The sequence below is a fragment of the Methylobacterium mesophilicum genome (genome assembly GCF_022179445.1).
Classification (GTDB): domain Bacteria; phylum Pseudomonadota; class Alphaproteobacteria; order Rhizobiales; family Beijerinckiaceae; genus Methylobacterium; species Methylobacterium mesophilicum.
In genome coordinates this window covers 108,420-163,634 of record NZ_BPQU01000006.1, presented here as the reverse complement: position 1 = coordinate 163,634, position 55,215 = coordinate 108,420, and the positions used below count along the sequence as shown (strand labels likewise).

The following is a 55,215-nucleotide window of genomic DNA, read 5'->3' as shown; positions in this document are numbered from 1 at the left end:
GGGGCGGACCATGATGTTGTCCAGGGCGAACTGCCAGATCTCGCTGCGCCCCGTGAAGGTGACGTCGGTCAGGAGCGTGCCGACCGCGTCCTGGATCGCCGGGACCAGGATCGAGCCGATCGAGACCAGCGAGAACCCGGCGATCGGCCCGAGCAGCAGCAGCGCCCGCAGGCCCCGCCCGGTCAGGATCCGGCACAGGCCGGTGACCGCCAGGATAACCGGCAGCAGCAGGATCGCGGTCTTGGAGCCGCTGGCCACCAGGAAGCCGAGGGCCAGGAGCACGATGATCCAGCCGAGCACCCGACTCGCGGCCGCGGCGACGTAGAGCCCGACGATCACCAGGATCACCATGGCCGCCCCGGCCTCGTTCTTCTGCGGGAAGATGCCCCGCCACAGGCCCGGATGGCTCGGATCGGAATTCACGTCGAAGGCCGAGTGGATCGCGAGATCCGGCACCAGGGCCACCGCCAGGTACGAGGCGACCAGGATCACCAGCGCGGACCAGGCCATGGTCAGGGCCAGTTGCCGCGGCGAGCGCGCGACCAAGAGCACGCCCGCCGACAGCATCGTGGCGATGCCGAGCAGGGCGAGCCGGCGCAGCGACAGGCTCGGCTCCACCGACAGGAGCGCGGTGAGCCCGAGCCAGGCGCCGCACAGCATCAGCGGCCAGGTCGCGAGCGGCCGCAGGTGGCGGAACCCGATCCGGTGGAGCGCCGCCGCCATGCCGAGGCCCGCCGCCAGGAACAGCACCTGGGTCAGCAGGCTGCCATCCTCGGAGGCCGCCAGCGAAGACCGGTCGGACAGGTCCTTGAGCCAGTCGTGGTTCCACAGCAGGACGAACACCGCCCCGTTCAGGAGCACGCGCACGACATCCGGCAGGTCGCGCCCGGCCACGCCGTCCTGGGCCGTCCCGGCCGGGATCCCGATCGCCGCGTCCGCCGAAGCCATGCCGTTCCACTCAGGGGCCGCGGGATGCGGCGCGCATCCATTGTAGCGGGTGCGGAGGCCGAGGCGATGGGGCGACCAGCCGTTGCAGCGGAAGATCTGGCGATAACCTTAGCGGAGGCGAACGCAGGAGGGGGCCTGCGAAGGCGACGGCTCAAGATGACAGATTTGGCATCGGAGATACCTCGTGGCGTATAGATCCACGCACGGCATAACGTGGAGGTACCCCATGCGGGCCAAGGTCATGCCTGATGGACGGATGAGCCTGCCCGCCGACCTCCGCAAAAGGCATGGGCTCGGCAATGGCGGCGAGGTCATCGTCGAAGATGTCGGGGACGCCATCGTGCTCCGGACGCTGGATCAGGTGGTGGCGCGCGCGCAGGATATGAGCCGCCGGTTGATCGGCGGCCACGTCGGCGCCTCGGTCGAGGATTTCCTGGCCGACCGCGCCCGCGAGGCCGAGCGCGAGTGACACGCTTCGTCCTCGAGGCCTCGGCTCTCCTCGCGCTCCTGCTCGGAGAGCGGGGGGCCGACACGGTCAAGGCCGGGCTCGACGGTTCTGTCATGACGACCGTCAACCTCGCCGAGGTGATCGGCTACTACGCCAAGCTCGGTGCTGGACGCCACGACATCGAGATGCTGCTGCGGCCCCTGCCGATCCGCCTGTTTCCCGTCGATGCGGCATTGTCCTACGACGCGGGCCTCTTACGTTCGATCACGCTCGAAGGCGGCCTGTCGCTCGGGGACCGCTATTGCTTGGCTCTGGCGAAGCGAGAAGGCGTACCCGCCCTCACGGCGGAGCGGCGCTGGCCGGACATCGCCGGGGCCGCCGGTGTCACGATCGAGTTGATCCGCTGAGGCAGGGATTCTCTGAGGCAGGGATTGTCTGAGACAGGACTTTCTGGATGTGACGCTTCATCGAGCAGCATGCTCTTGCCGCCGCTCCTGCATCCGGCGTGGCGGCCAGTTCGATCCGGTCGGGATCGCGGGAACACCCGCCGGCCCCGCGCAGACAACAGGTGCACCATGACCCAATCGGCATCCCGGGCGGTCATCGTCCAGCCCGGCGGCGGCTTCGACGCGGTGGGGTTCGGCGAGCGTCCCGTGCCTGAGCCGGGCCCCGGCGCGATCACCGTGCGGCTGCGGGCGAGTTCGCTCAACTATCACGACTACGCCGTGGTGAGCGGCCTGTGGGGGCCGAGCGAGGCGCGGGTACCGATGTCGGACGGCGCCGGGGAGGTCGAGGCGGTGGGCCCGGGCGTGGACGGGTTCGCGGTGGGCGACCGGGTCGTGAGCACGTTCTTCCCGACCTGGCTCGACGGCACGCCGCTTGTCGAGGGTTTCGGCACCGTGCCGGGCGACGGGGTCGACGGCTACGCCCGTGAGCGGGTGACGGCGCCCGCGACCGCCTTCACCCACGCCCCCCGGGGCTGGGACCATGCCGAGGCCGCGACGCTGACCACGGCCGCGCTCACCGCGTGGCGGGCGCTCCACGCCGATGCCGGGCTCAAGGGCGGCGACGTGGTGCTGGTGCAGGGCACCGGCGGCGTGTCCCTGTTCGCCCTGCAATTCGCGAAGGCGGCGGGCGCGACCGTGATCGCCACCTCGTCCAGCGACGCGAAGCTCGAGCGCCTGCGCGCCCTCGGGGCCGACCACCTGATCAACTATCGCGCCGACCCGGCCTGGGGCGACACCGCAAGGCGCCTGACCGACGGGCGCGGCGTCGACCACGTGCTCGATGTCGGCGGTCCGGGCACCCTGGAGCAGTCGATGGCGGCCGTGCGGGTCGCCGGCCACGTCTCGGTGATCGGGATCCTGACGGGCGTGGCCGGGCCGCTGCCGCTGGTGCCGGCGCTGATCCGGCAGATCCGGCTCCAGGGCGTGCTTGTCGGCAGCCGCAGCCAGCAGATCGCGATGATCCGCGGCATCGAGGCGTGCGGCCTGCGGCCGGTCGTGGACAGCGTCTACCCGCTGGACGAGATCGTGGCGGCGTTCCGGCACCAGGAGAGCAACCGCCATTTCGGCAAGATCTGCATCCAGATCTGAGGGCCGGGAATCGGATAGGGTGGCGGCCTTCGCGGTCGCCACAGCTCCGAGCCGATGCCAACCAACCCGTCTTCGCCGGAGCTGCCGCCGGGCTTTTCCGCGGTCCCGCCGGGCCACATCGCGGCCATCGTCACCAGCCTCGAGATGGTCGAGCCGCCGGCCCCGCGGCCAGCGCGGCCTTTCCCGGCCGGGACGGCGCTGCACCGCCTCGTCCGGCCGGATTGCGAGACCTACCGCAGGCTGTATCGGGCCGTCGGGGCGGACTGGCTGTGGTTCTCGCGCCTGACCCTGCCGGACGCGGCGCTGCAGACGATCCTCGACGATCCGCGCGTCGAGATCCTGGCGCTGCGCCGGGACGGCACGGATCTCGGCCTGCTGGAGCTCGACTTCCGCGAACCGGACACCTGCGAGCTGGCCTTCCTCGGCCTCATCCCGAGCGCGGTCGGGCAGGGGCTCGGCCGCCCGCTGATCGACGCGGCGATCCAAAGCGCCTGGTCGCACCCGATCCGGCGGTTCTGGGTGCATACCTGCACGTTCGACCATCCCGGGGCGCTCGGTCTCTACCGCCGCTCCGGCTTCACGCCCTGCGCCGTCGCGGTCGAAGTCGCACCCGATCCGCGCCTCACCGGCGTCCTGCCCCGGACCTGCGCCCCGCACGTGCCGGTGCTGGCGTGACCGCCGCGCCACATCGCGCCCTTGCGCGCGCGGCGATCGTCGGCCCCGGGTTGCGCCACCCAGCCCGGCGGTTCTAGCTTTCCTCTGGAGCCCAGAAGGAGTGCGCCGCCGTGAACGACAGGACGAACACCACTCTTCGCCCCGTCTCGTCCACGCTCCCGGCTCGCTATGTCCGCATTCCTCACCCTGGACGGTCTCGCCCTCCGCACGCCTGAGGGCCAGACCCTCTTCGACGATCTGAGTCTGTCGCTCGGGAACGAGCGGGTCGGGCTGGTCGGCCGCAACGGCTCCGGCAAGTCGTCGCTCCTGCGCGTCGTCGCGGGTGAGGCCGAGCCCGCCGCCGGTAGCCTGCAACGCTCGGGTTCGGTCGGCCTGCTCCGACAGGACTGGCCGGGCGACTGCACGCTCGCGGACGCGCTCGGGATCGCCGCCCGGTTGGCGACGCTGGAGCGGGTGCTGGCCGGAACCGGCAGCCCCGACGACCTCGATGCCGCAGACTGGACCCTGGAACCGCGCATCGCGACCGCGCTCGCGGAAGCCGGCCTGCCCGGATGGCCCCTCGACCGCCGGATGGGTACGCTGTCGGGCGGCGAGCGCACGCGGGTCGGCATCGCGCGCCTTCTGGCCGAGACGCCCGATCTCATCCTGCTCGACGAGCCGACCAACAATCTCGACGGGTCCGGGCGGGACGCGATCCAGTCGCTGCTGCGCGGTTGGCGCGGCGGGGTGCTGGTGGCGAGCCACGACCGCGCTCTGCTGGAGCATGTCGATCGCATCGTCGAACTGACGCCCCTCGGGGTTCGGATCGTCGGTGGCGGCTGGTCCGCCTTCGCGGCCTGGCGGGAGACCGAGCGGGCCCGCGCCGCCGCCGAATTGGAGCGGGCCGACATCCAGTTGCGCGACGTGCGCGAGGCCGCACGGCAGGAACGCGAAGCCAAGGCCCGGCGCGACAGGGCCGGCCGCGCCGCGGCGGCCAAAGGATCGGAGCCGAAGATCCTGCTCGGCGCCCGGGCAGAGCGCGCCGAGAAGACCGGCGCCCGCGTCCGCGCCGTCGGCGAGCGGCTGATCGGGGATGCCGCCGCCCGGGCCGAGGCGGCGCGGGGGCGGGTCGAGGTGCTGGCGCCGCTGACCATTTCCCTGCCGCCGAGCGGGCTGCCCTCGGGGGCCGACCTGCTCGCCCTGGAGGATGTCGTCGCCGATCCCGGCGGCGGCCCGCTCGGTCCCTGGACGCTCGCGATCACCGGTCCGGAGCGGGTGGCGGTTGAGGGCCCGAACGGCGCGGGCAAGACGACCCTGCTGACGGTGGCGGCGGGTTCAACGATGCCGGTCAAGGGCCGGGTGCGGCGGGCGGAGGGCCGGGTCGCCATGCTCGACCAGCATGTCGGGTTGCTCGACCCCGCCGCCAGCATCCTGGCCAATGTCCGCCGCCTAAACGAGGGTCTGAGTGAACGGGAGGCCTATGCGGTCTGCGCCCGCTTCGCCTTCCGCAACCGCGAGGCCGGGCGGCGGGTGGACACGCTCTCGGGCGGCGAGCGCCTGCGCGCCGGGCTCGCCGCCCTCCTCGGTCGGAAGGAGGCGCCCTGGCTGCTGATCCTCGACGAGCCGACCAACCACCTCGACATCGAGTCCGTCGCGCTGCTGGAGGGGGCGTTGCGGGGCTATGACGGCGCGCTGCTCGTGGTCAGCCACGATCCGGCGTTCCTGCGCGCCATCGGGATCGCGCGGACGGTCGAGATTCCGGGCCGGCGCTGAGTGGTGCGGCCCTACCGCCGCATGGTGTATTGCGACCGCCCGGCGGCCTGGCGCATCAGGAACGAGGCCATCTCGGCGAGTTCCGGGGCCTTGGAGCGGAACGTCACCGACAGCGCCAGCAGCGTGTCCTTGTGGTCGAGCCCGGCATAGACCCGCTCCTGCACGGGCACGTGGGCGGCGCGCAGCTTGGCGGCGAGGCTGACCGTGTGCCTCGGCTTCACCACGGTGTCGGAATCGCCGGAGGCCAGGAAGGTCGGCGGCGAGAGCGGGCCCGCGAAGGTCATCGGCTGCGTCAGGGGCAGGTCGGGGGCCTGCCCGAACACCTTGGTCGTGGTGTCCTGGTCGAGCGGCAGGAAGTCGTAGGGGCCGGACAGGCCCGCCACCGCCTTGATCACCTTGGGGTCGACACCGGCGGCATTGAGGTAGCGCGGATCGAGCCCGAGCATCACGGCGTTGTAGGCCCCGGCCGAATGGCCGGCGAGCACGATGCGGCGGGGGTCGCCGCCATAGGCCGCGATGTTGTCCCGCACCCAGGCGATCGCCGCGGCGCCGTCCTTGAGGAACCCGGGGAACGGCGCCTCCGGGTAGAGCCGGTAATCGGGCAGCACCGTCACGAAGCCCTGGGCGGCCAGCGCGTGGCCGACGAAGGCGTAGTCGTCCTTGGAGCCGCTCTGCCAGGAGCCGCCGTAGAAGAACACCAGCACGGGCGCCTTCTCGGCCGCCACCGTGGGGACGTAGACGTCGAGCCGGCGCCGTGTCCCCTCGCCGAAGGCCTGGTCGCGCGCCGCGAGGCGGCCGCCGGCGTCGCGCGGGCCGATCGCGTCGAACAGGGTCAGCGGCGAGGCGGCGGTGAAAGCGTACGCCGCGAGGCCGAGGCCGAGGAGGCTGGCAAGCGCGATGAGGAGCCGTGTCATATCCCGTCCGGTTGCCCTGATTGGCCCATTCAGGGCTCCGCTCGGGGCGGATTGATGACGCGAGCGGGGCAGCGGTTAAAAAATCAGGTCCGCAGCACGATGCAGGCGCCCCCGACCTTGCGGATGCGGCCGCACAGGTCGTCGGCGGCCTGGCGGCTCTGGGCGGGGAGGCGGATCCGGTAGAACGCCCGGGTGCCGCGGTTGCGCAGGCGGGTGCCGATGATCATCGGCCGGGCCTCGCCGATCACCCCGGCATAGGCGCTGCGCGCGCGGTTGAAGCTCTGCAGGGCCAGCGCCTTGGAGAAGTTGCCGGCGAGCTGGATGCCCCACGGCGCCGCCGGCCCCTCGTTCGGCCCCAGCGCGAAGCGGTCGCCGCGCGACGGGATGCGCAGGCTGGCCGTGACCTGCAGGCAGGTGACCGGCGCCTCGGGTTTGGTCTCGGCCTTGGTCTCTTTGGTCTCTTTGGCCTTCGCCTCCGGCGCGCCGCCCTCGGGATACGTGATCGTCCCGGCGGTGCCGCCGCGCCAATCCTCGGCGGGCATTCCCGTGATGGCGGCGACGTAGGCCCGGGTCTCGGCGGGCAGGCCGCCCTCGCCGGACAGCCACTTGCTGACCCGGCCGGCACCGCCGTTATAGGCCGCCGCCGCGAGCCCGAGGTTGCCGAACTGCGTCTTCAGGTCGGCCAGCAGGTGGGCGGCGTGCGGGATCGCCTGCTCGGGATCGAACGGGTCGAGCAGGCCGCGCTCCCGTGCGGTGCCGGGCATGAACTGCGCGACGCCCTGCGCGCCGGCCGAACTCACCACGCCGACGCGAAAGCTGCTCTCGCGCCAGATCAGCCGGGTCAGGAACGGCACCGGCAGCCCGCGCGCCTTGGCGGAATCGTCGATGAGGCGGCACAAAGCCTGCTCGACGGTCTCGGTCGCCCCCTCGGACGGGGCCGCCGCGGCCGGGCCGGCGCAGAGCAGCGGGAGGAGGGCGAGGAGGCGCAGGCGGGGGGCGATCACGCAACCGCTTGTAGCGGGGCGCACGGGCGGATCAATCCGTACGGTTGGGGAGTGATGACGCGCTGGGCATCGCCGGCCCGCACCGCGAGCGCGGCGAACCGCGAAGGCGCCTTCCGGGGATCGCGCGGCCGGCCGGCGGGCTCCTTCGTGGCCGTGGCGACGCCGCCGCATCTCGGGATGAGGACCCGGACCGGAAAGACTATCTTAGGCGATCCCGGCGCGATCCGAAGCAAGACCACCGAGGACGATGAGTTTTCCGCGTCTCACATCCGCTTAAGTTGCAAGGCCGAGGGCGCATTCCATCGGCTGGACGCTGCGTCCGGCGCGCTTCATTTGCATGGCTCCAAACTTGGCCTCCGACTTGCTTAGCCTGCCCCGTCCTGGACGCATCCGGATCGGGAGACGGGAAGCGAGATGGCAGAGGCATCGGGGTTCAGTCGACGCAAATTGATTGCGATGGTCGGCGCCGCCGCCGGGAGCGGGGCGGCCTATCAGGTGATGACCAGCCTCGGGTTCGCCGAGGAATCGCCCTATCGCGGGCCGATCCGGCTCGACGGCGACCCAAAGGGCGCCTCGGTGCTGGTCCTCGGGGCGGGGCTCGCCGGCATGACCACGGCGCTGGAGCTGCACCGGGCCGGGTACCGGGTGCAGATCCTCGAATACAACACCCGCGCCGGCGGCCGGAACTGGACGCTGCGCGGCGGCGACACCTACACGGAACTCGGCGGCGAAACCCAGCGCTGCGGATTCGACGCCGGCCTCTACCTCAACCCCGGCCCCTGGCGGATTCCCTATCACCACCACGGCGTGCTCGATTATTGCCGCCGGCTCGGGGTGGCGCTGGAGCCGTTCATCCAGCTCAACCACAACGCCTTCGTGCACAGCGCGACCGGTTTCGGCGGCAAGCCGCAGCGGATCCGCACGGTGAAGACCGATCTCGACGGCGCCACCGCCGAGCTGCTCGCCAAGGCCACCCGCAAGGGCGCGCTGGACGCGCAGGTCTCCAAGGAGGACCAGGAGATCCTGATCGAGGCCCTGCGCTCCCTCGGCGGCCTCGACGAGAACCTCGCCTATCGCGCCGGCTCCGAGTCCTCGGAGTTCCGCGGCTACGCCCACGATCCCGGCGGCGGCCTCTCGGCACGCCCGGTCGACGGCGAGCCGATGGCGCTGCACGACATCCTGACCTCGCGGCTGTGGCGCGGCCTGCAGAACTTCCTGCTCTACGAGTTCCAGACCACGATGTTCCAGCCGGTCGGCGGCATGGGCCGGATCGGCGAGGCCTTCGCCCGCGCCCTGCCGCCGGACACGATCCGGTACGGCGCCAAGGTCACGCAGATCGCCCAGGATGGCCACGGCGTCACCGCCACCTACCAGGATCTCGCTCATGGCGGCGCGGTGCGGCAGGCCCAGGCGGATTGGTGCGTCTGCGCCTTGCCGCTGACGGTGCTGAGCCAGATCCCGACCCAGGTCGGCCCGAAGATGAAGGCCGCCATCGACGCGGTGCCCTACGCCTCGTCCGTGAAGGTCGGGCTGCAATTCAAGCGGCGGTTCTGGGAGGAGGACGAGCACATCTTCGGCGGCATCTCCTACACCGACCTGCCGATCCGCCAGATCGCCTATCCCGCGACCGGCTATAATGCCGGCGGCAAGGGCGTTCTACTCGGCGCCTATACCTGGAACGGGCCGAACTCCTACGAATTCACGGCGCTCAGCCCCGCCGAGCGGGTGCGCCGGGCGGTGGCCTACGGCAGCCAGATCCACCCGCAATACCGCACCGAGTTCGAGACCGGGATCGCGGTGGCCTGGCACCGGGTGCCGTTCACCCTGGGCTGCGCCGGCGATTGGACCGACGAGGCGCGGGCCCAGCACTACGACAACCTCTGCGCGATCGACGGGCGGATCATGCTGGCCGGCGAGCACGCCTCGTACATCCCGGCCTGGCAGGAGGGCGCGATCCTCTCGGCGCTCGACGCGGTCACGCGGCTTCACAAGAGGGTCCTGGCGGCATGAGTGTGTCTTCGATCACCCGAATCCTGGCGCTGCTCCTCGCCACCGGCACCGCCGCCGCCGCGCAGGAGCACGCCCTCCACGCGGCCGTCCCGTCGGCCGGCCCGGCGATGAGCGAGGGCAAGACCTTCATGGAGTCCGGGGGCGCGGCGCTCTACGCCCAGGTCTGCGCCGCCTGCCACCAGGCGGGCGGGGAGGGCGCGGTCGGCGCCGCCGCCTATCCGGCGCTCCGGCACAACCAAAAACTCGCCAGCGCCGGCTATCCCGTCACGGTGATGCTGTACGGCCTGCGCGGCATGCCCCCGCTCGGGCGCATGATGAGCGACACCCAGGTCGCGGAGGTGGTGAACTACGTCCGCACCCATTTCGACAACCCTTACGGCGACGCGGTCGCCCCCGAGGATGTGAAAGCGGCACGGCCATGATCGAACGGACCCTGATTTCCACAACCCTCGCGCTGGCCCTGCTGGCCGGGCCGGCTTCGGCCGAGGACATCACCCGGCACCCGATCCCGGGCTCGGACTTCCCGATCTCGGAGGCGGTGGAGGTGCCGGCCGGACACGCCACCGTCTATCTCAGCGGCTTCGGGCCGGCGGTGACCGATCCCAACGCCGAGAAGAACACGGTCGCCGCCTTCGGGGATACCCGCGCCCAGACCGCCTCGACCCTGGCCTCCATCGAGGCGGCCCTGAAGCGCCGGAACCTGTCGCTGCGCGACGTGGTGAAGATGACGGTCTTTTTGGTCGGCGACCCGGCCAAGGGCGGGCGGATGGATTTCGCCGGGTTGATGGAATCCTACCGCGAGAGGTTCGGTACGGCGGCCCAGCCGAACCTGCCGACCCGCTCGGCCGTGCAGGTCGCGGCTCTGGCCAATCCGGGCTGGCTGGTGGAGATCGAGGTCACCGCCGTGCGGCCGTGACGGGAAATTGCTCAAGCCGCCCGGACACCCGCCGCGTCACCCCGGGGCCGCGACACGGCGCCCGGGATGAATCCGGCTCCGGCCGGATGACGCGACCCGCTCCGTCCTGGCGTTCAGCGCGGCGCCCCGGGATGACCGGGTTGCTGTCGGAACGGCCTCGGTGAACATCTTGCGCGTTGGACAGGCGGGACGCTCCCTATCCAACCCGTTGCGAACACCTTGAAACGGCGGGCTCTCACTCCGTGACTCAACGCGCGCCGCCGAACCCGTATCCTCCTCGGCGACGCGCGCTCGGAGCCTCGGTTGCTCTGCAACATGCGCGCGAACGCCGATATGCGCAAATTTTTACTTGATACTTCAATATAAAGGAGACGAATTTCAATCCGTTCTTGTTTTTTGAAAACACTACACTGCTCGTGACCGAGCTTCGTTCGTCGGCCGCGCCATTAGCCGCCCTGAACGGCTGTCGCCTCGGCCGCACCCTCGAGGATTGTCTGCGCCCGGTCCCTGCCGCCACGGGGAAATTCCATTTCCCGGCAAAAGCCTGTCAATTTCACCGAACCCAAAGATGCGACACGTTATACGTTCAGATACGGCTTTCTCTTGGTTACCACTTTATCAAACCGCGGTAAATTCTCGCGCCACAACGCCGCTGCTTGTTGTGTCGGCGATAGATCGGAAACCAGATCTCTCATTTTATCCGGGGAGAACGGTGGATTTGGGCAAAAGTACGGGGTCAAGGGCCGGCTGGCATAGTAGTTATAAAACAAGGCCCTGCGATTTTTGCCTGTCGCAGGCTTACCCCTGTGGTAATATTTCGATGTGTCGCAAAATATGACGGACCCCGCCGGGCCCGTGAAGGTTGTGATGTCGAAATCGATCTTGCCCTCGTTTTGAGCATGTATCAATGTTTGCTGCTTGAAGCCTCGTGATTTTTCGAAATCGGGGGTCTTATGCTGCAAATGAAGAATTTCAAACGGACCGTCGTCGTCGCCGACATCATTCAGGTAGATGGCAACTTTCACCATCGGGCTGTCTTCGCTATCTTTATGCCAAGTTCTCGCGCCCCTCTCTAAACCATCGGCAACAGTGAAGAATATATCTACGCCCCCGAACGCAACGGGGAGCTTCAGATAATGCTCAATAATTTTTAGAAACTTGATATCCAACCCGGCGCAGAAAATGGTCTTGAATTGATCCATCAAAGATGGATGTGCGCCGAGCAGCTTTATGACATCGATATTCTTGCCTGTTGCGATGTAGGTTCGTTCCGTCAGATCATAAATCTCATTGGCGGCTGCGCGAAATCGGCTCGCCTTGAAGGACTCGAATGAATCCATGTCGGCCCTGCAGAAGCCCTGCTCATTCAAAGCCTGCGCCAGTGACGTCTCTTGATGCGTCAAGGTCGGCAATTCGTGACTGTAGGCCTTGATGAAAGAGGCCCGGTTATCGATCGATCTGCGTTTGATCGGACCAAGCGAGTAGACCGAATGTGTTGTTTTGGACGGCCATTGCGCAATGCGATGAAAGATCTTTTGCATCGTGAGAGCGGTCGTTCGCATTGCTTTCATGAGGCACCCGTTATTGCAAAGTTAGGCGCGCGATGGCTGGGGGTCCGCCGCTTCTGCTTTCCACCCATGCATCCAGAGTATACGCATCTATGAATGTTGCAATTTTTGTATTTTGATGCCGACTTGAAGTGTTTTTATTTGATTTACGTTAAATGTCAAGCTCAAATGACTGGTCTTGGAACCTAAATCTCACTCCGACGATCACTATTGCCGACGTGTCTCAGGTGGATCGGTTCACGATCAATCTTCCGCGCCTGGGACCGCTTGGCCAGATCGCAAACATCACGGCGTCGCAGGCCGATTGACCGGATCGGGTCGGTCTGCGGCAGTCCGCCGGCGCGCGGCGCCCCATGGAGGCGAACTTCGCGGTACCACGCGACCGAGGCCGCGCGTGAACGCTGGTCCCGACGGGAGATTGGGCCGCCTCGGCTGCCCGATCGCGACCCGATCTCAACACCTTGCGCGGGCTGACCCCGGACCCTGTTCCTACCGCAGACCCGCCCTCGGCTCACCCGCCCAAGCCGGCGCGTCGTCCCCGAGCCGCCGGGCGGCCCGGTCCCAGCGCATCGCGGCGCCCGCCACATGCAGCGGTGGGCGCAGGCGATGCGCCGGCCCCCACGAGGTCGCCTCGACCTCCGGGGCGCGATCCGCCGGGGTCTCGGGGGCGAAGGCCGGCTCCGGTTCGGCCGGGCCGGCCGCGATCAGGAACCCCGCCGTCCGGGCCAGCGACAGGCGGGCGCGGCCGCCGGTGCCGTCGCGGAGCCGCCGGGCCAGCAGGCGGAGCGCGGCGGCCGCCATGAGGTAGCCGGTGGCGTGATCGAGCGCCTGGACCGGGAGGGGCACCGGCGCCTCGGCCTGCCGCCAGGCCTGCCCGGCCTGGGCGAGGCCGCAGCTCATCTGCACGAGGCTGTCGAAGCCGCGCCGGCCCGCCCAGGGGCCGGTCCAGCCATAGGCGTCGAGCGATACGTCGATCAGGCCCGGGGCCAGGGCCCGCCGCGCCTCCGGGCCGTAGCCGAGGCGGTCGAGGGCGCCGGGGCGGTAGCCGTGGACCAGCACGTCCGCCCCCGCCAGCAGCGCCTCGAAGGTCGCCCGGTCCGCGGCCCGGCGCAAGTCGAGGCGGGAGCAGGTCTTCCCCAAGGTCATCTCGGGAACGAGGGCCGGCTCGTCCCAGTCGGGCGCATCGATCCGCAGCACGTCCGCCCCGAACCCGGCCAGGAACCGGGTCGCCACCGGGCCGGCGAGCACCCGGGTCAGGTCGAGCACCCGCAAACCCGCCAGCGGCCGCTCCGGCCGGGGCCGCCAGCGCGACGCGCTCCGATCGGAGGCCGGATCGAACGCCACCAGGGGCTCGGCCGCCACCGCCCGGCCCTGGGGATGGGCCACCCAATCCTCCGATCCACGCATCTCGGCCGCGCAACCGCCCTCGGCCACCACCGCCGCCTCCAGGTCCGCCTTGTCCCAGCCGGCCACCGCCCCCGCCATGCCGGCCCGGTCGGCCCGGGATCCCAGCACCCGCTCGGCCGCAGCCCGGTGATGCGGGGCGTTGGTGTGGAGCCGGATCCAGCCGTCCCGGGTCCGGTAGTCCCCGGCCACCGGATCCCAGGGCGCCGGCACCCGCCAGCTATCCGGCCGCAGCGACGTCGCGAACCAGAACGAAGCGAGTCGCCGGTCCACCGCGATCGGCCCGTCGAGGCTCGCAACTTCCGCGAGCGCCAGGCCGGCGGTTGCAATCGAGGCCGCGGCGAGGTCGGTCACCCGGAACGCGGAGGGCAGGGCGCCGGACCCGGAAACGCGAAGGCTGGCCGCAGGCCGCGAAGACTCTTCGAAGGGAAGCCGAAGATGGGCGGCCAATTCTTCGTCGATCCCGGGCATGGCGCGTCCCTCCGCTGCGATCACCGCGCATGATCGCGCATCCGCGGGCGGGTAGGCTAGGGTCCCGCCCGCGCTATAAGGGTCCCATGTCAGAGGCCGAAACCCCGCCGCTCCTGTCCGTCGAGGGCCTGTCCGTCGCCTTCCGCTCCCGCGCAGGCGAGACGGCGGCGGTGGACTCGATCGGCTTCACGATCCGCCGGGGCGAGACCGTGGCGCTGGTGGGCGAATCGGGCTCCGGCAAGTCCGTGACCGCCCTGGCGATCCTGCGGCTGCTCGACGGCGCGGCGCGCCAGAGCGGGAAAATCCTGTTCAAGGGCAGGGACTTGGCGATTCTGCCGGAACGCCAGATGCGCGACGTGCGCGGCGCCGACATCACCATGGTGTTCCAGGAGCCGATGACCTCGCTCAACCCGCTCCACACGATCGAGCGGCAGATCGGCGAGGTACTGGGGCTCCACCGCGGCCTCACCGGCAAACCCGCCCGGGCGCGGATTCTCGAGCTTCTAGAACTGGTTGGCCTGCGCGATGCCGCGCGTCGCCTGGGCGCCTACCCGCACGAGCTCTCCGGCGGCCAGCGCCAACGGGTGATGATCGCCATGGCGCTGGCCTGCGAACCGGACCTGCTGGTCGCCGACGAACCGACCACCGCCCTCGATGTGACGGTGCAGGCCCAGATCCTGGCGCTGCTGGCCGACCTCCAGAAGCGGCTCGGCATGGCGCTGCTGTTCATCACCCACGATCTCGGCATCGTCGAGCGCATCGCCGACCGGGTCTGCGTGATGCTCAAGGGCAAGATCGTCGAGGCCGGCGAGACCGGCGGCGTCTTCGCCGACCCCCAACATGAGTATACCCGCCGCCTCATCGCCTCGGAACCGAAGGGCCGGGCCAACCCGGTCCCGGCCGACGCGGCACCCCTGGTGGAGGCCGGCCCGCTCAAGGTCTGGTTCCCGCTGAAGGCGGGCGCGTTCCGGCGCGTCACCGGCCACGTCAAGGCGGTGGACGGGGTCTCGCTCACGGTGAAGGCGGGCGAAACCGTTGGTGTCGTTGGTGAATCCGGGTCCGGCAAGACCACGCTGGGCCTCGCCCTGCTGCGGCTCACCGGCTCCGAAGGCCCGATCGTGTTCCTGGGCCAGGCCATCGACGGCTTCACCGTGGCGCAGATGCGCCCGCTCCGGAAGGACATGCAGGTGGTCTTCCAGGACCCCTACGGCTCGCTCTCGCCGCGCATGTCGGTGGCCGACATCGTCGCCGAGGGGCTGATCGTTCAGGGCACCGCGCGGTCCCGGGCCGAGCGGCGGGCGGTGGTCTCGAAGGCGCTCACCGATGTCGGCCTCGACCCGGCCGCCATGGACCGCTACCCGCACGAATTCTCCGGCGGCCAGCGCCAGCGCATCGCCATCGCCCGGGCGATGGTGCTCAACCCCCGTTTCGTCGTGCTGGACGAGCCGACCTCGGCGCTGGACCGCTCGGTGCAAGCGCAGATCGTGACGCTGCTGCGCGACCTGCAGCGCGAGCGCGGGCTGGCCTACCTGTTCATCAGCCACGACCTGAAGGTGGTGCGGGCGCTCGCGAACTACGTGGTGGTGATGCAGAACGGCCGGGTGGTCGAGGAAGGCCCCGCGGAGACGATCTTTTCCGATCCGCAGACACCCTACACAAGGGCGCTGTTCAAGGCCGCCTTCGCCCTCGACAGCGATGTCGCCGCAGAGCTGGAGCCCGCCTGACCATGGCGCGCGCCCTCCTCATCGTCCTCGATTCCGTCGGCATCGGCGGCGCCCCGGACGCCGCCGCCTACGGCGATGAAGGGTCCGATACGCTCGGCCACATCGCCGAGGCCTGCGCGGCCGGGCGCGGCGACCGGACGGGCCTGCGCGCCGGCCCGCTACGCCTGCCCCATCTCGCGGGCCTCGGTCTGGGTCTGGCGGCCGCCGGAGCTTCGGGCCGCGTGCCTCCGAACCTCGCCCCCGTGGGTGAACCGGAGGGCGCCTACGGCCACGCCGTGGAGACGGCCGCCGGCAAGGACACCCCGTCCGGCCATTGGGAGATCACCGGGCTGCCGATGCCCGAACCCTGGGGCCATTTCCCGAACAGCCGGCCGGCCTTCCCGGTCGCGCTGACCGCTGCGTTGATCGCGGAAGGCGGCCTACCCGGCATCCTGGGTGACCGGCACGCGCCCGGCGTCGCCATCATCGACGAACTCGGCGCCGAGCACGTCCGGACCGGCAAGCCGATCTGCTACACTTCGGCCGACAGCGTCTTCCAGATCGCGGCCCACCAGGAGACGTTCGGGCTGGAGCGGCTCTACGCGCTTTGCATGACCGCGCGCCGCCTGTGCGATCCCTACCGGGTCTGCCGGGTGATCGCCCGTCCGTTCGTCGGGTCCGCGGAGGCGGGCTTCCGCCGGACAGGCAACCGCAAGGATTTCGCGGTCGCCCCCCCGGGGCAAACCCTGCTCGACCGGGCCCAGGCCGAGGGCCGGGCCGTGGTCAGCGTCGGCAAGATCGGCGACATCTTCGCCCATCGCGCCACCGGCCGCGAGATCAAGCCGGGCGCGAACGCGGCCTGCCTCAGGGCGGGCCTGGACGCCCTGGAAGATCTACCCGAGGGTGGGCTGATCTTCGTGAACCTGGTGGATTTCGACACGGAGCACGGCCACCGCCGGGACGTGCCCGGCTACGCCGCGGAACTGGAGGCGTTCGACGCCCGCATCCCAGAGATCCTGTCGGCGCTCGGGCCCGGCGACCTCGCGGTGATCACCGCCGACCACGGCAACGATCCGACTTGGCCGGGGACCGACCATACGCGAGAGCAGGTGCCGGTCCTGGCTTTCGGGCCCGGCATCGCGTCCCGATCGATCGGCCGGCGGGACACCTTCGCCGACATCGGCGCCACCCTCGCGGCCCATCTCGGCCTGGCCTGGGACGGCGCCGGCCGATCGTTCCTGTAGGAAGCCGAGACATGCGAGACGACGACGACCGGCCGCGCAAGGCCATCGCCCACGAGATCGGGCAGCCCCTCGACACGCTGTCGCTCTCCGACCTCGATGCGCGCGTCGCGCTGCTGCAAGAGGAGATCGCCCGGATCGAGGCTGCCCGGGCGGCCAAGCAGGCGGCCCAGGGCGCGGCCGACGCCTTCTTCAAGCGGGGCTGACATCTTGGATCGGACCGAAACCCTCGCGGCCCTGCGGCGCGGCGAGCTCGCGGGCGCCCGGGAACTGCGGCTGCCGGACGGACTCGTTGAATTCCCCCAGGAGGTGTTCGGCCTCGCAGACACCCTGGAAGTGCTGGATCTCGGGCGTGGCAGCCTCACCGACCTGCCGGGCGATCTCGGCCGCCTCCAGCGTCTGAGGGTGCTGTTCTGCTCCGGCAATCCGTTCGAGCGGCTGCCGCCAGTCCTCGGCCAATGCCCGACGCTGAGCCAGCTCGGCTTTCGCGGATGCGGCATCCGGGAGGTGCCGGCGGAGGCGCTACCGCGCGACCTGCGCTGGCTCACCCTCACGGACAACCGGATCGAGACGCTGCCGGATGCGCTGGGCGCGCGGCCGCTGCTGCAGAAGCTGATGCTGTCGGGCAACCGCATCGCGCATCTACCCGAGAGCTTGGCGGAGGCGCAGAACCTCGAACTCATCCGCTTGTCCTGCAACCGGCTCGACTCGCTGCCGCCCTGGCTGGCCCGCCTGCCGCGCCTCGCCTGGATCTCCTACGCGGGCAATCCCGCCGAACCGCCAACGGAGCCTGCCCAGGCGGCGGCCGTGCCGTGGACGGCGCTCGAGGTCGGCGATTTGCTTGGGGAGGGGGCCTCGGGCCGGGTCCACCGGGCCGTCTGGCGTGGGCCGTCCGGCCCGCAGGAGGTGGCGCTGAAGCTGTTCAAGGGCGCGATGACCAGCGACGGCCTGCCGGAGCGCGAGATGGAAGCCTGCCTCGCCGCCGGAACTCATCCGGCACTTACGGGTGCCCTCGGTCGGCTCGTCGACCATCCCGAAGGCGCACAGGGCTTGCTGCTCCGGCTCTTGCCATCGCAGTGGCGCGTTCTCGCCGGGCCGCCAAGCCTCGCGAGTTGTAGCCGCGACTGCTACGACCCTGCTCTGACGCTCGCCACCGGGCATGCCCTGCGCATCGCCGGCGCAGTGGCCGACGCCGTGGCCCACCTGCACGGGCGCAACCTGCTTCACGGCGACGTCTATGCTCACAACACGCTGTGGGATGCCGCGACCGGCGGCGCCGTGCTCAGCGATTTCGGCGCCGCCTCGGCGCTGCCTGCCGGCGAAGACGGTGCGGCGTTGAAGCGGATCGAGGTGCGGGCAGTGGGGATCCTGATGAGCGAATTGCTGGACCGCAGCAACGCGGTACCGAACAGGCTGCAGGCGCTTGTAGAGGCCTGCCTGCAACCGAACCCGAAGAAGCGGCCCGATCTGGCGGACGCAATCTCCGCGATCAGGCGGATGTCAGAGTAACGTCACAGCACGATTTTCCGACGGACAGGTTTTCTGTTGCGCGCGGCGTTTCTGCGAGGCAATCTCGATCATTCGCAAAGGTGACGACGGCGCCCTTTATGAACAGTCGCGGCCTCGAGTCTTTAGGAATCGTTCCAGAAACGCTTCTGATTCCGCTGGCCGCCAGGATGATCGCACAGGATCGCCATCCCGATCTTCAGTTCAGGGACAGCGAAGCCTCACGGATCGGGGCCGCGCTGGGTTTCGATCCCGCGCGCTTTGCCGGAGATACGGGCAGCATGCGCGGTTCGGTGATCCGCGCCCAATGGTTCGACCGGATCACCGAAACCTTCATCACGTCCCACCCATCGGGCTTGTGCGTCAGCATCGGTTCGGGGCTTGACGACCGTCCGGCGCGCATCCGGCTGCCCGCCACGCTTGACTGGATCGACGCGGACTTCGCAAACGTCGTCCGTCTCCGCGATACCCTGATCGCCCGCCGCGCAAATGTCCGGACCCTCACCGTCATGGAGACGGAGCCGCTTGCCTGGATGGACGGCATCAACTGGGTTCCCGAACGGCCAGTTCTGGTCCTGGCGGAAGGTGTCTCGATGTATCTCGCGCCGGCCTTGGGCGAAGATCTTGTACGCGGGCTCGTTGAGCGGGCGGGGCGCAACAGAGCCTCGATCGAGTTGGCCGCCGACTTCGCGTCCCCTGTCGTGGTGCGGCATTCGCGGCGCAACCCGAGTATCGCCAAGACTCGCGCGTCGTTTCTATGGGCGGTGGCACGGCCGGAGGCGGTGGGGGAGATCGCGCCCGGCCTCGCTTTGGTCGAGGCGGACGACATCACGCGCCGCTGCGGCGCAGTGGCTTGGACCATGGCCACGATGCACAGGCTTCTGACTGGCAGACCCGTCTATTTCTGCGGCCACTACCGCTACCGGCCCAGTTGATGCCCGTTCGCAGGGTCGTCGACCGACAGCACGGTGACGCGTATCCCGACCGAGCCGGACGACCGGCAGTGATCGATCGGGATATGCTGCGCCGTTCGCGATCAGGGACGACGATCACGCATCCGGGGCTGCGACGATCACCGATCCTTCAGCCCTGAGTTCACCGGATACGTACCAGCTATCCCACTGAGAGAACTGCCGGAAAACCCGGACATATCCCTTCGCCGCGAGAAGCGTGTCGATCGCGACATCGTTCTTCGGATTGTTCTCGACGGACATGACATTGAATTTGCGGCTGAAGCTGTAAGCCGACAGGATGTCGAGTTCGCTCCCCTCGGTATCGATCGACAGGTAATCGATGCAAGGAGGCGCCGCGTAGGCGTCGAGCAGATCGTCCAGGGAAATGGTTTCGATCTCGAGGCGCTGCCCGCGACTGCGCGTTTCCGCGAAATGGTCGGACTCGGCGAAGCTGGCGATGCCGCTCAATTCGGGATCCGAGTCGTTGGTCGCGATGAAGGTGACCGTTTCGTGCGACCGGGACGAAACGCATCTGTGCTCGATCGCGGCGTCTCGCTCGGCCGCCAACGCGGCATGCCAGATGGGATTCGGCTCCGCGAGAATCCCCTTCCACCCCAGTGTTTTTTCGAGCAGCCACGTGTTGCTGTTCTTCCTGCCGTTCGTCGCTCCGAATTCTACAAAGTAGCCACCGATCTTCTCGCCCAACTCGAAGCAAACCCATAGATCCTGCAAAATCTGCGATTTAGACCGAGATCTCCGCGCCAGGCAATACGCAAGGAACGCCGCATCGCGATCTAATATGAACCGTCGCACCTCCTTTCTGTTGAGCCGGAGAGCGTTGAATAACATCTTCTGCAGGGAGACATTGTCGAACAGCTTGCCGGCCAAGCTAGACGCACCGGAAAGGAGATAGTCCTTGGAAGTCATCACCGTCCGGCTCAGATACATGAATTTGCGCAGCGAATTAAATGTTTTTACTATAATGTCAAGGACATGGCGCAGCGCATCTCATGCGGTCGCGACCGGTTCAGATCGGTCCCGAACCGCCGGATGATGCTGTAGGCCGAAAAAGCCGGGTCTGCTTCGGGGATTTGTCGCCGTGCCGGCATCCAGGAAAGACCTGTCTCTGCCCTTCGACACCGGGACACCGGGCGGCCCCCATTCGTCATCGTGGACCGAGGCGGCCCCCGGGAGGCGCTGCCGCATCGGCTTGAGACCGATGGGCCTCGCGAGCCTATCGCGACAGCGGTGGCCCCGGATCGATCGCCGGCAACTCGTTCGCCGGGAGGGCCGCGCCGACCTGCGCCTGCGCACTACCAACCCCGCGCGCCCGGTTTGCCAGAGTGACGGTGAGGCGCTCGGCCGTATCGGGCTGCATCGCCGAGAGTACCTCGGCCATCTTGCGCGGGTTCATGGCCAACACGATCGGCACCAGCACGTCGTGGCCGAGGCGGTCGAACACCCGGGCAGCGTCCTTGGGCTTCATCGTCTCATACATCGTGACGATGTTCTTGAGCCCCTGCTTCTCAGCATCCTCGCGGGCCTTAGCCGCCGCGTCGACCTTCTCCTCCGCCTGCTTGAGGTCGCCCAGCCCGGTCTCGAGCTTGCGCTCGGCATCGTTGAGCATCTTCTCGCGCAGTTCCAGCTCGTCGTTCTTTTGGCGCAGCGCGTCACGCCGGGCTCCGAGCTTTTCCAGCAGCGCGCGTTCGGTCGGGGAACCGGATGCCGCCTTCGCTGGCTCGGGCGCGGGCATCTCCGGCGGCTTCTCGATGGGTGCCGCGGCCGCCTCCTCCTTGGCGCCGACCGAGCCGGTGGTAACCGGATCAGGCGGCTCGTAGCCGGTGCGTGCCCGGGCCACCGCCCGGCCATATTCGGGCAGGGTTCCGGCGCCGGGCAGGCCGACCTGCGCCAGGGTGAGCAGCTTGAGCAGCAGAAGGCCGGCGGCCGCGATCGCTACGGCATCGATCAGGCGCAGCCGCACCGGCCGCACGGGTTTCCGCCGCGAGCGACGCAGGGCCGTGGCGGCCGGGCGCGGCGCCTTCGGAATTGGCTTGGGTGCCGGCGGGATCTTTGGGGCCGGTACGCCGGTCATGCTGCGCGCGCCCGGACGCGGGCGAGGGCGCGCTCGCTCATGGCCAGGGCGGCCGCGGCGGCGGCGCCGAGGCGCTCGCCGTTGGGACTTGTGGGCTCGGACCGGCGCGTCACGGGAACCTCGGGCTCGGGGACCGCCCGCGGGGCGGGCGGCGGCTCGGCCCGGACCGGCGCGGCGCGCATCTGCGCGACGATCGCGCCGATGCGCATCACGACGGTCTCCCCGGCCTCCACCTGCGCCGCCAGTTCGGCGGAGCGGGCCGTGGCGGCCTCGATCCGTGTGGTCAGGGTGCGGTCGCCGTCGTCGATCGCCGAGCGCAGCCCCGCGATGGCGCGCTCGGCGGTGCCGGTGGCGACCATCAGGTCGCCGATGGTCTGGCGCAAGGCCGCCTCGTCACCTTTGAGCTGGCTGATCCGGCGCGACAGGCGCAGGCAGGTGACGATCGTGGCCGCGAGGAGGACGGCGACCAGGATGTCGGCGGCGAGCGTGACGAAGAGACTCATGATCCGGACCTATCGCACGCTAGACGTCTGTGTGGCTGTTCATCGAGGCCTCGTAGGCCTGGATGGTCGTGCGCGAGCGGCGCAGGGGTCGGGTGACCTGCACAGCGATGTTGCCGTCGACCTGGCCGATCCGCCCCTGTGTCAGGGCCCAGTCGCCGCACCGCACCGCGATCAGGTCGGAGGGCTTGGCGTCGAACATCAGGGTGTCGCCGACCTTGAGGCGCATCACCTGCTTGAGCGGCAGCATCATCTCATGGAGGACCGCCTCCATCGTGACGTCGGCCTGCCAGATCTCTGTGGCGAGGTGGCCCTCCCAAACATGGTCTCGGCCGAGCTTCTCGCCCATAAAGCTCTGGGTCAGCAGTTCCCGGATCGGCTCGATGGTCGCGTAGGGGAACAGGATCTGCAGCATGCCGCCACGCCCGTCGACGTCGAGGCGCAGGCTGATCAGGATCGCGGCGTTGCCGGGGCGGGTGATGGTGGCGAAGCGGGGGTTGGTCTCGATCCGGTCGATGCCGAAGGTCACCGGCGAAAGCGGCTGAAACGACATCTCCAGGTCGCCGAGCACGATCTCCACGAGGCGGCGCACCAGCGTCATCTCGATCGACGTGAACGGCCGTCCGTCGAGACGGCTCGACGAGCCGCCGCGCTTGCCCCCGAGCAGCAGGTCGAAGGTCGCGTAGGCGAGGTTCGAATCGACCGTAACGAGGCCGGAATTCTCCCATTGCTCGGCGCGGAACACGCCCAGCAGGGTCGGGAGCGGGATCGCGTTGAGATAGTCGCCGAAGCGCACCGAGGTGATGTTGTCCAGCGTCACCTCGACGTTGTCCTGGAACAGATTGCGCAGCGATGTCGACAGCAACCGGATCATCCGGTCGAAGACGATCTCCAGCATCGGCAGGCGTTCGTACTGGACGACGCCCGAATCGACGATGGCCTGAACGCCCCCGGCCCCTGAGGCCGAGAGCTCGCGCATGGAGAAGCCGAGGACGCCGTCGATCTCGTCCTGGTTCAGCACCCGGTCGTTGCCGGCGAGTTCGGGGAGGTTGTCGCTCTCCCCGTCCTCGATCATCGTCGCCCATTCGGCGGCGACGTCTCCGGCGTTGCGCGTGGTGCCCTGCTCGGCGAGCGCCGCGCCCCATTCCTCGGCGAGCGACGTGTCGCCGCCCTCGGCACCCTGCTCCAGAAGGGCGGCCGACCAATCGTCTTCGGGAAGTTCGTCCTCGGGTTCCATCAGGCGCGTCCGCTCAAGGCCTGGTTGGTGGCGACCGACGGGGTCTTCGGCTGGGTCACTGGACGATCACGTCCTTGAACAGCACCGCCTCGACCTTGGCGGGATAGACGGCGACGTTCACGCGCCGCAGCAACTCCTCGCGCAGCCGGTAGAGCCCGACCGACCCGGTGAGATCACTCGCGCGCAGCTCGCGCATGTAGACCTGCAGGGTGTCCTCGATGCGCGGCATCAGGGGCTTCACCTCGTCCTCGACCCCGGCATCCTTGAGTTCCAGGGCGAGCCGCAGCTTTGCGTACTTGGCCTTATCCTGCGGCGCGTCGGGGCTGAGGTTCAGCAGCATCTCGCGCATCTCGACGAACACGATCGGCTTCTTGCCGTCCGGGCCGACGCCCTTGGCGGCGTCACCATGCCCGCCGCCGTGACCACCACCATGCCCGCCGCCCGCGGCAGCCTCCTTGTCCTCACCGCCGCCGCCATGACCCATCATCATGAAGGCACCGCCGCCGACGACGACGACCAGCAACGCGGCCGCCCCGATCATGATGAGCTTCTTCTTGCCCTTCGGCGCGGCGTCGGCACCGGCTTCGCCCTCTTCGGCGGCCTTTTTGGGCGTCTTGGCCATGGGAAATAATACTCTCTCGCGGATATCCGCGTGCCGGGTATGACCGGATATCGGAGCATTACGGTTAACGCGTCGTTAAGCGGGCAAATCCTGCCGGGCCAGGATTGCCGCGGCGCAGCCCCGACCTATCCGGGTGGTTACCGACGCCTCGCGCAAATCGCTCCACTTGCAAGCAAATTTGTCTTTTCGGACGTTGGCACAGCGGATGCTGAATGGATCGTTGCCGCCACCGCGGCACGCGAGTGTCAGAGTCCACGATGCAGAATGCCCTCTTCGTCGGCGTGTCGAGCCAAGTGGCGCTTCAGCGCGAGCTGGACGTCATCTCCAACAACATGGCGAACGTCTCGACCACCGGCTTCAAGGGCCGGAGCACGCGGTTCCAGGAATACCTGATGCCGGTGGCGAGCGCGGATTCGTTCGCCCGCCCCGATAGGCGCCTTTCCTACGTCATCGACCAGGGCACGACCCTGGACCTGGGGCAGGGGCCGATCGAGCAGACCGGCAACCCGCTCAACGTCGCCGTGAAGGGCTCGGCCTTCATCGCGGTGCAGTCGCCGCAGGGCGAGCGCTACACCCGCAACGGCGCCTTCGAGATCGACCCGACCGGCGCGCTGGTGACCAGCGACGGCTACAAGGTCGTCGGCGACGGCGGGCCGATCACCATCAACCAGCAGGAGACCGGGCTGACGATCGGCCTCGACGGCACCGTGTCGACCAACCTCGGCATCCGCGGCAAAATCAAGCTCGTCACCTTCGCCAACCCGCAGCGGCTCACCAACGAGGGCGGCAACCTCTACGCGTCGCCCGAGCCGGCGCGCGCGGCCGGGCTCGACGGTCGCCTGGAATCCGGCGCGCTGGAGCGTTCGAACGTGCGCCCGGTGATCGAGATGACCCGGCTGATGGACGTGAACCGCTCCTACGCCATGGTGTCGAGCATGATCAGCCGGCTCGACGACCTGCGGGGCACGGCGATCCGCCGCCTCGCCGACGTCGCGTAAGGGGGGCTCGACCGATGCGCGCCCTCTACTCAGCCGCCACCGGCATGGCGGCCCAGGAACTGAACGTCCAGGTCATCTCGAACAACATCGCGAACCTGCGGACCACCGGCTACAAGCGCCAGCAGGTGCACTTCCAGGATCTGCTCTACCAGAACCTGCGCCGGGCCGGCTCCTCGACCTCGGAGCAGAACACCCAGCTCCCCGCCGGCCTCGCCCTCGGCTCGGGCGTGAAGACGACCTCAACCGCCCGCGTGATGTCGCAGGGCACGCTGAGCTCGACCGAAAAGGATTACGACGTCGCGGTCCGCGGCGAGGGCTTCTTCCGGGTGACGCTGCCGGATGGCCGCACCGCCTATTCCCGAGACGGCTCGTTCGACCTGTCGGCCACCGGCCAGCTCGTCACCCGCGACGGCTACCTGCTCGATCCGGCGATCACCGTGCCGCAGACGGCGACCGCGGTGACGATCAGCGCCACCGGCGCCGTCCAGGCGACGCTGCCCGGGCAGACCGCGCCGCAGGCGCTGGGCCAGTTCCAGCTCTCGCGCTTCGTCAACAAGGTCGGCCTCGAATCGATCGGCGACAACCTGTTCATCGAGACGGCGGCCTCGGGGCCGGCGATCAGCGGCCTGCCGGGAGCGGAAGGGTTCGGTAACCTTCAGCAGAGCTATTTGGAAGAGGCGAACGTGAACGCCGTCACCGAGATCTCGTCGCTGATCGCCGCGCAGCGCGCCTACGAGATGAACTCGAAGGTCGTGACCGCCGCCGACCAGATGCTCTCCACCACCTCGCAGATGTTCCGCAGCTGACCGCGCGTCCTGCCCTCACTTCAGGTCTCCGATCATGTATGCCGGCTCCCAGATCGATCTTGCCGACCTGCCCCTCGTCAGCACGGCGACGGACGAGAGCGACCTCAGCCCGATCGTCCGCCGGGCCCGCCCGCGGGTGGCGCTCCCCGGCGCCGCGGTTCTGATGCGCGCGGCGCTCGCCTTCCTGACCTTCGCGGCGATCGGCGCCCTGGCGATCCCGGCGATGGCCCAGACCGTACCGCCGCAGAGCGAGTCTCAGAAGGCGCAGCCGCGCCTGCGCGGCGACGTGACCGCCCGTGGCGACGTGCTCGCCCTGTCCGACCTCGTCGAGGGTGCGCCGGACGCGCTCGCCGCGCGGCCGTTGTTCCGCTCGCCTGCGCTGGGCGCCACCGGCACGATCCAGACCCGCCGCATCGTCGAGGCCGCCGCCGCCCTGGGCCTGACCGGCCTGGAGACCGGTGGCCGGATGCAGATCGCCGTGCAGCGCGCCGCGCGACGTCTGGGACCGCCGGATCTGGAGGCCGCGCTCAAGCGCGCCCTGGAGACGGGCTACGGCCTCGATCCACACAGCGTGGCCGTCCGCTTTGACGGCGACGGCCCGACCCTGCTGGCGCCGGTCGACCTCGCCGGACAGGCCACGGCCCTCGACCTGACCTACGATCCGCGCTCCCGCCGGGTCACGGGGCTCGTCAGCCTCGGTGAGCGGCAGGCTTCGCTCCGGGTCTCGGGCGTGGTGGTCGAACTGCGCGAGGTGGCGGTGCTGACCCGATCGCTCAACCGGGGCGATCCGGTGCGAGACGGCGACCTCGTCGTCGAGCGCCGCCCCCGCGAGATGGTCGCGGCCGACGCGCAGGCCGGCGCCGCGACGGTCCTGGGTGAGGTCGCCCAGCACGCGTTGCCGGCCGGCACGGTACTGCGGGTCTCCGACACCGCCCTGCCGGAGCTGGTCGCCCGGGGCGAGAGCGTGACCATCGTGTACGAGACCGCCAGCGTCAGCCTGTCGATGCGGGGGCTCGCCAACGAGGCCGGTCGGATGGGCGCGGTCGTCAACGTCGTGAACGTGGCCTCGAAGAAGGTCCTCCAGGCCACCGTGATCGGCCCCGGCCGGGTCTCGGTCGGCCCCGCCCCCACGGCTCAGCAGGCCGCCGCGGCCCCGCAAGTCCAGGCGACGGCGTCCCTGCGCTGATCGCCCATCCGATGCGTCAACGAGTTTCCCGATGACCAGCCGCCTTGCCCTGACCCCGCTCGTCGCCGTGCTGTTTGCCGGCCTTGGGGCCTGCAACACAGCCGACCGGCTGTCCCAGGTCGGCGCCACCCCGGCGCTGTCGGCGATCGAGGATCCGACCACCCAGCCGGGCTACAAGCCGGTCCGGATGCCGATGCCCGACGTGCAGCCGGTCTCCTACGCGCCGAACTCGCTCTGGCGCACCGGCTCCCGGGCGTTCTTCAAGGATCAGCGCGCGGCCCGGCTCGGCGACCTGCTGACCGTGAAGGTCAACGTCACCGACAAGGCCAACATCAACAACGAGACCAAGCGGTCCCGGGCCAACACCGAGAGCTTCGGCCTGCCGAACGCCCTGGGGCTGGAGAACAACGCCGTCGGCAAGTCCTTCGGCGTCGGCAGCACCGCGCTGCTCGCCGCCACCTCGGCCACGGCCAACGACGGCGCCGGCTCGGTCCAGCGGGCCGAGACCGTGACCACCAACGTCGCCGCGGTGGTCACGCAGGTGCTGCCCAACGGCAACCTGGTGGTCGAGGGCAAGCAGGAAATCCGCGTCAACTTCGAGGTCCGCGAGATGGTGGTGGCCGGCGTGGTCCGGCCGGAGGACATCGAGTCCGACAACACCATCGACTCGACCAAGATCGCCCAGGCCCGCATCGCCTATGGCGGCCGCGGCCAGATCACCGACGTGCAGCAGCCCCGTTACGGCCAGCAGATCGTGGATATCCTGCTGCCGTTCTGAACGCGCTCAGCTCGGCTCCTCCGGCTCCGGCCCGCGGGTCACGTCGAGGCCGGAGGCGGCCCCCGCGGGGGGCCCGACCTTCACCGGCGCACCGGTGCGCGCGGCCTCGTAGATCGCCTCCATCAGCACCTGGTCCTGCAACCCCTCCTCGCCGGGGGTGCGGGGCCGCAGGTTCTCCTGGATGCATCGGGAGAAGTGGTCCATCTCGAGGGCGAACTGGTTCTTGGGGCTCAGGACCTTCTCGTCGCGGGCGCCGTTCTTGCCGTCGCGGTGGGACACGAACAGGCGCTGGCCCTCGTACGCGAAGGCGTTCTGCAGATCGACCGTGGCGCCGCCGGTGTGCAGCATCAGGCTGCGGGCCTCGTACACGCCGTAGCTCGACGTGCATTGCGCGATCACCCCGGACGGGAAACGCATCGTGAAGGTCACCGTCTCCTCGACCTCGCGGAACTTCGGGTCGTCGGGCGGGGAGTGGATCTGGGCCTGGATCAGGTCGGGCTCCTCACCGAGGACGGCCCGGGTGGTGTTGAGGCAGTAGAGCCCGATATCCGGCAGCGAGCCGCCGCCCGCGAGCGCCTTCTTGAGCCGCCACTGCTCGGGTAGCCCACTGGTCTGGCCGTTGAAGGCCTGGATCATCCGGGGACGGCCGAACTCGCCTGAGCGGGCGAGCTTGATCACCGCGCGGTTATGGGGCTCGTACTGGCAGCGATAGGCGATCATCAGCTTGACGTTGGCTTGGTTGCAGGCCGCGATCATGTCGCGGCATTCCTGCGACGCGACCGCCATCGGCTTCTCGCAAAGCACCTGCTTTCCGGCCGCCGCCGCGGCCAGGACGTTGTCGCGGTGCACGCTGTTGGGCGTCACGATGTAGACCGCCTGGATTGAGGCATTGGCCTTCAGCCGGTCCCACTCATCGTAGCCGTAGGCGGCATCCTCGGGCAGCCCGTATTGTCGTGCCACGAGCTTGGCCTTGTCGGGGGTGCCCGACATCACCGCGGCCAGCCGCGAGCGCTTGGTAGCCCCGAAGGCCGGCAGGATCTCGTCGAGGCTCAAACGCCCGAGGCCGACGACGCAATAGCCGACCCGCTGACCCGGAGGTTGCGGCGCCGGGCTCGGTGCCGGCGGCCGATCGGCCGGGCCGCGCCAGTTCGGGAACATCACGCGCCCGCCCTGGACCGCCCCGGTATCCGCCGGAACCGCCGGGCCGGGCTGGGCCGCCTGGGCCGGGCTGCCGAGGCCGGCACCAGCCAGGGCGCCTCCCGCGGCCAGGAGGGTGCGTCGTGAGAGCCGGGTGTCGTCCGCCATGAGCCTCGCCGTTTCGCTGAATCCTGGTCACGACACCGAATCGCCGCCGCGTGGCACGAACGTCCGCGATCGACGCTGTCCCGTCAGTGAACGCCGGCTGGTGCCCGGTCGTTTCCAGACAGCAGCGCGGCGCGCAGACGCGCGACCTCCGACTTGCTGTCGGCCAGACGACGGGCGACGACCTCCGGCTCGGACGCCGCCCGCGTCGCCTCGAAACCGAGGCCGATCATCGTGCCCGCCCGCCACGCCACCCAGGCGCGGCGGGTCTCGTTGCGGCACGGGATGAACAGGTCGAAGCAATCCGGCAGCGTCACCTTGGGCAGGACGCCGATCCTGGCGCCGCCGAGGGAAACGTCGCGCACGATGCAGTCGGTGTCCGGCAGGAAGGCAGCGGTCCGAACGCGTCCGCCCAGGCAGACGCGGCGGCGGGCGGTTTGGCGACGCTCGATCACGATCGCTGTCCTCAGGTTATCGGTCGTTCCGACAACCTCGATTCAGGCCCAAGGGCACCCTGAGGCCCACCTTAACCTCCGGTTTACTTTAATCGCCCGGTCAGGCGGGCGGCGGGGGATCGGGCGCCTCCACCTCGCCCCGCCGCTGAAGCTGGAGGGCGACGAACCAGCACAGCGATGCCCAGGCCGCGCCGATGCACCAGCCGGCCAGTACGTCGCTCGGCCAGTGCACGCCGAGATAGATCCGGCTGAGCCCGACCAGCAGCGTCAGGCCGACCCCGAGCCCAAGCACCAGGGCCTTCGCGCTGCGATTGCGGTCGAGCCGGGCGATCAGGGTCGCCAGGGTCAGGTACGCGATGGCCGACATGGTGGCGTGGCCGCTCGGGAAGCTCGCCGTGAACACCTCCATGCCGTGCGGGACAAGGTCCGGCCGGGGCCGCTGGTAGAACAGCTTCAGCACCGTCGAGATCAGCTCACCGCTGCCGACCGCGGCGAGCACGAACACGCTGATCCGCCGGCGTCCGGAAACCGCCAGGTAGGCCGCCACCGCGCAGGTCAGGAACAGCACCGTGAAGACGCTGCCGAGCCCGGTGATGTCGCGCATCGTCTCTTCGAGCCAGGGCGGCCCGATCGGATCGGATAGGTCGGCGGGATTGCGCAGGGCCAGCAGGATCTTGCGGTCCAGGGCCGCGGTCGAACCTTCGCCGACCTCGTGGGCGAGGTAGAAGAAGCCGTAGCCGAGGATGCTGACCCCAAGCAGAGCCACGAGGGGCCCGACCTCGTTCAGCCGCAGGCGCAGCCAGACCGACATCGCGCGTCCGGTCAGGGGATTGCGCTGCAGGGCATCCGGCGCCCTCATGGCGCTCCCCTGCCGGTCAGCGTGAGAACCATCAGGCATTCTCCCCGAAGGCCAGCGTGGCGACGGGCTCCCAGGGACCGCCGAGATAGCGCCACAGTCGCGTCGCGGGCGCGGTGAAGTGGAACGGCGCGAAGCCGGCCGCCAGGTCGGCGTGGAGCGCCCGGGCCTTGTCGGGGGTGACCTTGTTTTGCACGGTCACGTGCGGCCGCCAGCCCTGCCGGTCCTGCGCGGTGAGGTAGGGCTCAAACGTCTTCGCCAGCCGCGCCCGGAAGTGCGACAACGACTCGGATTTGAGGACGTAGGCCACGCCCCGGCCAGTGAAGCGCAGACCCGTGACGGCGACTCCCGGGGCCGGAACCGTGCGGGCCAGCGTCGTCACCGCCTCGATCACGCCGCGCTCCCGGTCCCCCGGCAGGTGGTGGAACAGCGTCGCATGAGCGGGAATGAAGTTCAGGGCCTCCGGAAAGTTGCGTCGGCGCTCGCCGTCGAATCGCGCGAAAGTCGGCTCGTCGAAGGCGAGCGTCAGGATCAGGGGGGCCGCGTCATGCATGAGACGTGACATGGAGCCCGAACCGGCTCAGGTCCAGTAGAGCACCCGCGCGGCCGGTAGATCGCGGGCGAGGCGATCCGTGAGATGCGCGCGCATCGCCTGCATCAGGGGCTTCGGGAAGACGTGCTTCACGGTGCCGAACTTGGTGCGCTTCTCCACGCGGTCGGCCTCGTCGAGGGGTAAGTCCGAGCCCGGGTACCAGCCGCGCAGGACCGCCTTCGAGATCGGCGTGAAGCGGTGGGTGATGAGTTCGGCGGTCAGGTCCAGATCAGGGATGCCGGCCAGCGCGTCGGCGGCATCGCGGATCAGTCCGGCATAGGCCGCCTCCCAATCGGGCACCGGAATGATCGGCGCGATGGTCAGGCCCACTGGATAGCCGGCCCGGGCCATCGCGCCCATGGCGGCCAGCCGCGCGTCGAGCGGGTCGGTGCCGCCCTCGTAGCGGGAAGCGGGACGGGCATTGACCGAGAAGCGGATCCGCGTGCGCCGGTTATGCGGCAGGTCGAGGAGTGGGGCGACGGCGGCGAATTTCGTGGTGAAGCGCAGCTGCACCGGCGCGTCCCAGGCACCGAAATGCCGGATCGCCGCCGAGAGCGAGCCGGTGAGATGCTCGATGCCCAGAGGATCCGTGTAGCAGGACGCCTCGAAGGTCGTGCCTTCGTGGGCGCGCTCCGTTGAGGCGGAGGTCACGGCACCCTGGCCGGCATAGGCCGCCAGGTTGTCCAGGATTGCATCGAGATTGGCGTAGGCCCGGGTCACGGGCGGCCCCTGGAGCGAGCCGGCGAGGTAGCAATACTGGCAATGGGCCGGGCAGCCCTCCGCGAGGTCGAAGCGCCAGTCGGCCGAGGGCGGGATCGGCTGCAGCCGCAGCTTCGTCGGCGGCGCTACCGTGATGGCGAGGGTCGCCTTGGCGGCGGTGTAGGCCCGGCGCGGATCTGCGTCGCGTAGGCCGGTGAGGCGGTTTGCGGCGAGCCGCTCAACCGGCAGCCCCATCGCCTCGGCCCGCGCCACAATGGCACGCCCATGCGCGAAATCCAGCGCGGCCGGGGTCACCAGCACCCGGCGCGGACGCCAGAGGCGGGCCGGACGGGTACGGGCCGAGTCTCGGCTTTCGGCCGGCGAGGGGGCGGGCATCAGGGCGGCGCTGGACGACATGTCGGTCGAACGCGTGCGATCCCGGACGGGTCCGGCCTCGGCGCCCCGGCAGCGTGCGGCCGAAGCGCTCGTCGGGCCGTCGGCCCGGCACCGTTCCCGATTGCAAGGTGGTCGGGAACGGCTCTAAAGCACCGCCATGGCTGCAGGCAGGGAAAGCGTACATGTCGGCCGCGACGGATGGCTGTTCCTCATCGGCGGCACCAACCGCGTCCTGGACCGCTACCGGGGCGGGTTGCGGCACTGGCTGCTGCTGCGCGGCTGGACGCGACTGATCGAAGCCCGGGCCCGGCGCGCGGAGCGCCTCGGGATCCGCTGCCTGCATGTGATCGTTCCGGAGAAGCTGTCGGTCTACGACGACAAGACCGACGGGCTGCGCTACGCCCCGGGCAAGGCTTCCACCCGCCGCCTAGCTCGGCGCCTGGCCCGGCATCCGGCCTATCTCGATCTCCTGGCGCCCCTCCGGGCCGGGCGCGACGGCCCGGTTCCGCTCTACCTCCGGACCGACACGCACTGGACCATCCAGGGCTGCCTCCTGGCCTATCGCGAGATCATGCGCGCGCTCGGGTCGATCCCGCCGGCCGATATCGGCGCGCGCCCGCAACTCGTCACCGAAGCCGTGATGGATCTCGGCGAGAAGCTCAGCGAACGTCCGCGGGAGCGGCTGGAGCGGTTCATGCTGCTGCGCGACGCCAAGCGGGTCGAGATCGGCCCGCTGCTCGCCGCCTACGAGGCGCAGGGGCGCGACCGGGAAGCCCATGTCGGCGCCCACGTCGTCTTCCGGAACGAGACGGAGGACGCCGACCCACGCCGCCTCGTGCTGTTCGGCGATTCCTGCGCACATTTCGACCCGTTCCTGCTGACCGGGCTGCTGGCCGAAAGCTTCCGCGAGGTTCACTTCGTCTGGTCGGCCAGCCTCGATTGGGGCTACATCGAACGCGTGCGCCCCGACATCCTGCTGTTCGAACTGGCCGAGCGATTCCTGGCGCGGCTCCCGCGGGACGATTTCGACGTGGCGGTCTCGGGCCAGCGCGGGACCGGCGGGCGCCTCGCCCAGATGAACGGCGCCGGGCGCGCCGCCGCAGCTCAGTAGATCGCCGGATCCAGTCTAGCGAACTCGGTGATGCTGGCCCCCTGATACTTGACGAAGGATTCGGGGGCGCAGGCGATCCCGATCATCAGCACAAGCAGGGTGGCAACGCAGGCGAGCGTCGCCGTGACCACGTCCGCATGCCGCCGAAGGGTGTGGATCAGCAGGCACCCCAGGGTGAACAGGGCCGCCTCAGCGACGGGCACCAGCGCGAACGACATCTCTCAGCTCCATCCAGTCTCCCGCCGGGCCATGAGCGCTGTGATTGCGCAGCAGCGGGCGGGTGGCCGGAAAATGGCCGATTATGTTGCGCTGCAACAGAAGTAAGTGCGCAAGCCTGCGTTGCACGAGGCTCGGGCGCAGACCGGAACCGGGCGTGAGGACGCCGCCTGCCCCTTTCCGCAGACGCACGGGCTCCCATCTCGCCCTGGTGACCATCTGAACCGGGACATCACCATGGGCCTCCTCGTCGACGGCGTCTGGCGCGACCAGTGGTACGACACCGCCTCGACCGGAGGTCGGTTCGAGCGGAAGGCCTCGTCCTTCCGCAATTGGGTGACCGTCGACGGCGCGCCTGGTCCTTCAGGGGAGGGCGGCTTCAACGGCGAGCCCGGGCGCTACCACCTCTACGTCTCGCTGGCGTGCCCGTGGGCCCACCGCACCCTGATCGGGCGCGCGCTCAAAGGCCTGGAGGAGGCGATCACCGTCTCGGTGGTGGATCCGCATATGGGCGCCGAGGGCTGGGTGTTCGGCGACACCCCGGGGGCGACGCCGGATCCGATCCATCACGCCAACCGCCTCTACGAAGTCTATTTGGCGGCGGATCGGTCCTATACCGGCCGCGTCACGGTACCGGTGCTATGGGACCGCGAGCGCGGCACCATCGTGTCGAACGAATCCGCCGAGATCCTGCGCATGCTCAACGGTGCGTTCGGGGGGACCGGGCCGGACCTGTACCCCGAGGACCTGCGCACCGAGATCGACGCGATCAACGAGCGGGTCTACGACCGGGTCAACAACGGCGTCTACAAGGCCGGCTTCGCCACCGCGCAGGACGCCTACGCGGCAGCCTTCGAGGCGCTGTTCGCCGAACTCGACGCGCTGGAAGAGCGCCTCGACCGGGGCCGCTATCTTTGCGGCGCCAGGCTGACCGAGGCCGATATCCGCTTGTTCACGACGCTCGCGCGGTTCGATGCCGTCTATGTCGGGCACTTCAAATGCAACCGTCGCCGGATCGCGGACTATCCAAATCTGTCGAACTATCTGCGCGACCTCTACGCGCTTCCCGGTGTCGCCTCGACGGTCGATCTCACGCACATCAAACGGCATTATTACGAGAGCCACCCGACTATCAATCCGACCAGGATCGTACCGCTCGGTCCGGAACTGGATCTGACAGCACCTAACGACCGCGCTCTTCGGTTCGCTTGAAGGTTCGCTTGAACGGAGATCGATCAAGCTTGGCAGACCCGCCTCCCTCGACAGACCGCTCCGAACGCCTAGTTCGACGGCAAACGGAGGAGACCCGGCCCGCCATGAGAAACCGACTGCGCCTCGCATTGCTCTGCGCTCTCCTCGGCCTCCCCTGCACGGCGCACGCGCAGGCCGCGCTCCGGCTCGAAGGGTCGTGCGAGAAGCTCATCGTCAACGGGCAGGATCTCAGCGCGTCTTGCAGCGGCGTGCTGATGAACGCCGTGAACCGCAACCGCACGAGCTTCGACTTCTCCGCCAAGGATGGCCAGACCGTCAGCTTCAGCGGCAACGGTGCCCAGCAGGAGGCGACCGAGGAAACCGACCCGCTTCAGCCGATCAACCTGGTGATGGTGGGCAAGGACGGGACGCCGACGCTGGCGATCGGCGCCTGCCGCTTCTCCGCCCCGGAGCCGGGCCGTACCGCGATCACCTGCGAGGCCAGCACGTCGGACGGGCGCACCTTCGCGGGAACCTTCGTGACGGCCGCCAAAGCTGCGGAGAAGGGGACACCCGGGGCGCCTGCCCGGTGAGTTTGGGCTGGTCAGACCCCGTTCGAAGCCCCATCTAAGGCGCTCCACGAAAAAAGTTCCGAAGCCAGGCCAATGCTGAATGACACCCTTGCCGGCGGCCCCGCCCCGGCCGGCGACACCGATGCCCTGATCAAGGACACGACCACCGCGGGCTTCCGGCAGGACGTCATCGCCGAGTCGATGCACCGGCCGGTCCTGGTCGATTTCTGGGCGCCGTGGTGCGGCCCCTGCAAGCAGCTCACGCCCGTCTTGGAGAAGGTGGTCAAGGCGGCCAAGGGCGCCGTCGCCTTGGTCAAGATGAACATCGACGACCATCCCTCGATCGCGGGCCAGCTCGGAATCCAGTCGATCCCGGCGGTGATCGTGTTCCAGAAGGGCCAGCCCGTCGATGGCTTCATGGGCGCGGTGCCGGAGAGCCAGATCAAGGATCTGATCGACCGCGTCGCGGGCCCAGCCCAGGATCCGGTCGAGCTGGCGCTCGCGGACGCCGCCGCCCTGATCGAGGAGGGCGACCTCGCGGGCGCCTCCGAGATCTACGCCGCAATCCTGGAGCAGCAGCCCGACAACGTCGCGGCGCTCGCCGGCTTGGCGAAGATGCAGCTCGACGCGGGCGAGATCGAGAACGCCAAGCGCGTGCTGGCGATGGTCCCGGAGGCCAAGGCCGCCGACCCGGCCCTCACCGGCGTCCGTGCCGCCCTGGAACTCGCCGAGCAGGCTGCCTCGCTCGGCGACCTCGCGGGGCTGCAGCGGGAGGTCGAGGCCAATCCGGACGCCCACCAGGCACGGTTCGACCTCGCCCTGGGTCTCGCCGCCGCGGGCGAGCGTGGACAGGCGGTCGATCACCTGATCGAGCTGCGCAAGCGCGACAAGGAGTGGAACGAGGATGCGGGGCGCAAGCAGCTCCTGCAGTTCTTCGAGGCCTGGGGCGTGATGGATCCCGACACGATCCGGGGCCGGCGCAAGCTCTCGGCGCTCCTGTTTTCGTAACATTACGGCTCGCCCTGGGGCGGATATGCCGCCCCAGCATCAGGCCCATCCGGGAGGCGCCATGAGCACCCATGCGAGCTACAAGGGCCCGGCGGATTGCCCCGCCGTCATCCCGGTCTTTCCGCTGCCTGGCGCGCTGCTGCTGCCACGCGGCCAGATGCCTCTGAACATCTTCGAGCCGCGCTACCTGTCGATGATCGACGACGCGATGCGCACGGATCGGGTGATCGGGATGATCCAGCCCGATCCGGAAGGGTCGGGGGCGGCGAACCCCAAGCTCTACCGTGTCGGCTGCGCCGGGCGGATCACGCAATACGCCGAGACCGGCGACGGCCGTTACCTCGTCTCGCTGACCGGTATCAGCCGGTTCCGGGTCGAGAGCGAGCTGGCCTCCACCAGCACCTACCGCCGCTGCCATGTCTCCTACGAAGACTTCGCGGTGGACTTCGAGCCGCGGGCGGGCGAGGAACAGGTCGACCGCGACGGCGTCCTCAAGGCGTTGCGCGACTTCGTGGAATCGAACGATCTGAAGGTGGATTGGGACGGGATCGACGAAGCGCCGGACGAGGCGCTGGTCAACGCCCTCTGCATGATGAGCCCGTTCGGCGTCCGCGAAAAGCAAGCGATGCTGGAGGCCCCCGACCTGAAAACCCGGGCGGAAATCCTGATCGCGGTCACGCAGATGGAACTGGTTCGCGGCTCCGGCCCCGAGCCGACGATGCAATAGGCTCGCACGACCGATGACCAACGACCTCACAACCACCGTCGAGGCGACCCGCGTGGACCCCAAGCTCCTCGAGATCCTGGTTTGTCCGCTGACCAAGGGCACGCTCGAATACGATTCCGCCCGCCAGGAGCTGATCAGCCGCTCGGCCAAGCTGGCCTACCCGATCCGCGACGGCATCCCGATCATGCTGCCGGAAGAGGCGCGCTCGCTGACGGATTGAGGGCCGAGGTCAGGATTACGCAACTGGATCGGTTTGGCCGCGCTACTCTTTGAGCCTCAGTTTCCTTCTCGCTTCTTGTTCGAACTACAGCCTAGCAGGTCTTGAAGCACAGGCGCTCCTGCCAGCCGCGGGGTGCCCCTTATCCCGTGCGCGAGAAGGTTGGGGTAAGAGACGAAATCTTTCCGGAAAAGGCGCATCCCTCGCCCTGTCCCTCTCCCGCACGGGAGGGGGACCCACGCCGCATCCTGAGATGCGTGCGACCGGGAACCCCGGAGGTTGGTACGCGGGCGCCTCAACGGCTTTCATCCATCAGCGATCTGAGCTCTGAGAGCTGACCTGGCGGACCATTGCCGCGAGTCAGGATGTGCATCGCTCACGATACGGTGTTCGCATGAACGCCCGCCCGCTGCGCCAATACCGCCAAGCAATCGCAAAACGCAGCGTGGCTATTCCTGCGCCATCCGCCCGCGGATCCTGATCTCACCTCAAAAATACGTGCGGCCATACTCTTGCCGCTTCTCTCATTCAGCATCGTGTCATCCTCCATCGACGAGTGTGACCCGGCGCGCCATGACGGGCGGCACGCGCTTTGCTGAAAGAGATACCTGCATGATCAAGCTGGTCGCCGCCGCGGCTCTCGCCGCCGGCCTGTCCTCCGGCGTATCGCCGTCGGCCCATGCCGCACAGGGCGCGAACAACGGGACGTGGTCGGTGGAACTCGTGACCGAGAGCGGCCTGTGCAGCGCCCGCTACACCTACGCCCTGGCGATCCGCGGGGGCCAAGTGCAGCTGGTCTCGGGCGAGGCGGGGGCCCGGGTGAGCGGCCATGTCGGCGCCGACGGCAGCGTCGGGCTCGCCGTCACCAACGGGACGGCGAGCGGGACTGGAACCGGGCGGCTTCAGGCCGGCACCGGCTCGGGCACTTGGAAGGTCGCCACCCTGTGCTCCGGCCGCTGGACCGCGCGGCGCAGGAACGACCGCACCGCGCAGGCCGACTGACGACGGTCAGGCGGCGCCGGCGAGCCAGGTCCGCGCCTCGGCGAGGCGGGCGCGCTCAAACACCTTGATCTGGGTCGGCGAGACGAAGTTGAAGGTCTCGGCCAACGCCTTCAGCCAGGGCGCATCCGTCACCAGGGCGACGTGGCTGACGCTCTTCATCATCGAGATGCCGAAGCGCGGGTCCTTGAAGAAGGCCGCCGGCTCCATGCCCTCGAAGGCGCGGATATCCTCGAGCAGCTTGATCTTGCCGCCCTTGTCGAGGTCCGCCTTCATGGCATTCATCGCGGCGTTCATCTCCTCGTCGGAGATCTTGCCGTCGACCACGATCTCGGCGACGTTCGAGTCCGGCGTCTTGGTATAGCTCAGCACTGATCGCTCCTCCGGGAACCGCACGCGTCCCGCCGCCGGGTTCCGGCCGCGGGTCCGCTGCCCGTGGCCGCACTGTCTTACAAAAAGCTCTGCGGGTCGACATCGATCGCGACCCGGACGTTGCCGCGCACCTTCGGGCCGCGGGCGATCCAGGCGCGCAGATAGGTCTGCATGTCGATGTTGCGCTCGGTCTTCACCAGCAGCCGGAAGCGGTAGCGGCCCCGGACCAGGGCGAGCGGCGCCTCTGCGGGCCCCAGAACCATCACACCCTCCGGCGGGTCGGCGGCGCGGGCGAGCGCCTGTCCGTGCGCCTCGGCGACCTCCCGCTCGGCGGCCGAGACGATCAGCGCGGCGAGCCGCCCGAACGGCGGCAGGCCCGCCGCCTCGCGGGCGTGGATCTCCTCCTGATAGAAGCGCTCCGCATCCCCCGACAGCAGCGAGGCGATCACCGGGTGCTCGGGCTGGTAGGTCTGGACCAGCGCCCGCCCGGGCTTGTCGCCGCGCCCGGCCCGGCCGGTGACCTGTTGGAGCAGCTGGAAGGTGCGCTCCGCCGCCCGGGGATCGCCCGAGGTCAGGCCGATATCGGCGTCCAGCACCCCGACCAGGGTGAGGCTCGGGAAGTTGTGGCCCTTCGCCACCAGCTGCGTGCCGATGACGAGGTCGCATTCCCCGGCCGCCACCGCCTCCAACTCCTGGCGCAGCCGGTCGGCACCGCCGGGAAAGTCGCTCGACAGGACGACGATGCGCCGGTCCGGGAACAGCCCGGCGGCCTCTTCGGCGATCCGCTCGACGCCCGGGCCGCAGGCCGTCAGGTTGTCGAAGGTACCGCACTCGGTGCAGGCCTCAGGCCGCCGCTCGGTGTAGCCGCACTGATGGCAGACGAGGGCGCGCCGGAACCGGTGCTCCACCAACCAAGTCGAGCAGTTCTTGCACTGGTAGCGGTGCCCGCACGCCCGGCACAGGGTCAGTGGCGCGTAGCCCCGGCGGTTGAGGAACAGCAGCGCCTGCTCGCCGCGCTCCAGGGTGTGCTTAACAGCGTTGACCAGCGGCGGGCTGAGGAAGCGGCCCCGCTCGGGCTGGTCCTTGCGCATGTCGATGGCGGCGATGTCGGGCAGGCGTCGTCCGCCGAACCGCTCCGGCAGCAGCACGTGGCGGTAGCGCCCGCGCGCCGCGTTCACCCGGGTCTCGATCGACGGCGTCGCCGAGGCCAGCACCACCGGGCAGCCCTCCAAGCGCCCGCGCACCACCGCCATGTCGCGGGCGTGGTAGTGGACGCCGTCCTCCTGCTTGTAGGCGGCCTCGTGCTCCTCATCGACCACGATCAGGCCGAGGCGGGCGAACGGCAGGAACAGCGCCGAGCGGGCGCCGACAACCACCAGAGCCTCGCCGGCCGCCACCGCGGCCCGCAGGCGCTCGCGGCGCTTGCCGCCGATGCCGGAATGCCAGGCCGCCGGCCGGACCCCGAAGCGTTGGGCGAACCGGTCGAGGAACTGCGCCGTCAGGGCGATCTCGGGCATCAGGATCAGCGCCTGCCGCCCAGTTCGGATACAGGCCGCGACCGCCTCGAAATAGACCTCGGTCTTGCCCGAACCGGTGACCCCCTCGAGCAGGATCGGCCGGTTGTCGGCCGCCTCTGCGTCGGGTTGCAGCCACGGAAACGGCTCGACCAGTTCCGTCACCGCCCCCGCCTGGGCGGGCGAAAGCGGCGTGCGCGGAAAGTCGGGATCGGGCGGCAGGGCGACCGGCTCGGGCTCGACCGCGATGGTCTCCAGGACGCCGTCATCGATCAGGCCGTCGATCACCGAGAGCGAGACCCCGGCCTCCTTGGCGAGCGCGCTCTTGCCGCGCAGCACCCGGTCGGCCGCCGTCGCCACGACCTTAGCCCGTGCCGCGGTCGGCCGTGAGGGCGGCTTGTCGGTGAGGCGCACCGCGACCCGGGCGGTCTCGGCGGCGGCGGCCTCGTCGGGCAGGCGCAGCACCATGGCGAGCGCCGAGCCCTTCGGGGCGAGGGTGTACCGGGCGATCCAATCGACCAGGCTGCGCAGCGGCTCCGAGAGGGGTGCGTAGGGCAGGGTGCCAGTCACGGGGCGCAGGTTCGATCCGCCGGCCGTCTCGGCCAGACCCCAGACGACGCCCACGATCTCGCGAGGCCCGAGTGGCACCTGCACCACGTCGCCGACCGCGAGGTCGAGGCCGCCGGGCACGGCGTAGCTGTAGGGCGCTTCGAGCGCCAGCGGGATCAGGATCTCGGCGACAAAGGGCATGCGGGTGTATCGGGCGGGTCCGTTCCGGGTCCGTACCACAGGGCCGGGAAAAGAACCCGCGGCTTCAGCCGTCGCGCAGGCCCGGCACCAGCGGCAGGGCGACGAGGCTCAGGGCCGCCATCGCCCAGAAGGCCGGCGCCCCGAACGCGCCGAAGAGCGCGCCGGAGGCCAGCGTCGCCAGCACGCCGGACAGGCCGAGGCCGAGGGTCCCGTAGAGCGCCAGCGCGGTGGCCCGGCGTTCCGGGGGCGTCGCGGCTTCGATCAGGCCGAGGCAGGCCAGATGCAGGAGGGCAAAGCTGAGCCCGTGCAGGAGTTCCGCGGCGGCAAGGACGGGGATCGCGGTCGTCGAGGCGAGCGCCGCCCAGCGCAGGGCGCCGGCCAGCGCCGCAACCGCGATTCCGGCCGGGAGCCCGATCCGTGCCAGGAGCCAGGGGCCGACGAGCAGGAACACCAGCACCTCGGCCGCCACCGATCCGGACCAGAGCAGCCCGGCGGTGCCGGCTCCGATCCCGGCGCCGCGCCACAGGATCATGGCGAAACCGTCGTGCATGGCGTGGGCGCCGACCACCAGCGAAGCCGCGAAGACCACGCGCAGGAAGCGCGGCAGCCGCAGCAGATCGGCGAAGTTGTGCCATGGCATGGCGCCTTTCTTGGCGCCTTCGCGGATCGGCAGCGCCAGGGCCGCCCCCGAAGCGGCGATGAACAGGCCCCCGCTCGCCACCAGCGCGGCCCACAAGCCGGACGCGGCGATCAGCCAGCCGGCAGCGCCGGTGGCGATGATGAAGCCCGCCGAGCCGGCGGCACGGACCCAGCCATACTGGAAGACGGTCCCGCCCCGGGCGGCGGCGAGCGCTAGCGCGTCGGCCAGCGGCGCGGGCGCGGCGGTTCCGGCCGCGTACAGGAGGGCCGGCCCGAGGAGCTGCCAAAAACCGACGCCGGGCAAATGCGCGAGGACGGCCAGACCCGCGAGCGCGACGCTCGCCGCCAGGACGGGACGGCCGCCTCGGCTCCGGTCGGCGAAAGCGCCGGCCAGCGGGCCGACTACCAGCCGGAGGGCGCCGGCGGCGGCCAGGAGGGCGCCGATCTGCCCCGGCTCCAGCCCCCGCGCCGCAAGAAAACCCGGCAGGATCGGCGAGAGGAAACCGTAGGCCCCGTAGAGGGCAGCGTACAAAACGAGGAAGCGGGACAGACCACCCCGCCGAGCGGTGTCGCGCGCGCCGGGATCCATCGGGGCAGCCTCGTCAGGATGCGGGCGGCGGGCAGGGCGGCATATAGGTCCGATCGAGGGGAGACTGAGGGCGCTCCGGCAACGGCCAGACAACAGTATCCGGGTCGCCGAATCAAATCACCGCTCCGGATGCACCGCCCGTTCAGCCGGGTCGACATTCAGCCGCCCGTACGCCCCCGAGTCATGCGATCGCACGGCCTTCGCGAGCGGCGCCTCGAAGCCGGCCCTATCGGTGTGTTGAAGGCCGATATCCTCGCCGAAGGCCGATCCGGTCCGCGCTTCCACGCGCGATCCTGTGCCAGGGCGCCGAGGAGCCAGCCTCTGCGATCCGTCAATGCCCACGCCGGCCGGCCGCGGCGGCGGGCGTCTTGGCGATGCTTTGCCCGAGGCGCAGCAGCAACATATCGATCAGCAATTGCAGCTCGGTATCCGCGACCCCTTCGAGCGCGTCGCGGCATTCGAGGGCGCGGTCGATGGCGACCGAGAGCGCATCCAGCGGCTCGACGGGCAACGGGGCGGCCTGCTCGTCCTCGAGCCGGCTGTCGGTCACGTCGATGATGATGCCGTGCCCCGTCCGCCGGCTCGACGCGCCCGCCGGCAGCCGGCCGCGGTCGAGGATCCACCGGACCTGGCCGGTTGGCGAGAGCGTGCGGTACTCGGCTACGAACAGGCCGCCGCGCTCGCGGACCGCCTGGAAGTGCCGCACCACCGCCGGCCGGTCCTCGGGATGGACGCAAGCCTTCGCGATCTCCAGCGGGATCGGACGCCCTGCGAGGCCGGGATCGCCTGCGAGCACGTCGGCGGCGCCCGCATCCAAGGTGCAGCGATCGGACCGGGGCGACCATGACCAGGCGCCGATCACGCCGGACGCGTCGAGGGCTGCCGACAGATCCACCGGCAGGCCGCGCGGGCGCTTGATCGCGTCGACAACCATGGGCGATCTCCGAAACCGGCGTGCCCCTCGCACGCATTCTTCGCAGTCATACAACCCATGATGGAATTAAGAGGCGGTTAACTCAACACCGCAACCTCAATGCTCTCCCGGTCATTCTACTGATGGATTGAGGTTATTCCCGCCGACCGACGAACCATCCCCGGTTTCGCGCCATGTCGATGGACGCGCATCGGTTGTAGTTCCCGGGCGAGCTTCAGCCGATCTGCGTGACCAGCGTGAACGCGCCGAACAGCAGCACAGCCCCGACCACGACCGCTAGAAGAATGAGCGCGGCCCGCGATTCCTGAATGTCCGGCGCCATGAGCCTCCCCGATCGTATCACCCGTTCCTCCGGGCCGCGCTCCGCGGCGCTTTGATTGCCAGCGTTGCACCGATCGGCTTGGCTGTCGATGGTGGACGACGCCACCGGGCGACACGGATCTCTGGCCGAAACGGCGCCGTCTTTGACTGGATTCACCGCGCCCACCTAAGCATGGTCCGGCACGATGCCTCGGCGAACGAGGGGGGGACCGATGCGAAGCGATATCGAGTTCGGTTCGGAGGGTCGGACCTTGCGGGGCTGGCTCTACCGGCCGGAAACACCGGCGGGAGCGTCCGTTGCGGCCGTGGTGATGGCCCACGGCTTCTCGGCGGTGAAGGAGCAGTATCTCGATCGGTACGCGGAGATCTTTGCGGCGGCGGGCCTCGGCGTCCTGGTCTACGACCACCCCCATTTCGGCGCCAGCGACGGACTGCCCCGCCAGGAGGTCGACCCGACCGTGCAGAAGCGCGGGTACCGGGATGCGATCAGTTTCGCGCAGACGATCCCGTGGATCGATCCGGACCGGATCGGGATCTGGGGCACCAGCTTCAGCGGGGGCCACGTGATCGAGGTCGCGGCGATCGACCGCCGGGTCCGATGCGTCGTCGCGCAGGTGCCGCAGATCAGCGGTTCGCTCTCGGCGCAGCGCCGGACCCGGTCCGATCTCGTCCCGGCCCAGTTGCGCCGCTTCGAGGCCGACCGCGCCGCGCGCTTCCGCGGCGGGGAGCCGGCCATGCTGCCGGCGGTGTCGAACGATCCGCTCCAACCCTGTGCGATGCCGGGACAGGACGGCCACGCCTTCTTCACCGGCACCCAAGCCTTCGCGCCGGCCTGGCGGAACGCAGTGACGCTGCGCAGCGCCGAACTATCCCGCGAGAACGAGCCGGGCGTGCACATCACCCGGATCAGCCCGACGCCGCTGCTGATGATCGTGGCCGAGGACGACGCTCTCACGGCCACCGACCTGTGCCTGGAGGCCTATCAGCGTGCCCTGCCGCCCAAGAACCTCATGATGGTGCCGGGCGGCCATTTCGACCCCTATCTCCGGCACTTCGACCGCACCAGTGGAGCCGCCCGCGATTTTCTCGTGGCTCATCTCGGCGCGGAACCGGCGGCCTGACGACCGGATCGTGTTCGGTCCTCCTGCCTTCCGCGGCCCGACAGTGATCTGCCTCGGCCGCGACTACCCGGATGGCGGGATCGTCGGCCCGCATTGTCACGCCCGCGCACAGCTAATCTACGCGATTGCCGGGGTGATGGAGATCCGCGCGGCGGGCAGCCTGTGGCTCGTTCCGCCGCAGCGCGCGCTGTGGGTCGGGGCCGGCGTCGAACACGCCATGCGCGCCCGCGGCGCCGTTTCGCTCCGGACCTTTTACGTCGCCGACCATGCCGTGCCGGCCGCGTTGCCGGCCGCGCCGACCGGCCTCGCGATGACGCCGCTCCTGCGCGAGCTGATCCTGCGGGCGATCCGCGACGCCGGGGCGGGCGATCGGGACGGACGGCGGGGGCGCTTGTTCGAGGTCCTGCTCGACGAGGTGGCCGCGCTCCCGCATTGCCCGCTCCGCTTGGCGATGCCGGACGACCCGCGGCTCCGGCGCGTCTGCGACGCGGTCCTGGCCCATCCCGGCGACCGGCGGAACATGGCGGCACTCGCCCGGGCTGCTGGGGCCTCGCCGCGAACGCTGGCGCGGCTGGCGGAGCGCGAGCTGGCAGTCCCGTTCTCGGTCTGGCGGCAGCAGGCCCGGGTCCTGGCCGCACTGCCGATGCTGGTCGGGGGCGGATCGGTCGCCGAGACCGCGGCCGCTTTGGGATACGACACGCCGAGCGCCTTCGCTGCGATGTTTCGGCGGATCATCGGAACGGCTCCGGCCGCCTATCGGGCCCAGGGCGCGGATTCCGTCGTCGCCTTCGGACGAGCCCTACAGATGCGCGAGGCCGGCCGTTCCGGTTGACGCGGGCTCGCGGTGCGTCCACATCTGTACCGATCGGTACAAACTGCGAGGATACGCCCATGTCGGACCGCCCGCCTTTGCCGCCCTTCACTTCGGAGACCGCCGCCCAGAAGGCCCGCATGGCCGAGGATGCCTGGAACGGGCGTGATCCCGAGCGGGTGTCGCTCGCCTACACGCAGGAGAGCGTGTGGCGGAACCGGAACGAATTCCTGTCGGGGCGCGCGGCGATCGTCGCGTTCCTGCAGCGCAAGTGGGCGCACGAGCTCGAATACCGGCTGATCAAGGAACTCTGGACCTGCGGCGGGGACCGGATCGCCGTGCGCTTCGCCTACGAGTGGCACGACGCGGCCGGGCAATGGTTCCGCTCCTACGGCAACGAGAACTGGGAGTTCGACGCGCACGGGCTGATGCGCCGCCGGCTCGCCAGCATCAACGATCTGGCGATCGCCGCCGCCGACCGGAAGTTCCACTGGCCGCTCGGCCGGCGCCCCGACGATCATCCGGGCCTGAGCGATCTCGGCCTCTAGACCCGGTGACGATGCTGACCGAAACGCTGCCGGTGCTCGCGGAGGTGTTTCGCGAGCGCGGCTACGCGGGCGCCAGCCTGGCGCTGATCGGCAAGGCCACCGGCCTGGGCAAGGGCAGCCTGTATCACCTGTTCCCGGGCGGCAAGGCCGAGATGGCGGCCTGCGTGCTCGCCGAGATCGACGCGTGGTTCGAGGCCAATCTGTACCGGCCGCTGCGCGAGGCGGACCGGCCCGAGACCGCGATCTCGGACATGTTCACGGCGGTCCATACCTATTTCCGGTCGGGTCAGCGGGTCTGCCTCGTCGGCGTCCTCGCGCTCGGCAGCGACCGCGACCTGTTCGCCGAGGCGGTGCGGGGCTACTTCGCCCGCTGGATCGCCGCCCTCGCCGACGCCCTGCGGCGTGCGGGGCACGGTGAGGCGGCGAGCGTCGCGCTCGCGGAAGAGATCGTCGCGCAGATCCAGGGGGCGATCGTGCTGGCGCGGGCGCTCGACGAGCCGGCAGTCTTCGCTCGCGCGCTGGACGCGCTGCGGTCGCGGATCGCGACCGCAGCGGGCTGAGGCGCCGCCTCAGGCGGCGGTGCGGCTCTCGACCATCCGGGCCAGGAAGGCGCTGCCGATCGGGATGACCGTGTCGTCGAAATTGTAGCTGGCATTGTGCAGGCCCGGACCGGGGTTCGAGCCAAGCCAGACATACGCGGCCGGTACCGCCTGGGCCATGTCGGCGAAATCCTCGCTGCCCATCTTCGGGGCGGCATCCGCCTCGACGTTGTCGGACCCGAGGAGTTCGGTCGCCACTGCGGTGGCGGCGGCCGCCTGCTCGGGCGCGTTCTCCAGAACGGAGAACATGTCGTGGATGTCGACCTTGATCTCGGCGCCGTACGCGGCGGCGAAGCCCGCGGCGAGTTCGCGCATGCGGGTTCCGGCGAGCGCCCGGAGTTCCCGGTCGAAGGTGCGGATCGTGCCGGCGAGCTGCGCCGTCTCCGGGATGACGTTGTAGGCCGAGCCGGCTGAGATCCGGGTGATCGACAGCACGATCGACTTCAGCGGGTCGGCGTTGCGCGAGACGATCGACTGAAGCGCCTGTGCGAGCCCGGTGGCGATCACGATCGGATCGATGCCGCCTTGCGGATGGGCGGCGTGGGCGCCCCGGCCACGGATGTGGATGTCGAAGAAGTCGGCCGCCGCCATGAGTGGCCCGGGGCGCAGCTTGATCCGCCCGTGGCCGCCGCCCGGCTGGTTGTGCAGGCCGTAGATCTCGTCGCACGGGAAGCGCTCGAACAGACCGTCCTTCAGCATCGCCCGGGCGCCGCCGCGGCCCTCCTCGGCGGGCTGGAACACGAACACGGCCGTGCCGTCGAAGTCGCGGGTCTCGGCGAGGTAGCGCGCCGCGCCGACCAGCATCGTGGTGTGGCCGTCATGGCCGCAGGCGTGCATCTTGCCCGGGTAGGTCGAGCGATAGGGGAGGTTGGTCTCCTCCTCGATCGGTAGGGCATCCATGTCGGCACGCAGGCCGATCCGACGACCGTTGTCGGTGCGGCCCTTCAGGAGCCCGACCACGCCGGTGCCGCCGACGCCGCGATGCACCTCGCAGCCGTACTGCTCCAGCAGGTCGGCGACGATGCCGGCGGTGCGCACCTCCTCGAAGCCGAGTTCCGGGTGGGCGTGCAGGTCGCGGCGCAGGGCCGTCAGCTCGTCGGCATAGGTCTTGATGTGGTCGATCGGGCTCATGTGCTCGGGCTCTCGGGGGACGAAGGCGTGGACCGGGCCGCAGCGTCGCCGACGGCGTCCGCGTCGGTGCGCCGGAACGGCGTGAGCGTGTCGAGGACGTCCACCGCCTCGGCGACGTGGGCCCGCTCCCGCTGCAAATAATCGGCCACCGCCCGGCGGAAGGCCGGGTCGGCGATGTCGTGGGCGGAGTGCATCAGCACCGGCCTGTAGCCGCGGGCCAGCTTGTGCTCCCCTTGCGCCCCGGCCTCGACCCGCTTCAGACCGCGGCTGATCGCGAAATCGATCGCCTGATAATAGCAGATCTCGAAATGCAGGAACGGGTGGTCCTCGATGCAGCCCCAGTTGCGCCCGTAGAGCGCCGTGTCGCCGATCAGGTTGATCGCCCCGGCGATGTAAGCGCCACCGCGGCGGGCCATGATCAGCAGCACCCGGTTGGCCATGCGCTCGGACAGGAGCGAGAAGAACCGGCGGTTGAGGTAGGGGCGCCCCCATTTGCGCGCGCCGGTGTCCATGTAGAAACCGTAGAACGCGTCCCAATGGGCCTCGGTGATGTCGGCGCCGGTCAGGTGCTCGACCGTGATCCCGGGGGCCAGCGCGTCGCGCCGCTCCTTGCGGATGGTTTTTCTTTTTCGGGACGCGAGGGCGTTCAGGAAATCATCGAAGCTCGCGTAGCCGGCATTCTCCCAGTGGAACTGCTGGTCGGTGCGCTGCAGGAAGCCCGCGGCCCCGGCCCGCTCCCACTCGGCCTCGCGCATGAAGGTGACGTGGATCGACGACGCCTTGGTCTCGGCCCGGAGCGCCCGCAGGCCCGCGACCAGGCCGGCGGTCGCCTCGTCCGGATCGGCCCCCGGGGCGATCAGGAAGCGCGGGCCGCTCACGGGGGTGAACGGCACGCTGACCTGCAGCTTCGGATAATAGGCGCCACCGACCCGCTCGTAGGCGTCGGCCCAGCCGTGATCGAACACGTACTCGCCCTGGCTGTGCGACTTCAGATAGCAGGGTGCCACCCCGAGCAGCGTGCCTTCGCGCTCCACCGCCACGTGGAGCGGCAGCCAGCCGGTCTTGCGCGCGACGCAGCCAGAGTCTTCCAGCGCCGACAGGAAGGCGTGCGAGACGAACGGGTTGTAGGTCTCGTCGCCCGCCGCCAGGGTCTCGGGGGAGAACGCGCAGGCATCCCAGGCCGCCGCGCCGATCTCCTTCAAGCCGGTCATCGCCCGCACGGTGAGTGAGGAGGTCTCCGGCGCCGGCCCGGGTGCTTGCTTCATGCGTCCAATCTAGCCGGGGCGGACAGCCGGGCAAGCGGGCGGATGCGCGCGGCTGCCCGACGGACTTGTCAGATGGACGACGGCGTCACACCGTCGGGCGGCAAAACCGAACCGCCCGCATCGATCACGGAACGAAGCCCTCGAACACCATCTGGTCCGCGTGCGCGCCCGCGCGGGCGCGCTGGTCCTCATTCCGCACCGTCCAGGCCATCACCGGGATGCGGCCGAGGAGGCGGCACAGGTAGGTCGGCGCGCAGGGCAGGTCGTCGACCCGCCACGACAGGAAGTCCGGCCGCGAGTCCGAAAAATGCAGCAGGTTGGACAGGGCCCGGCGTGTCGCCCAGGGCATGCCGGCATAGGCCGGGTCGTCCTGGGTGGTCTCCGCCACGATCCCCCGGGGAATCGCGGGCGGGCAGAGATCCCGCAAGGCGGCCACCAACTGCGGGTCGAAGGACTTCATCGCCACGGGGCCGCCCGAGGCGGCGGCGATCTCGGCCGCGCGGGTCACCAAGCGCAGGTCGCCGTCATAGCGGGACTTGACCTCGATCACGACCGGCACGGCCCCGGCCACCGCCGCCAGGAAGGCCGACAGGGTCGGGATCGTCTCGGCGGTCCCGCCGACTGCGAGGGCCCCGAGTTCGGCGGCGGACTTGGTCCCGACCGCCTCGCTCGCCCCGGTCAGCCGGCCCAGCGCCGCGTCGTGGAACACCATCGCCTCGCCGTCGGCACTCAGTTGAACGTCGCATTCGATGGCAAAGCCCCCCGCCACCGCCGCACGGGCGGCAGCCAGGGTGTTCTCCGGCCGGCCCGCCGCCCGGTCGTGCAGCCCGCGATGGGCGATCGGCCGCGCGGTGAGCCAGTCTGGTGCGGCCACGCTCACCGGACCTCGAAGATGGCCTCGACCTCGACCGCGGCGTCGAGGGGCAGTTCGGCGACGCCGACCGTCGAGCGGGCATGGCGCCCGCGATCGCCCAGCAACTCGACCATCAGGTCGGAGGCGCCGTTCATCACCCCGGCCACCGCGGAGAAGCCCGGGGCCGCATTGATAAAGCCGCCCAGCCGCACGCATTGCTCCAGGGCCCGGTCGAGGTCGCCCACCGCGGCTTCGAGCTGGGCCAGGACGTTGAGGGCGCAGAGCCGGGCCGCCGCCTTGCCGGCCTCGGCCGAGACGTTGCCGCCGACCTTGCCCTTGTGCTCGGGGGCGATTGTCCCGTCCGCGCCGAAGCAGACCTGGCCGGAGATCACCACGAGGTTGCCGGTGCGCACGAAGGGCACGTAGTTGGCCACCGGCGCCGCCGCCTTCGGCAGGGTGAGGCCCAGGCTCTCCAGACGGTCCTTGATCGTGCTCATCAGAATCTCCCATGCTGACTCGGCTCGGCGGGAGCAGGAGCATGCCCGCCCCCCGCCGCGCAAGGGGACCGGGGCATCGTCCCGAAAGGTGGCCGCCGGCTTTCGGAAAAAAGAGGATGCGACCCAAGAAGCGAGCGCGGCGTGCCGTTTCCAGGATCCGGAGCGACGCGCTCGTCCGGTGTCACACCGCTGAAATCCGATCCGCGCAAGCATCGCGCAGAGCTACCGCGCACCCTTGACCGACGTCCCAACGTTGACAGGAGGCGGTCGTTTCATAGTAATCGCGCGCGTGCCGCCCATGACGAGGCGGCACTTTCATTTGGGGCCGGCACAATGCTTGCTCCGGTGCCTTGAGAGACGGAGACGGGATCCGTGACGTCAGCCCTTCTGCCGACCTACGTCCGCGCGCCGCTCGCCTTCGAGCGCGGCGAGGGCGCCTGGCTCGTGACGGAGGCCGGGGAGCGCTATCTCGATTTCGGCGCCGGCATCGCGGTCAACGGCCTCGGCCATGCCCATCCGCACCTCGTCGGCGCGCTCACCGAGCAGGCCGGCCGGATCTGGCATACGTCGAACCTGTTCGAGATCCCGGGCGGCGAGCGCTTCGGGCAGCGCCTCGTGGACGCGACCTTCGCGGACGTGGCGTTCTTCTGCAACTCGGGGGCGGAGGCCAACGAGGCGGCGATCAAGATCGCCCGGAAGTACCACGCGGCCGGCGGCAATCCGGAGCGCTACCGGATCGTCACCTTCGCGGGGGCCTTCCACGGCCGGACCCTTGCGACGCTGGCGGCCGGGGGCCAGCAGAAATACATCGAGGGCTTCGGCCCCAAGGTCGAGGGCTTCGACCAGGTCCCGGCCGGCGACTTCGCGGCTCTGGAGGCGGTGATCGGCCCGGAGACGGCCGCCCTGATGATCGAGCCGATCCAGGGCGAGGGTGGCGTGCGGGTGATCCCGCATGCGGACCTGCGCCGCCTGCGGGAGATCTGCGACGCGCACGGCCTGCTGCTGATCATGGACGAGGTCCAGACCGGCGTCGGGCGCACCGGCAAGCTGTTCGCGCACGAATGGTCTGGCATCACCCCGGACATCATGAGCGTGGCCAAGGGCATCGGCGGCGGCTTCCCGATGGGCGCCTGTCTCGCCACAAGCGAGGCAGCCCGCGGCATGACCGCCGGCAGCCACGGCACCACCTTCGGCGGCAACCCGCTTGCCATGGCGGTGGGCAACGCCGTGCTCGACGTGGTGCTGGCGGATGGGTTCCTCGAACGCGTCGCCCATGCCGGGCTGCTGCTCAAGCAGAAGCTGGCCTCCCTACGCGACCGCCACCCGCACGTGTTCCAGGAGGTCCGCGGCGAGGGCCTGATGCTCGGCCTCAAGCTCGGCGTGCCGAACACCGATTTCGCCGCCGCCGCCCGGTCGGCCCACCTTCTGGTGATCCCGGCGGGCGACAACATCGTCCGCCTGCTGCCTCCGCTGATCGTCGGCGACAGCGAGATCGACGAGGCGGTCCGGCGGCTGGACGAGGCCGCCTCCTCCTTCGAAGCCCTGCGCGGGGCGGCCGAATAGCAGGCCGATTCCGCTTCTACGAATCACCGCCCTGCGCCGCGTTCCGGTGCCGGGCGGTGCGAAGCATTTTCGGGCACGGTCGATCCCGCCGTGCGTGACGAGAATGCCCCTCACCAGGAGATAGAGTGTCGTTCATGATCAGGTGATCGTGGAGCAGGCTCTAGCGAACGTGACGCGATGAAAGCCCAGATTGACGGCCGGGCGCGTGCCCCAGTCCCGCACCCGAACGGTGCCGGCCCCCGCCACTTCCTCGACCTCAAGGACTTCTCCGGAGCGCAGCTGCGCGGGGTGCTCGATACGAGTGCGGCCATCAAGGCGCGCCGCCGCAAGGGTGAGCGCGCCGCCGAGCGCCCCTTGGTCGGAAAGACCCTCGCGATGGTGTTCGACCGGCCCTCGACCCGGACGCGCGTCTCGTTCGACGTGGCGATGCGCGAGCTCGGCGGCGAGACCCTGATGCTCACCGGCTCCGAGATGCAGCTCGGCCGGGGCGAGACCATCGGTGACACCGCCCAGGTGCTGTCGCGCTTCGTCGACGCGATCATGATCCGCATCCTCGACCACGGCCAGATGCTCGAACTGGCCGAGCACGCCACCGTGCCGGTGATCAATGCCCTGACCAAGGTCTCGCATCCCTGCCAGATCATGGCCGACGTGATGACCTTCGAGGAGCATCGCGGGCCGATCAAGGGCCGTACGGTGGCGTGGTCTGGCGATTCGAACAACGTCCTGGCGAGTTGGGTCCACGCGGCCGCGCGGCTCGACTTCACGCTCAACATCGCGAGCCCGCCGGAACTCGCGCCCCCGCCCGGCCTGATCGCCTGGGCGAAGCGCGAGGGTGCCACGGTCAATGTTGGCACCGATGCCTTCGCGGCCGTGGCCGGTGCCGACGCCGTGGTGACGGATTGCTGGGTCTCGATGGGCGACGACGACGAGGGTCACCGTCACAACCTGCTGAACCCCTACCAGGTGAACGCCAAGCTGATGGCCGCCGCCAACCCGGACGCGATCTTCATGCACTGCCTGCCGGCCCACCGCGGCGAGGAGGTGACGGCCGAGATCATGGACGGGCCGCGCTCCGTGGTGTTCGACGAGGCCGAGAACCGCCTGCACGCGCAGAAGGGGATCCTGGCCTGGTGCCTGGGTGCGGAGACGCCCTGACCTCAGGCTCGCACACCGCACCGGTCCCGATTTCCGGGGCAGGGCGGTCGCGAATTTCGGAATGCCGCCCCATATACGGGTGAGCGGGCGGCTTTCGCGGCTCGCCTCCCCATCACGGCTGCCGGACGGCAGCATCCCGGCGACGGATGTGGCGCGATGCGCCCCCTCTCCCGTGCCGGCGCGGGCGGGGTGAGGGAACAGATCGCTCCGGACGAGTCCTCTTCCTCACGCCATTCCCCTCCCTGCGGGAGCGGGATCCGCGCCCCGGCCTGTCGGAGCGGCCGTCGCGGGCGCCGAATGGATCGATCGGAGCGGGCATGACCTCAGGAACAGAGTCGCAATCCCAGGCGCAGGCGGTCGGCAACGGCCACGACGGCGCGGACGATGCCGTGCTGCCCTTTGCCGTGGAAGCCCTCGACGTACGCGGACGGCTGGTTCGGCTCGGCCCGGCGGTGGATACGATCCTGCGCCGTCACGGCTACCCGGATGCCGTCGCCCGGCTCCTGGGCGAGGCCGCCGCGCTGACCGTGCTGCTGGGCTCGTCGCTCAAGTTCGAGGGCCGCTTCCAGCTCCAGACCAAGACCGACGGCCCGGTGGCGATGATCGTGGTCGACTTCGAGGCGCCCGATCGCCTGCGCGCCACCGCGCGGTTCGACGCCGACCGGGTCACCGCCCTGGGCGAGCGCCCGCTGAAGGATGCCGACCTGATCGGTGCGGGCCACCTCGCCATGACCATCGACCAGGGCTCCGCGTCCAGCCGCTACCAGGGCGTCGTCGCCCTTGAGGGCCAGAGCCTGGAGGAGGCCGCGCACCAGTATTTCCGCCAGTCGGAGCAGATCCCCACGCAGGTGCGCCTCGCGGTCGCCGAGGCCGTGGAGGAGGGTGCCGGCCGGTGGCGCGCCGGCGGCCTGATCGTGCAGTTCCTGCCGCAATCGATCGACCGGGCCCGTCTGGCCGACCTGCCGCCGGGCGACATCCCGGAGGGGCACACGCACCTGTCCGGGCAGGCGGTCGAAGACGATGCCTGGGTCGAGGCGCGGTCGCTCGTCGGCACCGTGGAGGACCACGAGCTGGTCGATCCGAGCGTGTCCAGCGAGCGCCTGCTCTACCGGCTGTTCCATGAGCGCGGCGTGCGGGTGTTCGACCGTCAGCCGGTGCACGAGGCCTGCCGCTGCTCGCGTGAGCGCGTGATGGGCATGATCCGCTCGTTCTCACCGCAGGAGCGGCACGACATCGTCGCGGATGACGGGCGCATCGTCATCACCTGCGAATTCTGCTCCCGCCGCTACGACCTCGACCCGCAGGAGGTCGAGGCCGAGATCGGTGAGCAATCAAACCAGTAGATGCCGAGCCCGAGAAGCCGATCCGCCGGTCTTCGCGCCACACGACAGCCAAGCTTTTCGCGCGAAACGCAGATGCTTCAGTATTCGTTGCGCTGATTTTTAGGTACCTCGCATAGAACCGTTTCGGGACCTTCGACGTTGCGTGGCTGCTTCACTATCGGAGGAGACGCCATGCGAACGTTGTCGATCGGGTTGGCTGCGCTGTTGATCAGCACCTCGGCCTATGCGCAGCAGCCGGCCGGGGCCGATCGCGGCACCGAAACAGCCGGCCGGGCCGGGCCGCAGGCTGGCGCGCAAGCCGCCGCGGGACGTTCCGGCGCCGAGACCGGCCGCGCCGGGCAGGGCCGGGACGGCAATCGGGACTCCGGTGACAAGGTAGCCCAGGATCGCGGCCGAGCCGGCTCGGAAGCGGATGCGCGTGGCGGCGCTCGCGTCGAGCGTGATGCGCGCGGCGACCGGAATGGCGCGCGAGGCGAGCGGGCCGAGATCCGGAATGAGCGCGGCGAGAGCCGCACGGGGCGCCGGAGGGATGTCCGGTCGGATCGCGTCGAAGGTGGTGTCCGCCGCGAAGGCCGGTTCGTGGTGATCGGCGGTCGTCGGGTGGTCTACGGCTCGCCTGAGTACCGCCGCTTGATCGTCACCGGGAACCGCAGCCCTCGGGTCCGGTACGTGGTGATCCGCGGGCAGCGCGTCCTCTATGGGTCGCCCGAGTACCGCCGCCTCGTCGGCGTCCGCGAGAGCCGGCCGCGGGAACGCTTCGTGACCATCCGGGGCCAACGCGTCGTGTACGGCTCACCCGAGTATCGCCGCCTGGTGGCGGTGCGCGAGGAACGGTTCGTGACGATCCGCGGCCAGCGGGTGCGCTACGGCTCCGACGAATACCATCGCCTGAGCGGCGGCGGCACGGTCAACGCCGGCTTCCGGACCGAGACCCGCGCCGGCGTCCGCACCGACCGCCGCGACGGCGCCCGCAATGCCGTGGGCACCGAGGGCCGCGACACCCACCGGACGGCCGATCGCCAAAGCCGTGACGACGGCATACGCAGCGGCGACATGCGGGGCGGCCGGGAGGACGGCATACGCAGCGCATCGGAGCGCGGGGACCAACCGGGTGGCGCGCGGCCGGCTAACAACGACGGTGGCCGGATGGGGAACGCCGAGCGCGGCGGCATGAAGGCCGGTAGCGCTCAGGGCGGTGCAGCGCAGGGTGCCGGGAGGGCCGGCCGCAACTGAGCGAAGTCCGGGAGGGGCCCTCTCGGCCTCTCCCGGATGCCTAGGATCAGACTTTCAGCACCGGCTCGGCGATGTCGCCGCCGCCGCGGTTCTTCAGGTAATCCGGCTGGAACAGGCACATCCGCACGGCGTCGCGATAGCGTCCGTTCACGAAGAACTCGTCCTTGAGCACACCCTCGGGATGGAAGCCGCAGCGCTCGTAGATCCGTACCGCCCGGGCATTGTCTCGGTCCACGTGCAGATACAGCTTGTGAATGTTGAGCACGCTGAACGCATAATCCATGGCGATCCGGGTCGCCTGCCAGG

At 69.7% G+C, this 55,215-nt stretch carries 58 protein-coding genes (2 of these 58 running past the window's edge); 32 read left to right on the top strand and 26 right to left on the bottom strand.

From position 1 onward, the window contains the following. Positions 1-948, bottom strand: partial view of an O-antigen ligase family protein gene (locus MFF40_RS09350; protein WP_238260217.1) — the 5' portion only. It extends 378 nt beyond the left edge of the window; only the first 948 of its 1,326 coding nucleotides appear in the window; its start codon is at positions 946-948; its stop codon lies beyond the left edge, outside the window. A 226-nt stretch (positions 949-1,174) separates the two neighbouring features. Here MFF40_RS09350 and MFF40_RS09345 point away from each other — a divergent pair, with 226 nt between their 5' ends. The 5 genes from MFF40_RS09345 (at position 1,175) to MFF40_RS09325 (ending at position 5,418) form a co-directional block, all read left to right on the top strand. Beyond that, entirely contained in the window at positions 1,175-1,417 is a 243-nt protein-coding gene (locus MFF40_RS09345; RefSeq protein ID WP_147855093.1) for an AbrB/MazE/SpoVT family DNA-binding domain-containing protein, read from the top strand. After that, a complete protein-coding gene (locus MFF40_RS09340; protein WP_238260216.1) occupies positions 1,414-1,803 on the top strand; it encodes a PIN domain-containing protein in 390 nt (129 codons plus the stop codon). The genes MFF40_RS09345 and MFF40_RS09340 overlap by 4 nt, the downstream gene beginning before the upstream one ends. Before the next feature lie 168 nt (positions 1,804-1,971). After that, on the top strand, positions 1,972-2,991 hold the full coding sequence (locus tag MFF40_RS09335; RefSeq protein ID WP_238260215.1) for a zinc-dependent alcohol dehydrogenase family protein: 1,020 nt from the start codon (positions 1,972-1,974) through the stop codon (positions 2,989-2,991). 54 nt (positions 2,992-3,045) lie between these two features. After that, positions 3,046-3,666, top strand: a complete 621-nt coding sequence (locus MFF40_RS09330) for a GNAT family N-acetyltransferase (protein WP_238260214.1) — start codon at positions 3,046-3,048, stop codon at positions 3,664-3,666. Positions 3,667-3,834: 168 nt separating this feature from the next. After that, positions 3,835-5,418 (top strand): ABC-F family ATP-binding cassette domain-containing protein, encoded by a 1,584-nt coding sequence (locus MFF40_RS09325; protein ID WP_238260212.1) that lies wholly within the window; start codon positions 3,835-3,837, stop codon positions 5,416-5,418. An 11-nt stretch (positions 5,419-5,429) separates the two neighbouring features. Here the strand turns inward: MFF40_RS09325 and MFF40_RS09320 are convergent, their stop codons facing one another. Then, entirely contained in the window at positions 5,430-6,332 is a 903-nt protein-coding gene (locus MFF40_RS09320) for an alpha/beta hydrolase (protein WP_238260210.1), read from the bottom strand. Between the two features lie 83 nt (positions 6,333-6,415). Next, positions 6,416-7,336 (bottom strand): lytic transglycosylase domain-containing protein, encoded by a 921-nt coding sequence (locus MFF40_RS09315; RefSeq protein WP_238260208.1) that lies wholly within the window; start codon positions 7,334-7,336, stop codon positions 6,416-6,418. A gap of 456 nt (positions 7,337-7,792) precedes the next feature. Here MFF40_RS09315 and MFF40_RS09310 point away from each other — a divergent pair, with 456 nt between their 5' ends. Genes MFF40_RS09310 through MFF40_RS09300 form a run of 3 tightly spaced genes read left to right on the top strand, consistent with a single transcriptional unit; the run spans position 7,793 to position 10,262 of the window. Then, positions 7,793-9,346, top strand: coding sequence for a flavin monoamine oxidase family protein (locus MFF40_RS09310; RefSeq protein ID WP_238260241.1), 1,554 nt, complete (start codon positions 7,793-7,795; stop codon positions 9,344-9,346). Continuing rightward, entirely contained in the window at positions 9,343-9,768 is a 426-nt protein-coding gene (locus MFF40_RS09305; protein WP_147896371.1) for a c-type cytochrome, read from the top strand. Before MFF40_RS09310 ends, MFF40_RS09305 begins: the two co-directional genes overlap by 4 nt. Further along, positions 9,765-10,262: a RidA family protein gene (locus tag MFF40_RS09300; protein WP_147896370.1), complete on the top strand. Its 498-nt coding sequence runs from the start codon at positions 9,765-9,767 to the stop codon at positions 10,260-10,262. Before MFF40_RS09305 ends, MFF40_RS09300 begins: the two co-directional genes overlap by 4 nt. 578 nt (positions 10,263-10,840) lie before the next feature. On the opposite strand, the gene MFF40_RS09295 is transcribed toward MFF40_RS09300, so the two are convergent. Both MFF40_RS09295 and MFF40_RS09290 read right to left on the bottom strand, forming a co-directional pair. After that, the gene (locus tag MFF40_RS09295; RefSeq protein ID WP_238260206.1) at positions 10,841-11,803 is read right to left on the bottom strand and encodes a phytanoyl-CoA dioxygenase family protein; all 963 of its coding nucleotides are present in this window, start codon (positions 11,801-11,803) and stop codon (positions 10,841-10,843) included. A gap of 516 nt (positions 11,804-12,319) precedes the next feature. After that, positions 12,320-13,705 (bottom strand): CoA transferase, encoded by a 1,386-nt coding sequence (locus MFF40_RS09290; RefSeq protein WP_238260204.1) that lies wholly within the window; start codon positions 13,703-13,705, stop codon positions 12,320-12,322. A gap of 86 nt (positions 13,706-13,791) precedes the next feature. On the opposite strand from MFF40_RS09290, the gene MFF40_RS09285 reads away from it, so the two are divergent. From MFF40_RS09285 to MFF40_RS09265, 5 genes are all read left to right on the top strand, one after another. Further along, on the top strand, positions 13,792-15,429 hold the full coding sequence (locus MFF40_RS09285; protein WP_147896367.1) for an ABC transporter ATP-binding protein: 1,638 nt from the start codon (positions 13,792-13,794) through the stop codon (positions 15,427-15,429). 2 nt (positions 15,430-15,431) lie between these two features. Further along, on the top strand, positions 15,432-16,652 hold the full coding sequence (locus MFF40_RS09280; RefSeq protein ID WP_147896366.1) for a phosphopentomutase: 1,221 nt from the start codon (positions 15,432-15,434) through the stop codon (positions 16,650-16,652). A gap of 11 nt (positions 16,653-16,663) precedes the next feature. Further along, positions 16,664-16,855: a DUF1192 domain-containing protein gene (locus tag MFF40_RS09275; protein ID WP_147857656.1), complete on the top strand. Its 192-nt coding sequence runs from the start codon at positions 16,664-16,666 to the stop codon at positions 16,853-16,855. Positions 16,856-16,859: 4 nt separating this feature from the next. Further along, complete coding sequence (locus MFF40_RS09270) at positions 16,860-18,158, top strand: leucine-rich repeat-containing protein kinase family protein (protein WP_187278030.1); 1,299 nt, start codon at positions 16,860-16,862, stop codon at positions 18,156-18,158. A 167-nt stretch (positions 18,159-18,325) separates the two neighbouring features. Continuing rightward, positions 18,326-19,090 (top strand): class I SAM-dependent methyltransferase, encoded by a 765-nt coding sequence (locus tag MFF40_RS09265; protein ID WP_238260202.1) that lies wholly within the window; start codon positions 18,326-18,328, stop codon positions 19,088-19,090. A 114-nt stretch (positions 19,091-19,204) separates the two neighbouring features. On the opposite strand, the gene MFF40_RS09260 is transcribed toward MFF40_RS09265, so the two are convergent. The 5 genes from MFF40_RS09260 to fliL form a co-directional block, all read right to left on the bottom strand. Then, a complete protein-coding gene (locus MFF40_RS09260) occupies positions 19,205-20,035 on the bottom strand; it encodes an FkbM family methyltransferase (RefSeq protein WP_147896363.1) in 831 nt (276 codons plus the stop codon). Between the two features lie 307 nt (positions 20,036-20,342). Beyond that, the gene (locus tag MFF40_RS09255) at positions 20,343-21,200 is read right to left on the bottom strand and encodes a MotE family protein (RefSeq protein ID WP_187278026.1); all 858 of its coding nucleotides are present in this window, start codon (positions 21,198-21,200) and stop codon (positions 20,343-20,345) included. After that, complete coding sequence (locus MFF40_RS09250; RefSeq protein WP_147896362.1) at positions 21,197-21,703, bottom strand: DUF6468 domain-containing protein; 507 nt, start codon at positions 21,701-21,703, stop codon at positions 21,197-21,199. Before MFF40_RS09250 ends, MFF40_RS09255 begins: the two co-directional genes overlap by 4 nt. 19 nt (positions 21,704-21,722) lie before the next feature. Beyond that, the gene (gene fliM / locus MFF40_RS09245; RefSeq protein WP_378995020.1) at positions 21,723-22,937 is read right to left on the bottom strand and encodes a flagellar motor switch protein FliM; all 1,215 of its coding nucleotides are present in this window, start codon (positions 22,935-22,937) and stop codon (positions 21,723-21,725) included. A gap of 55 nt (positions 22,938-22,992) precedes the next feature. After that, positions 22,993-23,559, bottom strand: coding sequence for a flagellar basal body-associated protein FliL (fliL, locus tag MFF40_RS09240; RefSeq protein WP_147855647.1), 567 nt, complete (start codon positions 23,557-23,559; stop codon positions 22,993-22,995). A gap of 257 nt (positions 23,560-23,816) precedes the next feature. Here fliL and flgF point away from each other — a divergent pair, with 257 nt between their 5' ends. Genes flgF through flgH form a run of 4 tightly spaced genes read left to right on the top strand, consistent with a single transcriptional unit; the run spans position 23,817 to position 27,327 of the window. Continuing rightward, entirely contained in the window at positions 23,817-24,557 is a 741-nt protein-coding gene (flgF, locus tag MFF40_RS09235; RefSeq protein WP_147896360.1) for a flagellar basal-body rod protein FlgF, read from the top strand. Between the two features lie 14 nt (positions 24,558-24,571). After that, positions 24,572-25,363 (top strand): flagellar basal-body rod protein FlgG, encoded by a 792-nt coding sequence (gene flgG, locus MFF40_RS09230; protein WP_007564701.1) that lies wholly within the window; start codon positions 24,572-24,574, stop codon positions 25,361-25,363. 34 nt (positions 25,364-25,397) lie between these two features. Beyond that, the gene (gene flgA / locus MFF40_RS09225; RefSeq protein WP_238260200.1) at positions 25,398-26,549 is read left to right on the top strand and encodes a flagellar basal body P-ring formation chaperone FlgA; all 1,152 of its coding nucleotides are present in this window, start codon (positions 25,398-25,400) and stop codon (positions 26,547-26,549) included. 31 nt (positions 26,550-26,580) lie between these two features. After that, complete coding sequence (flgH, locus tag MFF40_RS09220; protein ID WP_147855644.1) at positions 26,581-27,327, top strand: flagellar basal body L-ring protein FlgH; 747 nt, start codon at positions 26,581-26,583, stop codon at positions 27,325-27,327. A 6-nt stretch (positions 27,328-27,333) separates the two neighbouring features. On the opposite strand, the gene MFF40_RS09215 is transcribed toward flgH, so the two are convergent. The 5 genes from MFF40_RS09215 to MFF40_RS09195 all read right to left on the bottom strand — a co-directional run bounded on the left by MFF40_RS09215 (position 27,334) and on the right by MFF40_RS09195 (position 31,627). Next, on the bottom strand, positions 27,334-28,632 hold the full coding sequence (locus MFF40_RS09215) for a Gfo/Idh/MocA family protein (RefSeq protein WP_238260199.1): 1,299 nt from the start codon (positions 28,630-28,632) through the stop codon (positions 27,334-27,336). Positions 28,633-28,715: 83 nt separating this feature from the next. Beyond that, positions 28,716-29,084 carry a PilZ domain-containing protein gene (locus tag MFF40_RS09210; protein ID WP_238260198.1) on the bottom strand — a complete coding sequence of 123 codons (369 nt, stop codon included), beginning with the start codon at positions 29,082-29,084 and terminating at the stop codon, positions 28,716-28,718. Positions 29,085-29,184: 100 nt separating this feature from the next. Further along, positions 29,185-29,943, bottom strand: a complete 759-nt coding sequence (locus MFF40_RS09205; protein ID WP_238260197.1) for a phosphatase PAP2 family protein — start codon at positions 29,941-29,943, stop codon at positions 29,185-29,187. A gap of 31 nt (positions 29,944-29,974) precedes the next feature. After that, positions 29,975-30,493, bottom strand: a complete 519-nt coding sequence (locus MFF40_RS09200; protein ID WP_238260240.1) for a 2'-5' RNA ligase family protein — start codon at positions 30,491-30,493, stop codon at positions 29,975-29,977. A gap of 27 nt (positions 30,494-30,520) precedes the next feature. Then, entirely contained in the window at positions 30,521-31,627 is a 1,107-nt protein-coding gene (locus MFF40_RS09195) for an SPL family radical SAM protein (protein WP_147854797.1), read from the bottom strand. 157 nt (positions 31,628-31,784) lie between these two features. Here MFF40_RS09195 and MFF40_RS09190 point away from each other — a divergent pair, with 157 nt between their 5' ends. Then, positions 31,785-32,738 (top strand): alginate O-acetyltransferase AlgX-related protein, encoded by a 954-nt coding sequence (locus MFF40_RS09190; RefSeq protein ID WP_147854787.1) that lies wholly within the window; start codon positions 31,785-31,787, stop codon positions 32,736-32,738. Here the strand turns inward: MFF40_RS09190 and MFF40_RS09185 are convergent. Continuing rightward, entirely contained in the window at positions 32,732-32,956 is a 225-nt protein-coding gene (locus tag MFF40_RS09185; RefSeq protein ID WP_147854788.1) for a hypothetical protein, read from the bottom strand. The two genes, MFF40_RS09190 and MFF40_RS09185, sit on opposite strands and share 7 nt — an antisense overlap. A gap of 235 nt (positions 32,957-33,191) precedes the next feature. Between MFF40_RS09185 and MFF40_RS09180 the strand changes: the two genes are divergently transcribed. The 6 genes from MFF40_RS09180 to MFF40_RS09155 all read left to right on the top strand — a co-directional run bounded on the left by MFF40_RS09180 (position 33,192) and on the right by MFF40_RS09155 (position 37,671). Continuing rightward, positions 33,192-34,166 (top strand): glutathione S-transferase family protein, encoded by a 975-nt coding sequence (locus MFF40_RS09180; RefSeq protein ID WP_238260196.1) that lies wholly within the window; start codon positions 33,192-33,194, stop codon positions 34,164-34,166. Positions 34,167-34,270: 104 nt separating this feature from the next. Continuing rightward, positions 34,271-34,738, top strand: a complete 468-nt coding sequence (locus MFF40_RS09175) for a hypothetical protein (RefSeq protein WP_147854790.1) — start codon at positions 34,271-34,273, stop codon at positions 34,736-34,738. Between the two features lie 72 nt (positions 34,739-34,810). Continuing rightward, positions 34,811-35,725, top strand: coding sequence for a thioredoxin (gene trxA / locus MFF40_RS09170; RefSeq protein ID WP_238260195.1), 915 nt, complete (start codon positions 34,811-34,813; stop codon positions 35,723-35,725). A gap of 61 nt (positions 35,726-35,786) precedes the next feature. Continuing rightward, on the top strand, positions 35,787-36,452 hold the full coding sequence (locus MFF40_RS09165; protein WP_147854792.1) for an LON peptidase substrate-binding domain-containing protein: 666 nt from the start codon (positions 35,787-35,789) through the stop codon (positions 36,450-36,452). Between the two features lie 13 nt (positions 36,453-36,465). Continuing rightward, positions 36,466-36,672 (top strand): Trm112 family protein, encoded by a 207-nt coding sequence (locus tag MFF40_RS09160; protein ID WP_147854793.1) that lies wholly within the window; start codon positions 36,466-36,468, stop codon positions 36,670-36,672. Between the two features lie 609 nt (positions 36,673-37,281). Then, the gene (locus MFF40_RS09155) at positions 37,282-37,671 is read left to right on the top strand and encodes a hypothetical protein (RefSeq protein WP_147854794.1); all 390 of its coding nucleotides are present in this window, start codon (positions 37,282-37,284) and stop codon (positions 37,669-37,671) included. A 6-nt stretch (positions 37,672-37,677) separates the two neighbouring features. On the opposite strand, the gene MFF40_RS09150 is transcribed toward MFF40_RS09155, so the two are convergent. The 5 genes from MFF40_RS09150 to MFF40_RS09130 all read right to left on the bottom strand — a co-directional run bounded on the left by MFF40_RS09150 (position 37,678) and on the right by MFF40_RS09130 (position 42,466). Continuing rightward, positions 37,678-38,040 carry a SpoIIAA family protein gene (locus MFF40_RS09150; RefSeq protein WP_147854795.1) on the bottom strand — a complete coding sequence of 121 codons (363 nt, stop codon included), beginning with the start codon at positions 38,038-38,040 and terminating at the stop codon, positions 37,678-37,680. A gap of 77 nt (positions 38,041-38,117) precedes the next feature. Further along, complete coding sequence (locus MFF40_RS09145; RefSeq protein ID WP_147896355.1) at positions 38,118-40,304, bottom strand: primosomal protein N'; 2,187 nt, start codon at positions 40,302-40,304, stop codon at positions 38,118-38,120. A gap of 64 nt (positions 40,305-40,368) precedes the next feature. Continuing rightward, entirely contained in the window at positions 40,369-41,532 is a 1,164-nt protein-coding gene (locus MFF40_RS09140; RefSeq protein ID WP_147896354.1) for an MFS transporter, read from the bottom strand. A 117-nt stretch (positions 41,533-41,649) separates the two neighbouring features. After that, entirely contained in the window at positions 41,650-41,817 is a 168-nt protein-coding gene (locus MFF40_RS09135; protein WP_187277909.1) for a hypothetical protein, read from the bottom strand. Between the two features lie 46 nt (positions 41,818-41,863). After that, positions 41,864-42,466: a PAS domain-containing protein gene (locus tag MFF40_RS09130; RefSeq protein WP_147857146.1), complete on the bottom strand. Its 603-nt coding sequence runs from the start codon at positions 42,464-42,466 to the stop codon at positions 41,864-41,866. A gap of 533 nt (positions 42,467-42,999) precedes the next feature. Between MFF40_RS09130 and MFF40_RS09125 the strand changes: the two genes are divergently transcribed. From MFF40_RS09125 to MFF40_RS09110, 4 genes are read left to right on the top strand one after another with little or no spacing between them, the layout of a single operon-like run. Beyond that, positions 43,000-43,908, top strand: coding sequence for an alpha/beta hydrolase (locus MFF40_RS09125; protein WP_147857147.1), 909 nt, complete (start codon positions 43,000-43,002; stop codon positions 43,906-43,908). 10 nt (positions 43,909-43,918) lie between these two features. Beyond that, complete coding sequence (locus MFF40_RS09120) at positions 43,919-44,740, top strand: AraC family transcriptional regulator (protein ID WP_210249474.1); 822 nt, start codon at positions 43,919-43,921, stop codon at positions 44,738-44,740. A gap of 59 nt (positions 44,741-44,799) precedes the next feature. Next, positions 44,800-45,267: a nuclear transport factor 2 family protein gene (locus MFF40_RS09115; protein ID WP_147896353.1), complete on the top strand. Its 468-nt coding sequence runs from the start codon at positions 44,800-44,802 to the stop codon at positions 45,265-45,267. Positions 45,268-45,278: 11 nt separating this feature from the next. Continuing rightward, positions 45,279-45,827, top strand: coding sequence for a TetR/AcrR family transcriptional regulator (locus MFF40_RS09110; protein WP_238260194.1), 549 nt, complete (start codon positions 45,279-45,281; stop codon positions 45,825-45,827). A gap of 9 nt (positions 45,828-45,836) precedes the next feature. Here MFF40_RS09110 and MFF40_RS09105 read toward each other — a convergent pair whose 3' ends face one another. The 4 genes from MFF40_RS09105 to MFF40_RS09090 all read right to left on the bottom strand — a co-directional run bounded on the left by MFF40_RS09105 (position 45,837) and on the right by MFF40_RS09090 (position 49,612). Next, positions 45,837-46,997, bottom strand: a complete 1,161-nt coding sequence (locus tag MFF40_RS09105; RefSeq protein ID WP_147854860.1) for a M20 aminoacylase family protein — start codon at positions 46,995-46,997, stop codon at positions 45,837-45,839. Further along, on the bottom strand, positions 46,994-48,262 hold the full coding sequence (locus MFF40_RS09100) for a GNAT family N-acetyltransferase (protein ID WP_238260193.1): 1,269 nt from the start codon (positions 48,260-48,262) through the stop codon (positions 46,994-46,996). The genes MFF40_RS09105 and MFF40_RS09100 overlap by 4 nt, the downstream gene beginning before the upstream one ends. Positions 48,263-48,386: 124 nt before the next feature. Beyond that, complete coding sequence (locus MFF40_RS09095) at positions 48,387-49,136, bottom strand: glycerophosphodiester phosphodiesterase family protein (RefSeq protein WP_147896350.1); 750 nt, start codon at positions 49,134-49,136, stop codon at positions 48,387-48,389. A 2-nt stretch (positions 49,137-49,138) separates the two neighbouring features. Next, positions 49,139-49,612, bottom strand: a complete 474-nt coding sequence (locus MFF40_RS09090; protein WP_147854857.1) for a RidA family protein — start codon at positions 49,610-49,612, stop codon at positions 49,139-49,141. Between the two features lie 372 nt (positions 49,613-49,984). Here MFF40_RS09090 and MFF40_RS09085 point away from each other — a divergent pair, with 372 nt between their 5' ends. The 4 genes from MFF40_RS09085 to MFF40_RS09070 all read left to right on the top strand — a co-directional run bounded on the left by MFF40_RS09085 (position 49,985) and on the right by MFF40_RS09070 (position 54,909). Continuing rightward, a complete protein-coding gene (locus MFF40_RS09085) occupies positions 49,985-51,175 on the top strand; it encodes an aspartate aminotransferase family protein (protein WP_147896349.1) in 1,191 nt (396 codons plus the stop codon). Between the two features lie 177 nt (positions 51,176-51,352). After that, positions 51,353-52,333, top strand: a complete 981-nt coding sequence (gene argF / locus MFF40_RS09080; RefSeq protein WP_147896348.1) for an ornithine carbamoyltransferase — start codon at positions 51,353-51,355, stop codon at positions 52,331-52,333. Between the two features lie 317 nt (positions 52,334-52,650). After that, positions 52,651-53,676 carry an Hsp33 family molecular chaperone gene (locus tag MFF40_RS09075; protein ID WP_147854854.1) on the top strand — a complete coding sequence of 342 codons (1,026 nt, stop codon included), beginning with the start codon at positions 52,651-52,653 and terminating at the stop codon, positions 53,674-53,676. Positions 53,677-53,847: 171 nt separating this feature from the next. Then, positions 53,848-54,909, top strand: a complete 1,062-nt coding sequence (locus MFF40_RS09070) for a hypothetical protein (RefSeq protein WP_238260239.1) — start codon at positions 53,848-53,850, stop codon at positions 54,907-54,909. 46 nt (positions 54,910-54,955) lie between these two features. Here the strand turns inward: MFF40_RS09070 and speG are convergent, their stop codons facing one another. After that, positions 54,956-55,215 carry the end of a spermidine N1-acetyltransferase gene (gene speG / locus MFF40_RS09065; protein WP_147857100.1) on the bottom strand. It continues 307 nt past the right edge of the window, so only the last 260 of its 567 coding nucleotides appear in the window; its start codon lies off the right edge, out of view; its stop codon occupies positions 54,956-54,958.

Coding starts and splice junctions, on each gene's coding strand:
- MFF40_RS09345 (WP_147855093.1), top strand. CDS start 1,175: ATGCGGGCCAAGGTCATGCCTGATGGACGGATGAGCCTGCCCGCCGAC.
- MFF40_RS09335 (WP_238260215.1), top strand. CDS start 1,972: ATGACCCAATCGGCATCCCGGGCGGTCATCGTCCAGCCCGGCGGCGGC.
- MFF40_RS09330 (WP_238260214.1), top strand. CDS start 3,046: ATGCCAACCAACCCGTCTTCGCCGGAGCTGCCGCCGGGCTTTTCCGCG.
- MFF40_RS09325 (WP_238260212.1), top strand. CDS start 3,835: ATGTCCGCATTCCTCACCCTGGACGGTCTCGCCCTCCGCACGCCTGAG.
- MFF40_RS09320 (WP_238260210.1), bottom strand. CDS start 6,332: ATGACACGGCTCCTCATCGCGCTTGCCAGCCTCCTCGGCCTCGGCCTC.
- MFF40_RS09310 (WP_238260241.1), top strand. CDS start 7,793: ATGGTCGGCGCCGCCGCCGGGAGCGGGGCGGCCTATCAGGTGATGACC.
- MFF40_RS09305 (WP_147896371.1), top strand. CDS start 9,343: ATGAGTGTGTCTTCGATCACCCGAATCCTGGCGCTGCTCCTCGCCACC.
- MFF40_RS09300 (WP_147896370.1), top strand. CDS start 9,765: ATGATCGAACGGACCCTGATTTCCACAACCCTCGCGCTGGCCCTGCTG.
- MFF40_RS09295 (WP_238260206.1), bottom strand. CDS start 11,803: ATGCAAAAGATCTTTCATCGCATTGCGCAATGGCCGTCCAAAACAACA.
- MFF40_RS09290 (WP_238260204.1), bottom strand. CDS start 13,705: ATGCCCGGGATCGACGAAGAATTGGCCGCCCATCTTCGGCTTCCCTTC.
- MFF40_RS09285 (WP_147896367.1), top strand. CDS start 13,792: ATGTCAGAGGCCGAAACCCCGCCGCTCCTGTCCGTCGAGGGCCTGTCC.
- MFF40_RS09280 (WP_147896366.1), top strand. CDS start 15,432: ATGGCGCGCGCCCTCCTCATCGTCCTCGATTCCGTCGGCATCGGCGGC.
- MFF40_RS09275 (WP_147857656.1), top strand. CDS start 16,664: ATGCGAGACGACGACGACCGGCCGCGCAAGGCCATCGCCCACGAGATC.
- MFF40_RS09265 (WP_238260202.1), top strand. CDS start 18,326: ATGATCGCACAGGATCGCCATCCCGATCTTCAGTTCAGGGACAGCGAA.
- MFF40_RS09260 (WP_147896363.1), bottom strand. CDS start 20,035: ATGACTTCCAAGGACTATCTCCTTTCCGGTGCGTCTAGCTTGGCCGGC.
- MFF40_RS09255 (WP_187278026.1), bottom strand. CDS start 21,200: ATGACCGGCGTACCGGCCCCAAAGATCCCGCCGGCACCCAAGCCAATT.
- MFF40_RS09250 (WP_147896362.1), bottom strand. CDS start 21,703: ATGAGTCTCTTCGTCACGCTCGCCGCCGACATCCTGGTCGCCGTCCTC.
- fliM (WP_378995020.1), bottom strand. CDS start 22,937: ATGGAACCCGAGGACGAACTTCCCGAAGACGATTGGTCGGCCGCCCTT.
- fliL (WP_147855647.1), bottom strand. CDS start 23,559: ATGGCCAAGACGCCCAAAAAGGCCGCCGAAGAGGGCGAAGCCGGTGCC.
- flgF (WP_147896360.1), top strand. CDS start 23,817: ATGCAGAATGCCCTCTTCGTCGGCGTGTCGAGCCAAGTGGCGCTTCAG.
- flgG (WP_007564701.1), top strand. CDS start 24,572: ATGCGCGCCCTCTACTCAGCCGCCACCGGCATGGCGGCCCAGGAACTG.
- flgA (WP_238260200.1), top strand. CDS start 25,398: ATGTATGCCGGCTCCCAGATCGATCTTGCCGACCTGCCCCTCGTCAGC.
- flgH (WP_147855644.1), top strand. CDS start 26,581: ATGACCAGCCGCCTTGCCCTGACCCCGCTCGTCGCCGTGCTGTTTGCC.
- MFF40_RS09215 (WP_238260199.1), bottom strand. CDS start 28,632: ATGGCGGACGACACCCGGCTCTCACGACGCACCCTCCTGGCCGCGGGA.
- MFF40_RS09205 (WP_238260197.1), bottom strand. CDS start 29,943: ATGAGGGCGCCGGATGCCCTGCAGCGCAATCCCCTGACCGGACGCGCG.
- MFF40_RS09200 (WP_238260240.1), bottom strand. CDS start 30,493: ATGCATGACGCGGCCCCCCTGATCCTGACGCTCGCCTTCGACGAGCCG.
- MFF40_RS09195 (WP_147854797.1), bottom strand. CDS start 31,627: ATGCCCGCCCCCTCGCCGGCCGAAAGCCGAGACTCGGCCCGTACCCGT.
- MFF40_RS09190 (WP_147854787.1), top strand. CDS start 31,785: ATGGCTGCAGGCAGGGAAAGCGTACATGTCGGCCGCGACGGATGGCTG.
- MFF40_RS09185 (WP_147854788.1), bottom strand. CDS start 32,956: ATGTCGTTCGCGCTGGTGCCCGTCGCTGAGGCGGCCCTGTTCACCCTG.
- MFF40_RS09180 (WP_238260196.1), top strand. CDS start 33,192: ATGGGCCTCCTCGTCGACGGCGTCTGGCGCGACCAGTGGTACGACACC.
- MFF40_RS09175 (WP_147854790.1), top strand. CDS start 34,271: ATGAGAAACCGACTGCGCCTCGCATTGCTCTGCGCTCTCCTCGGCCTC.
- trxA (WP_238260195.1), top strand. CDS start 34,811: ATGCTGAATGACACCCTTGCCGGCGGCCCCGCCCCGGCCGGCGACACC.
- MFF40_RS09165 (WP_147854792.1), top strand. CDS start 35,787: ATGAGCACCCATGCGAGCTACAAGGGCCCGGCGGATTGCCCCGCCGTC.
- MFF40_RS09160 (WP_147854793.1), top strand. CDS start 36,466: ATGACCAACGACCTCACAACCACCGTCGAGGCGACCCGCGTGGACCCC.
- MFF40_RS09155 (WP_147854794.1), top strand. CDS start 37,282: ATGATCAAGCTGGTCGCCGCCGCGGCTCTCGCCGCCGGCCTGTCCTCC.
- MFF40_RS09145 (WP_147896355.1), bottom strand. CDS start 40,304: ATGCCCTTTGTCGCCGAGATCCTGATCCCGCTGGCGCTCGAAGCGCCC.
- MFF40_RS09140 (WP_147896354.1), bottom strand. CDS start 41,532: ATGGATCCCGGCGCGCGCGACACCGCTCGGCGGGGTGGTCTGTCCCGC.
- MFF40_RS09130 (WP_147857146.1), bottom strand. CDS start 42,466: ATGGTTGTCGACGCGATCAAGCGCCCGCGCGGCCTGCCGGTGGATCTG.
- MFF40_RS09125 (WP_147857147.1), top strand. CDS start 43,000: ATGCGAAGCGATATCGAGTTCGGTTCGGAGGGTCGGACCTTGCGGGGC.
- MFF40_RS09115 (WP_147896353.1), top strand. CDS start 44,800: ATGTCGGACCGCCCGCCTTTGCCGCCCTTCACTTCGGAGACCGCCGCC.
- MFF40_RS09110 (WP_238260194.1), top strand. CDS start 45,279: ATGCTGACCGAAACGCTGCCGGTGCTCGCGGAGGTGTTTCGCGAGCGC.
- MFF40_RS09105 (WP_147854860.1), bottom strand. CDS start 46,997: ATGAGCCCGATCGACCACATCAAGACCTATGCCGACGAGCTGACGGCC.
- MFF40_RS09100 (WP_238260193.1), bottom strand. CDS start 48,262: ATGAAGCAAGCACCCGGGCCGGCGCCGGAGACCTCCTCACTCACCGTG.
- MFF40_RS09090 (WP_147854857.1), bottom strand. CDS start 49,612: ATGAGCACGATCAAGGACCGTCTGGAGAGCCTGGGCCTCACCCTGCCG.
- argF (WP_147896348.1), top strand. CDS start 51,353: ATGAAAGCCCAGATTGACGGCCGGGCGCGTGCCCCAGTCCCGCACCCG.
- MFF40_RS09075 (WP_147854854.1), top strand. CDS start 52,651: ATGACCTCAGGAACAGAGTCGCAATCCCAGGCGCAGGCGGTCGGCAAC.
- MFF40_RS09070 (WP_238260239.1), top strand. CDS start 53,848: ATGCGAACGTTGTCGATCGGGTTGGCTGCGCTGTTGATCAGCACCTCG.